Source organism: Nocardia cerradoensis NBRC 101014, assembly GCF_000308535.1.
Taxonomy (GTDB): Bacteria; Actinomycetota; Actinomycetes; order Mycobacteriales; family Mycobacteriaceae; genus Nocardia; species Nocardia cerradoensis.
In genome coordinates this window covers 1-46,567 of the sequence record NZ_BAFW01000143.1, presented here as the reverse complement: position 1 = coordinate 46,567, position 46,567 = coordinate 1, and the positions used below count along the sequence as shown (strand labels likewise).

Below are 46,567 nucleotides of genomic sequence, written 5' to 3'. Positions count from 1 at the left end.
GCCCTTGGCGTCGGGCTCGAACGAGGGCAGCCCCTCGGTCCAGCCCTTCGGCAGCCGGCGCTCGCGCAGCCGGTCGAACAGCGCCTTGTTCTCCGGGTTGTTCTGCGCCCATGCGTCGAACTGCTCCTGCCAGACCGCGCGGGCGGCCTTGGCGCGGTCGGCGGCGTTGCCGCGGGTGTGGGCGATGACCTCGTCGTCGACGACGAAGCTCTGGCCCGGATCGAAGCCGAGGATCTCCTTGGTGGCGGCGACCTCGTCGGCGCCCAGCGCGGCACCGTGCGCGGCGCCGGTGTTCATCTTGTTCGGCGCGGGATAGCCGATGATCGTGCGCAGCAGGATGAACGACGGCTTGTCGGTGACGGCCTTGGCGGCCTCGATCGCCTCCAGGATGCCGGTGACGTTCTCACCGCCCTCGACGACCTGCACGTGCCAGCCGTAGGCGCGGTAGCGCTCGGCGGTGTCCTCGGTCAGCGCGATGGAGGTGTCGTCCTCGATCGAGATCCGGTTGTCGTCGTAGAAGACGATCAGATTGCCCAACTGCTGGGTGCCGGCCAGCGAGGAGGCCTCCGAGGTGACGCCCTCTTCGATATCGCCGTCGGAGGCGATGACGTAGACGAAGTGGTCGAACGGGCTGGCGCCGGTCGCGGCGGACGGGTCGTAGAGACCGCGCTCGCGGCGGGCCGCCATCGCCATGCCGACCGCCGAGGCCAGGCCCTGGCCGAGCGGGCCGGTGGTGATCTCCACGCCCCTGGTGTGGCGGAACTCCGGGTGACCCGGGGTCAGCGAACCCCACTTGCGCAGATGCTTCAGGTCGTCGAGTTCCAGGCCCAGTCCCGACAGATACAGCTGGATGTACTGGGTCAGGCTGGAATGTCCGCACGAGAGGATGAACCGGTCGCGGCCCGTCCAGTCCGGATCGCTCGGGTCGTAGCGCAGGACCCGCTGGTAGAGGGTGTAGGCCAGCGGCGCCAGGCTCATCGCGGTGCCGGGGTGACCGTTGCCGGCGGCCTGCACCGCGTCGGCGGCCAGGACACGGACGGTGTCGACGGCTCTGGTGTCCAGTTCGGTCCAGTCGGCCGGATGTGCGGGCTGGGTGAGGGCGCGGATGTCGTCTGTGACTGACACGACCGAGGTTCTCCTGACCTTCTCGTGTGTGTACAACGGCGGCTTGCGGGCTGTACCCACCACCCTAGAGGTCGCCTGATCGCCGTGAGTGGGGAACCCTTCGCCCGCACCCCGTGCAGGTGCGCGGGGTTACGGTGAATGATGACAGCCGCCGCCGTGCCGGACCGACGCGATTCCGCACAGCGGCCGACGGCGGATATGTGACGTGGCCCTCGCGTCCGGACCGGCCGGGGCCGATCGCCTGCGGCACGGGCGGTTTCGCGGCGGGTGGGTGCCGGAGCACAACACGCGGGGGTCTACCATCGTCTGTAGTAGAGGCTGCGCCGCCCGCGCCGCGCTCTGCGGTGACAGCGGAAAAGGCTGCGCGCGGGAGGCCCGCCACGCCGCCGAAACCGTTGCTTCCCTACCGGATCGATGCACCACCTGCGAGGAGAGACAGTGCGGATTGGGCAACAGCCGGGTGATGCGCATGGCTCCTCCGCGACGGCGCTCGCCGACCGTGTCCAGGGCAGCGGCCCGCTGTCGAAGCTGACCCGCCGGGTGCTCGCCTACATCGCGCTGACCAAGCCGCGGGTCATCGAGCTGCTGCTGGTGGCCACCATCCCGACGATGCTGCTGGCCGACCGCGGCCATGTCGACATCCGGTTGATCGTGGCCACCCTGTTCGGTGGCTGGATGGGCGCGGCCAGTGCCAACACCCTGAACTGCGTGGCCGACGCCGATATCGACAAGGTCATGAAGCGCACGTCGAAGCGTCCGCTGGCGCGCGAGGCGGTGCCGACCCGCAACGCGTTCGTCTTCGGTGTCGCTCTCGGCGCGGGCTCGTTCGCCTGGCTGTGGTGGCAGGCGAATCTGCTCTCCGGCCTGCTCGTGGTCGCGACGATTCTGTTCTACGTCTTCGTCTACACCCTCGGCCTCAAGCGTCGGACCTCGCAGAACGTGGTGTGGGGTGGCGCCGCGGGCTGTATGCCCGCACTGGTCGGCTGGTCGGCGGTCACCGGCACCATCGGCTGGCCCGCGATCGCGCTGTTCGCCGTCATCTTCTTCTGGACGCCGCCGCACACCTGGGCGCTGGCCATGCGCTACAAGGACGACTACCGCGCGGCCGGCGTGCCGATGCTGCCGGTAGTGGCGACCGAGCGCGTGGTCACCAAGCAGATCGTCATCTATACCTGGCTGACCGTGCTCGCGACGCTGGCGCTGATTCCGGCGACGGGTGTCGTGTACGCGGCGGTCGCGATCGTCGCGGGTGCCTGGTTCCTGCTGATGGCGCATCAGCTGTACTCCGGTGTGCGACGCGGCGCTTCGGTCAAGCCGCTGCGGCTGTTCCTGCAGTCCAACAACTACCTCGCCGTGGTGTTCTGCGGTCTGGCCGTGGACTCGGTGCTCGGCTGGCACACCATCGGCTCGACGCTGTTCGGCTGAGATCACCCCGGGCGCCGGTCCGCGCCCGTGAACAGCCACTTCGGCGCGTCTCTCCGACGTTCGGGCTATACGCGATCACGGCCCCGGCGAGTGCCGCCGGGGCCGAGCTGTCATCTCGTCGCCTGTCATCTCGTCGCCGTTGCGGCAGGCAATCGTCCGTGCTCGGCTCAGGGGCAGCCGGGCTGGAACGGATAGCACGCGTGCCCGGGCGTCGAGGGCGGCACCGTGCGTTCCGGTGCGGGGGTGTAGGGCGAGGTGGTCGTGGTGGTGGTGCGACCGGAGGCGGGGGCGTGGCTGGGACGCGAGCCGGAACCGCCGCCCGCGGTGCACATGGCGGCCAACGCCAGCACCACGACCAGAACGCCCAGCAGGACCAGCGGCACCAACCCGCGATTGCGTGTGCTTCGCGGCGGGGCCGCGGGCGGGCGCGGATCGAAGGGCACCGAATACGGTTGCTGATTCTGGCCGTAGGCCGGCGCGGGGCCCGTCTGCGCGGGAGCGCCGGGTCCGAAACCGGAGGCGGCGACCGGCTGAGGGACGGTGCCGGGCGCGGGTTGTGCCGCCGGATTCGGGCGAGCCATGGAAACCGGGGCACCGCCCGGCGACGTCGGCGCTGCGGCGGCAACCGGGACACCGGCTGGACCGGACCCGGGAAGCGGTGCTCCCGCCGGCGGTTCGGGGCCGCGGGACGGCACGGGATTCGGCGGCGGGGGAGTGCGCTCCAGCCGGGCGGGAAAGCCCTCCGCGGTGAGATCGGAATGGCTTGCCGCCGCGGCGAATCCGAGCGCGGCCAGTGCCTGGCCGACCTGCGCCGCGTTCCAGGTGTCGGGTGCGTCCGCGGTGATCCGGGTGAAGTAGTTGCGCAAGGCCGCCGGGCCGTCGCCGAGCACCACGTCGATCCCGTCGGGCAGGTCACCCTTCTCCAGGGAGACCCGGCTGCTCAACTGCGGCATGACCAGCACCATGCCGGTCACCCCGACCCGCTCCCGGCCGGGCGCGCCGCGCAACAGTTCGGCGATCTCGCCGGTGCGGGCGCGGATCTCGGTCATCGGTTCGGTTCCGGCCTCGGTTCCCGACAGCGGCGCGATGCGGTCGCCGATGGTCCAGGGCCGGTACCCGGAAACGGTGAGGGTGCCGCTGGCCCGTTCGGTGAAGTCCTTGATCACGACGACCACGCAGGTCTTGGGCGTCCACACGATCGCGTCGGCGGCACCGGCCGCGACCACGGCGATACCGGGTAACGCGTGTGGGCCGGTCCAGGTTTTCAGCCAGTTCGCCACCGTCCGTTCGGAATTGGACAGCCGCGACGGGTCGTCGTTGCGAACCTTCACCAACATCTGGATCAACCCCTGACCGATGCCTGTTCTGCCGGCCGCCCCGAGCGACCGCCCGACCACCGTACGACGGTACGGCGAAGCGGGCGAATCGGCTTGGGCGGCAGCACAGATCATCCACCATCGGTGCGCCCGGGTCGTCGGCGGGTCACCCCTGCCGATGCCAGGCGAGGTATCCGTCCGGGCGCACGAGCACCTGCGTGCCCGCGGTGGCCGCGTAATCGGTGAAGGCGTGACCGTCGACCGCGATCAATTGCCCGGGTTCGAGCCGATGACCGGGCGCGACGATCGAATACGCCCGCACCCCGGCGACTTCCGTGGCCTCGGCCGGTGCTCCGAATGTCAGGCGTGTTGCGTGCGGGCCCCGGAACAGGTCGAACAGGCGCAGCGCACTACCGTCATCGCGCCGCAGCGGGGCGTCGGGCGCCCGGTCGCCCGCGGTGAGCCCGGCGGTGTCGGCCGCATCGCGATAGCTGATGTCGAGTTGATGGGTCTCTGCGCCGCGATTCATCGCGTCCTCGTGTCCCTCCAGGTGTTTGTCGAGCAGTGCCGTACTCAGGCCGAGCACTCGCCGAGCGACCGCCCGGCGTTCGGACTCGTAGGTCTCGAGCGGGCCGGGATCGCCGCTCAACGCCGCGGCCAGTTTCCAGCCCAGGTTGTAGGCGTCCTGAATGCCGGTGTTCATCCCCTGCCCACCGGTGGGCGGATGCACGTGGGCCGCGTCGCCCGCCAGGAACACGCGCCCGGACCGGAACCGTTGCGCCAGCCGGATATTGGGCCGCCACACCGTGGACCACACCGGCTCCCCGACGATGAGATCGGTGCGCCCGCTCACCCGATCCAGCCGTTCCTGCAGTACCGCGCGGGTCGGCCGCGGATCGTCTCCGAGCGGGGCCGCGAACTGGAACAGCCGGCCGCCGGGCAGCGGTGTCAGCGCGACACCCGCGGTGGGTGTCGCGGCGGTGGCGAACCAGTATCCGAAGTCGTGATCGAGCGCGTCGACCGGGACATCGCCGAGCAGCATGCGAATCGACTCGTCGGTGGTCCCCTCGAACGGGATTCCCAGCGTGCGCCGCACGGTTCCGGCGCCGCCATCCGCGCCGATCAGATATCGCGCCGCGACGTTTTCGGTGCCGCCCGGCACGGACAGCGTGGCCCGCACCTCGTCGGCGTCCTGGGTGAAACCGGCCAGGGCGGTGCCGAATTCGACGTGCACACCGAATTCGGCGAGGCGGTCGCGCAGCAGTCGCTCGGTATCGGATTGGCCCAGCACCCACGGATTCGGATACGGCACGGCCGGGCCGGCCGCGCGGGATTCACTCATCCGGCGTTCGGCTACCAGCGTGCCGTCGAGGTAGGCGCGCATGAGCGGAGCGGGGCTTCCCGCGCCGAGGACGGCGTCGAGCACGCCGAGATCGTCGAACACCTCCAGCGTGCGGGGCTGGATGCCGTCGCCCCGGGACCCGCTGAACGGAGTCGTGGCCTTGTCCTCGATGCGTACATCGATTCCGCGGCGGGCCAGGTCGATGGCGAGCGTGAGGCCGGTCGGGCCTGCTCCGGCGATGAGAACTGGACGGGTCATGACAACCTCTAACTGAATCTGATTTCAGTGAATTTTGATTCAGTATCGGGTTGATAATGTCCGGAGTCAAGGAGGTGGTGATGGCGACCGGACAAGAGCAGGCCGGCAGTCGCAAGCAGCGGTCCGCGGAAACCGAGCAGGCGCTCAAGGACGCCGCTCGGCGGCTGTTCGCCGAGCGCGGTTACCTGAACACCAAGATCACCGACATCACCGCGGCGGCCGGCCGGTCGGCGGGCTCGTTCTACAACCACTTCGCCGGCAAGGAACAGCTGCTCCAGGCGCTACTGGAGGACTTCGCGGCCGAAGGGGACACCTCCGCCGGGGCGGGCGCGCACGATCCCGATTTCACCAAGCCGCAGGCCGTCGAATTCCATATCGAGCAGTACTGGCACTACGCGCGCCGGCATTGGCCGGTGCTGCGGGCGGTGACGCAGGCGGCGCTCGTCGACGAGGACTTCGCGCGGCTGACCAGTCGATTCACCGCCGGTCAACTCGACGAGGTGGTCGACCACGTCGACGGTTTCGAGGCCGCCGGACTCCGCCTGCCCAGCACGGCCGAGGCCAGCGTGGCGATGATGTTCCTGCTGGTGCGGGCGCTGCTGGAGGCGGTGGAGGAGGGCGTGCTCGCCCTCGACGACGAGCAGGCGGTGGTCGGGCTGACCCGGTTCGTCTACCGGGGGCTCACCGGTCGCGACTACTGACCGCTCAGGGCACCAGCACGATCGACCCGGTGGTCTTGCGGGCCTGCAGATCGCGATGCGCCTGCGCGGCCTCGGTGAGCGGATATTCGGCGCCGACTCGCACCCGCAGTGTCCCGTCGGCGACGGCGTTCAGAACATCGCCTGCGCGCCAGGTCAATTCGTCGCGATCCCGGGTGTAGTGCGCGAGCGTCGGGCGGGTGACGAACAGCGAACCGGCCGGATTGAGCCGCTGCAGATCGAACGGCGGCACCTGACCGCTGGCGGCGCCGAACAGCGCCAACATGCCGCGGATGCGCAAGGCCGCCAGGCTCGCCTCGAACGTCGCCGCGCCCACCCCGTCGTAGACCGCCGCCACGCCGATCCCATCGGTGAGGTCGCGCACCCGCTGGGCGAGGTCGTCGCCGTAGCGCAGCACATGCGCGGCGCCGGCCTCGCGGGACAATTCTTCCTTCGCGTCGGTGGACACCGTGGTGATCACGCGGATATCGCGGGCCGCGGCCAGCTGGGTCAGCAGGAGTCCGACGCCACCGGCGCCGGCGTGAACCAGAATCGTCTCCCCGGGCTGCGGCTTGTACACCGACTCGATCAGGTAGTGCGCGGTCATTCCCTGCAGCAGTGCCGAGGCCGCCACCGCCGCCGTAACCCCGTCGGGGACGGCCACCGCCACCGCGGCGTCCACGGCGACCTTCTCCGCGTAGCTACCCGGCGCGGCCGCCCACGCGACCCGATCGCCGACGGTGAATTCGGTCACCTCGGAACCGACCTCGGCGACCACGCCCGTGCCCTCGGAACCCGGAATGTAGGGAACCGCCTGCGGATAGGTGCCGGTGCGGATGTAGGTGTCGATGAAATTGACACCGGCCGCCTCGGTATCGACGAGCAGCTGATTCGGCCCGATGACCGGGTCGTCGACCTCGGTCGCGACGAGCACTTCGGGACCACCGTGTTCGCTGACCTGAATGGCGCGCATGGCTTTCAGTTCTACACCTCCTGTGCCGCGAACACCGATAGGGCGGTCGGGCGGGCCCTACCGGACGGTAAACTCCACGCCATGAGCGAAACCGCCACCGCGGCCCCGGTCGCGCCGTCGTCCACCGTCGTCGAGTCGGTCAAGAAGTTCGTCGCCGCCCACGGTGGTTCGGGTACGGCCGTGCTGCAGCCGATCGGTCGCATCGGGGTCCGCATCACCCTCGTCGGCGCCGACGGTGTCCTCGGCGATCGGGTCGTCGCGGATCTGGCCACCGCCAAGGCGGTGGTCGAGGCCGTCGACGGCCTCGCCGAAACCGAGCACTGGGATCGCGATCTGAGCTCGATCGCCACGCCCGCGAAGGGGCACTGGGCCCGGATGGCCGGCTGGGTCGCCGGTCAGACCCGGTTCCCGAAGGCGCGCAACGAGAACTGAGATGGCTCTGCGGCATCGGATGATCGCCGCCGCGACGGCCGGTGCGGCCGCGGTCCTGACGATGGTCGTTCCGGCGCGAGCCGAGGACCCCGCGGCGGTGCGGGTGTGCACCACCGGCGACTATCCGCCCTATTCGGTGACCGACGGCCACGGCGGCTACCGCGGCATCGACATCGACCTGGTCCGCGACATGGCACAGCTGCTGGGGCGCCAGGTGCGGTTCGTGCCGACGACATGGGCGTCGATGGGTGGCGATTTCGCCGCGCGCGCTTGTGATCTCGCGGTCGGCGGAATTTCCGACGCCGCGGCCCGGCGCGCCTACGCCGACTTCTCGCTGAGCTACGGCACCGACGGCAAGACCCCGATCGTGCGTGCCGACGACGCCGGGAAGTACGCGACGATCGAGCAGATCGATCAGCCGCAGGTGCGGGTGATCGTCAATCGCGGCGGCACCAACGAACAATTCGCCCGCACGCATTTCCCGCATGCGCAGCTGACGGTATGGCCGGACAACGTCACCATTTTCGATCAGATCACCGCCGGTCACGCTGATGTCTTCGTCACCGATTCGGTGGAGGGCCGCTATCGCGTGCGGCAGCATCCCGAGCTGCGGGTCCTGCATCCGGAGACACCGTTCGACTCCTTCGGCAAGGTATTCCTGCTGCCGAAGAACGATGTGCCGACCGCGCTGACGGTGAACTCCTGGCTGGCGAGTCAGCTGGCCACCGGGGGAGTCGACCGGCGTGTCGCCGAATGGATCGGGCCGCACGCCACCGCCTGAGCGACGTCCGACCATAATCGACGAGGTGACGGATAAAGCGGCGAGCCGGACCGCGGTGCTGGTCTGTCAGGGCCGGGCGGTGGCCGACGGGCGACTGGCGGTCGGGCACTTCTCGGATCCCATTGCGGCACAACTGCTTCACGACGACGAACGCGCGGCGGTGCGGCGCGCGCGAGCACCGCGGCCATCCGGCGGCTGGCGGGAGCGGCTCGAATTCGAGATGCTCACGGCCACGGCCGCTGTGCTGGCCACCCGCACCGTCGTCATCGACGAGGCGATCCGTGAGGCGTCGGCCGCGCAGCTGGTCCTACTCGGCGCCGGACTCGACGGACGGGCCTGGCGGACCAGCGAACCCGCCGCTGATGTCTTCGAGGTGGATCATCCTGCCTCGCAACGGGATAAGCGCGCACGGGTCGGGGCGCTGGTTCCGGCCGCGAAGTCGCTGACCTATGTGCCGGTGGAATTCGGCCGCGACGACCTGGGGGCGCGCCTGGCCGAGGCGGGCCATCGGGCGGACGCGACGACCACCTGGGTGTGGGAGGGCGTCCTGCCGTATCTCACCCAGCCCCAGGTCGAATCGACGCTGGCCGTCGTCGCCGCGCGCAGCGCGAACGGCAGCCGATTGATCGCGACCTATCCCACTCCGAACCGCTTCGCCGCACTCGGTCGTGCCGGTATGCGTCTGTACAGCAAGCTGGCCGGCGCCCGGGACCCGCTCGCCGACGAACCGCACGTGTCGGCGTGGTGGCCCGCGGAAATGGCCGCGCTGGCAACGCGTTACGGGCTCACAGTCACCGCGGACGTCGAGCTGATCGAGGCGGCGCGCCGGCTCGGCGTGCCGGCCCGGCAGTCCCGGGCCTACGGATTGGGACGCGCGCTGATCGCCGACCGCGTCTGATCGCGATCAGCCGCAGCAGCCGCCACCGCAGCAACCGCCGCCGGACGGGCGGGGGTGCGGACGGTGCGCCCGACCCGGCGGCCTTGCCGGTCAGGGCGACCGTGGTGAGCAGTTTGACGGTGTCGCGGTGGCCACCCGGGCAGACCGCCGGGTCGCCGGATTCGCTCATCGGCCGGGTCAGTTCGAACGATTCCGTGCATTCCCGGCAGCGGTAGGCGTAGGTCGGCATGAGGAAATTATGTCGCGTGCGAGGCGGACCGGATCGCCAGGGTCCGGCCGGGTTCGCTCGATATCCGGCCGCGATCGTCGGTGAGCGCGCGGCCTGGGTGGGCGGTGACCGCATCATCCGCCTCCCGCATTCCGATATCCGAGCCGCCCGGCCGTGTTACTGTCCCGGACACATATCCGGCATTGTGTCCGGGTGAAGGGAGTCCGCGGATGACGGCAATGGCGGAGGTCCTGGTGGACGCCGAGCGGATCACCCCACAGTGGTTGAGCCGGGCGCTGTCGACGCCGGTGCGCGCGGTCACCGCGACGCCCGTGGGCACCGGGCAGATGGGTTCGGTGTTCCGGCTCGAGATCGACGGCGAATCGGCACCCGCGCGGTTGATGGCGAAACTGCCCGCCGCCGACCCGGCCGCGCGTGCCATGGTCGCGGGCGCCTATCGGCAGGAGATCCGCTTCTACCGCGAGATCGCACCCACCGTCTCGGTGCGGGTGCCCACCTGCCATTTCGCCGAATTCGCCGGTGACGGAGCGGAATTCACCCTGCTGCTCGACGATCTCGCGCCGGCGCGCCAGGGCGATCAGATCGCGGGATGCACGGTGGCGCAGGCGAATGCGGCGGTCCGGAATCTGGCGGCACTGCACGGTCCCCGCTGGTGCGATCCCGGCTTGTCGGCGATCGACGGGCTGAACTTCAACGGTGCGGCCGAGGCGCAGGCCTTGTCGGAGTTGTACGGTCCGGCGACGGAGGTCTTCCTCGAGCGCCTGGGACAGCGGCTGTCCCCGGCCGACCGCGACACCTTGCGCGCCTGTGTTCCCGGCATCGCCGACTGGCTGCTGGCGGCGCCCGATCGTTTCGCGCCCGTCCACGGCGATTACCGCTTGGACAATCTGATGTTCTCCGATGACAGTGGCGAGGTCGAGGTGTGGGCGCTGGACTGGCAGACGCTCGGTCTCGGATTGCCGGCGCGTGATCTGTCGTATTTCGTCGCCACCGGTCTCGAACCGGACCTCCGGCGTGCGCACGAGGACTCCATCATCGAAACCTATTGGCGCGCATTGTGTTCCCACGGCGTCGGCGATTACACACTGGATCAGTGCCGGCGCGACTACGGTTTCGCCCTGGTGCAGGGGCCGCTGGTGGCGGTGTTCGGCGCTGCCTACGGCACGGTCACGCCGCGCGGGGACGAGATGTTCGCCGCGATGGCGCGTCGCAGTTGCGCCGCGATCCGCGATTGGGACGCACTCGGTCGGACACCGGCGTAGTGCACTCGCTCAGCGAAGGCAGGAGTCCGCGCGGCCGGGCATGACGACGGCAGCGTGCGCGCCCGGTTCACGCAGCGCGGGCGGCTGCTTCGGGGGCGGGTGCGGTGACCTGTTCGCGGGTGCGCATCGAGGCCCACAACGCGGCCGTCGCGACGATGCACGCGGTGGCGCCGCCGACGTGGAAGACCACCAGCGCCGCGGGAACGTGCGTGAAGTATTGGACGATGCCGATGAGCGCCTGGGCGCAGACCGTGGCGATCACCACGATCAGACGCACCCGGATCGCGCGGGTCATACCCACCGCGGCCAGTCCGAAGCCGAGGCCGACCAGCAACGCCAGATACGCCACGAGCAATTCGGCGTGGGCGTGCACCAGGGTGACGATCTCGATCTGCAGGCGTGCCACCGGCCGTTCGGTGCTCTTGTCCCCGGCGTGCGGTCCCGCGCCAGTCACCAGGGTGCCGGCGATGAGGGTGCCGGTCATCGCGACCGCGCTCAGTGCGGTCAGCCAGCGCAGCGGTGCCGGGACCTGGACGACGTCGACCCCGTCGTCGGGTTCACCGACCTTGGCGAACAGCAGCGTCGCCAGCCACACCATCAGCATCGAGGCCAGCAGGTGGACCGACACCGTCCACCACAGCAATCCGCTGCGCACGGTGATTCCGCCGATCACGGCCTGCAACACGGTGCCGCCGGGCATCAGCCAGGCATAGACCACGACCTCGCGCCGCCGCCGCGCCCGGACCACGGCGAGCACGATCAGCGCCGCGCACAGCGTCACCGCGAAGGTGAGCATGCGATTGGAGAATTCGACCGCCTGGTGGAGCGCCGGAACTTCGGCGTGGGCGGTGGGTGTGAAACTGCCGGGGAAGCATTGCGGCCAGGTCGGGCAGCCGAGGCCGGAGGAGGTGACGCGCACGATCGCGCCGGTCACCGAGATGCCCGCCTGGGACAGGATCACCGCCAACGCGATGATGCGCTGCACCCGCAGGGAGGGCAGCGGCAGAAAGTCGACGAGTCGCACAAACGCGCGGGACAGCACGAAACGATGGTAGACGCAGCCGGATCCGCGCCCGCACGGGGGCTACTACGTTGTGTCGTTGCCGTCACATCGGAGTCGGCATCGCGGTCGTTCAGTCGAAGCGGAACCAGCGTGTCGCCAGCCAGCCCGTCACCACGCCCCACACCACGAGCACCGCGATGCCGTACCAGTCCACGCTGGTGTGCAGCGCCTGGTCCAGCGCCTCGGCCAGCGCTCCCGAGGGGATCAGTCGCGCGATCAGCGTCACCGCGTGCGGGAGGTTGTCCGAGGCGAAGACCAGGCTCGCCACCCCCAGCATCACAAACCACAGGATATTCGCCAGCGCGAGCACGATCTCGGCCTTCAGGGTGCCGCCCAGCAGCAGTCCCATCGCGACGAAGGTCGCCGTGCCGAGCGCGATGACGAGCGCGCCCAGCGCCAGCCCGCCGATCCCGGGCCGCCAGCCCAGCGCGACGCCGATCAGGCCGAGCAGAACCGATTGCAGGACCACCACGATCAGCACCGCCGCGCATTTGCCGCCGACGATGCCCCAACGGGGTAATGCCGTGGCGCCCAAGCGTTTCAGCGCACCGTAACGGCGGTCGAATCCGACGGCGATGGCCTGGCCGGTGAACGCGGTGGACATGATCGCCACCATCATCACCGCCGGCACGATCCGGTCGACCTTGTGGTGTTCGCCGAGGCTCGAGCCCAGCGGCAGCAGAGTCAGCCCGATCAGCAGCGTGATCGGAATGAACATGGTCAGCAGGAGCTGTTCGCCGTTGCGCAGCAACAGGATCAGCTCCATGCGGGTCTGCGCGGCCAGCATGGCCAGGCGCGGAGCCGGTCGCGGCGCGGGGCTGAAGGTGCCGGGGGTGAAACGAGGGGCGGTCCGGGTCATCCGCGCAGCTCCCGTCCGGTCAGTTCGAGGAACACATCCTCCAGGCGGCGCTGGTCGATGCGAATATCGGTGGGCAGCACGTCGATTCGTGCGCACCAGGCGGTCACGGTGGCCAGCACCTGCGGGGTGATGTCGCCGCACAGCAGATAGGAGCCGGGCGCGGTCTCGCTGGGTGCGAACCCTTCCGGCAGTGCGCTTTCCAGCAGCGACAGATCGAGTTTCGGTGGCGCACTGAAACGAAGCTGCCCCTCGGCGCCGGCGGAGGTCACCTCGGCCGGGGTGCCGGCGGCGACGATGCGGCCGTGATCGATGATCACCAGCCGGTCGGCGAGCTGTTCGGCCTCGTCCATCATGTGCGTGGTGAGCAGAATGCCGACGCCGTCGCGGCGCAGCGCGTCGATGAGCTCCCACACCAGATGCCGGGCCTGGGCGTCCATTCCGGCCGTGGGCTCGTCGAGGAAAACCAGTTCGGGCCGTCCCACCAGCGCGCACGCCAGCGCGAGGCGCTGCTGCTGACCGCCGGACAGCCGCCGATACGGGGTGCGGCGGGCGTCGTGCAGGCCCAAGGTGTCGAGCAGCCACTGCGGATCGAGCGGATCGGCGGTGTAGGAGGCGACCAGATCGAGCATCTCGCCGGCGCGCGAGCCGGGATAGGCCCCGCCGCCCTGCAGCATCACGCCGATGCGCGGGCGCAGGCGATCGGAATCGGCGACCGGATCGAGCCCGAGCACCCGCACCGAACCGGCGTCGGGGGACAGGAACCCCTCACACATTTCGACGGTGGTGGTCTTGCCGGCGCCGTTGGGGCCCAGGAGCGCCAGCACCTCCGCCCGTCCGACCTCGAAAGCGACCCCGTCCACGGCGGTGGTGTCGCCGTAGCGTTTGACGACACCGTCGATACAGACAGCGGGTTCCGAGGCTGCGCTCACGATGAGACACCGTATGCCGGGCCCGGCTGTGACGGAGCAGACACCCCTGTCCGATTGCGCCACGGCAGCAGGTTCCGGGTCACGGCGATGAATCCGAGCGCGACGATGACCACGGCGACCGCCGCCTCGATGATCTGGAAGACTCCGAAATCCGCGCCGCGCGGCATCAGGATCACGCTCACGACCGCGGAGAACACGACGGCGGGGACCCGGAACGCGGGAGTGGTCGCCCACGCCGCGAGCGGCATGATCGCCCACAGCAGATACCACGGCTGCACCACCGGGAACAGCAGCACTATCGCCGCGAGCGACACACCCATCGCGCCGACCGGCTGCAACCGCCCGGTCCAGGTGGCGATGAGCATGCGCATGGTGATCAGCCCCGCCACGACAGCCGCGATCGGGCGGGTGATGCTCAGCAGCGCAGTGGTGTGGTCGCCCAGGCCCAGCAGCACGCCGCCGAATCCGGTGATGATGCCGATCGCCGTGGGCAGCGACATCCAGCTGCGCACGGTGCTGGCGGCATTGAGAGTGTGTGTCCAGCCGAAACCGAGCCCGGAGGTGTAACTGACGAACAACGTGGTGACCACGGTGATAGCGCCGAGGACCGCCGCGGCGGCCAGCAGCGGTCGCCAGCCGCGCCCCCAGCGCCGGGCCAGGGCCATGCCCACGAATCCGAGCGCGATGATCGAGGGGATCTTCACCGCCGACGATAGCGTGATCACCACGGTGCCGAAGGTCAGCAGGAGCCAGCCGCGCTGGTCGAACCCGCCGAGCCCGGGGGTGTGCTCGGTGGCCAGCGCGCGCAGGCAGAACTCCACCCCCGCCAGCATCAGGCCCAGCATCAAGGCTTCGTTGTGCACGCCGCCGACCAGATGGAAAAGCACCAGCGGATTGGCCGCGCCCAGCCACAGGGCGCTGACCGGCGCCACTCCGCAGCGTCGCGACAGGCGCGGCAGCGCCCAGACGATCAGAGCCACCCCGGCCAATGCCAGCAACCGATGCGCCCACACCCCGACGATGATGTTGTCGCCGGTCACATGCGCGATCCCACGGCCCATCCAGACGAACAACGGTCCGTACGGGGCGGGAGTGTCGCGCCAGATGTTGGGCACGTTGTAGGTCAGCACGTTGTGCAAGCCCAGGCCGCTGGCCGGGCCGACCGCGTACGGATCGAGGCCACGGGCCGCGATCTCGCCCTGTGCGAGATAGGAATAGACGTCGTTGGAGAACAGCGGCGGCGCCACCGACAGCGGGATGATCCACAGCAGCAGCGTGCGATCGAGCTGGGAACGGCTGAGCCGATGGACCGGCGAGCCGCCGAATCCGCCGACGGCGAAGCGGCCCAGCAGAAGCCACGCCATCACCACGAAGACCGTGCCGATCATGCACAGCGCCAGCGACGAGGTCTGCCAGCGCGCGAAGACGCCGATCACCCGGACTCCGGAGACCGGATTCTGCAGCACCGGCTGGGCGGCGACGCCCAGCGCGCTGATCGCCATGAGTACCGAGCCGGTGGCGCCGAGCAGCCGAATGCGCTTGAACTGCGCGGTTTCCCGGCTGTCGAGCCCCGGGGCGTCGGCTTCGACGGTGTGTAGCACCGCGATGGTGTGATCGGCGGGCGGGACGTCCAGGCCCAGGGCCCGGCGTCCGATCTCGATGCTCCTACGCCATGCGCCTTCCACAACCGCCACGGAGGTCAAGCCTAGCCGGGGTGGACGCCGGGCCGACCGCAACGTCGCGACGCGGACCGTGACATATTGCACCGGGGGTCGATGCCCAGGTCGGAGCCGTATCCGGGAGAGATTCAGGGCACCCTTACTAGAATGCGGGAAATAATTCCGTCACACTGATGTTGTGAAAACCGTGGGTTTGCGGGAGAACGAGGTGAATACCGAGCGTCAGCAGGGCGCCCGGCCTTCCGTCGCGCCCGCGGCCGCCGCCGGTGAGGGTCATACTCGCGCGGCCGTCGTCCAGCTGCTGCTGGAGGAGGGGCCGATCACCGCGACGGCTATCGGGCAGCGGCTGGGACTGAGCCCGGCCGGTGTGCGTCGTCATCTCGACGCGCTGATCGAATCCGGCGAAGCCCGGGCCATGCGCTCGGCGCCGTGGCAGCAGCAGGGCCGCGGTCGTCCCGCCAAGCAGTTCCAGCTGACCGCCGCGGGTCGTGGCCGGCTCGGCCACGCCTACGACGATCTGGCGGGAGCCGCGATGCGGCAGCTGCGCGAGATCGGCGGCGAGAACGCGATCATGGAATTCGCTCGCCGCCGCGTCGGTGTGATCGTCGCCGGTATCGATCGCCTGGCTCAGCACACCCCGGCCGCCACCTCGGAGAAGGCGGAGGAGATCGCCGAGGCGTTCAGCGACGCCGGATTCGCCGCCACCACCCGCAAGGTCGGCTCCGGCGTCCAGATATGCCAGCATCACTGCCCGGTCTCGCATGTGGCCGAGGAGTTCCCGGAGCTGTGCGCCGCCGAACTCGAGGCATTTCGCGAGCTGCTCGGAACCCACGTGCAGCGGCTCGCGACCATCGCCAACGGTGACTGCGCCTGCACCACCCACGTACCCCTGTCCGTTCCCCCGACGAGCAATCCCCCGACGAGCAATGCTCAGCCCGCCACCCGCGCCGTTGCACAGCCCGCAGCGGCAGCTCGAAACGACTCCGGAAGGAGTGCCGAATGACGTCGACCACCGCGGCGAGCCGTGAATCCGATGCGCCCCAGAACCAGCCCCTGACCCAAGAGGAGACCATCGCCTCGCTGGGTACCTACGGCTACGGCTGGGCGGATTCGGATATCGCCGGCGCCAGCGCCAAGCGCGGCCTGTCCGAGGACGTCGTGCGCGACATCTCGGCGAAGAAGAACGAGCCCGAGTGGATGCTGGACGCCCGCCTCAAGGCACTGCGCATCTTCGACCGCAAGCCGATGCCGAGCTGGGGCTCCAACCTCGAGGGCATCGACTTCGACAACATCAAGTACTTCGTGCGCTCGACCGAGAAGCAGGCCGAGAGCTGGGAAGATCTGCCCGAGGACATCAAGAACACCTACGACAAGCTGGGCATCCCGGAGGCGGAGAAGCAGCGCCTGGTGGCGGGTGTGGCCGCGCAGTACGAGTCGGAGGTCGTCTACCACCAGATCCGCGAGGACCTCGAGGCCCAGGGCGTGATCTTCCTCGACACCGACACCGGCCTGCGCGAGCACCCGGAGATCTTCCAGCGGTACTTCGGCTCGGTGATTCCGGCCGGTGACAACAAGTTCTCCGCGCTGAACACCGCCGTGTGGTCGGGTGGCTCCTTCATCTACGTGCCGCCGGGCGTGCACGTCGACATCCCGCTGCAGGCCTACTTCCGGATCAACACCGAGAACATGGGCCAGTTCGAGCGCACCCTGATCATCGTCGACGAGGGCGCCTACGTGCACTACGTCGAGGGTTGTACCGCGCCGATCTACAAGTCCGACTCGCTGCACTCGGCGGTCGTGGAGATCATCGTGAAGAAGGGCGGCCGCTGCCGCTACACCACCATCCAGAACTGGTCGAACAACGTCTACAACCTGGTCACCAAGCGGGCCAAGGCCGAGGCGGGCGCGACCATGGAATGGATCGACGGCAATATCGGCTCCAAGGTCACCATGAAGTACCCCGCGGTCTGGATGACCGGCGAGTACGCCAAGGGTGAGGTGCTGTCGGTGGCCTTCGCGGGCGAGGGCCAGCACCAGGACACCGGCTCGAAGATGCTGCATCTGGCGCCGCACACCTCCTCGACCATCGTGTCGAAGTCGGTGGCGCGCGGCGGCGGCCGGGCGTCCTACCGCGGCCTGGTCCAGGTCAACAAGGGCGCGCACGGCTCCAAGTCGACCGTGAAATGCGATGCGCTGCTGGTGGATACGATCAGCCGCTCCGACACCTACCCCTACGTCGACATCCGCGAGGACGACGTGACGATGGGCCACGAGGCCACCGTGTCCAAGGTGTCGGAAGATCAGCTGTTCTACCTGATGAGCCGCGGCATGACCGAGGACGAGGCGATGGCGATGGTGGTGCGCGGCTTCGTCGAGCCCATCGCCAAGGAACTGCCGATGGAATACGCGCTGGAACTGAACCGGCTCATCGAGCTGCAGATGGAAGGAGCGGTCGGCTGATGCCGGTCGAGAATGTGGCTGTCGCGGGCGAGGCCCGTATCCCGGCCGTCAACAAGGGTGAGCTGTTCGCCTCGTTCGACGTGGCCGCCTTCGAGGTGCCCTCGGCACACGACGAGGCCTGGCGGTTCACTCCGCTGCGCCGGCTGCGTGGTCTGCACGACGGCACCGCGGTGCGCGACGGCCGGGCCGGTATCGAGGTCGCCGCTGTCGACGGCGCCGCCATCGACGGTGTGACGGTGGAGACCGTCGGCCGGGACGACGAGCGCCTCGGCGAGGGCGGCGTGCCCACCGATCGTGTTGCCGCTCAAGCCTATTCGGGTTTCGAGCAGGCGACCGTGGTGTCGGTCGGCGCCGAGACGGAGGTCGGCCGTCCGGTCGTCGTCCGGGTCACCGGCCCCGGCGCGGACAAGACGGCGTTCGGTCATCTGCAGATCCGGCTCGGCAATTTCGCGGTCGCGACGGTGGTCATCGACCAGCGCGGCAGCGGAACCTACGCGGAGAACGTCGAGTTCGTGCTCGGTGACAGCGCCAAGCTGACCGTGGTCGCGGTCCAGGACTGGGCCGACGACGCCGTGCACGTCACCGCCCATCACGCCAAGCTGGGGCGCGATGCCGTCCTGCGGCACACCGACGTGACCCTCGGCGGAGAGCTGGTGCGGCTGACGGCGACCGTGCGTTACGACGGTCCCGGCGGCGACGCCGAACTGCTGGGCCTGTACTTCGCCGACGACGGGCAGCATTTCGAACAGCGCCTGCTGGTCGACCACGCGCAGCCGCACTGCAAGTCCAACGTGCTGTACAAGGGTGCGCTGCAGGGCGATCCGAGTTCGGCCAAGCCCGATGCGCGCACCGTCTGGGTCGGCGACGTGCTGATCCGCGCCGAGGCCGAAGGTACCGACACCTACGAGGCCAATCGCAATCTGGTGCTCACCGACGGCGCGCGCGCCGATTCGGTGCCCAACCTCGAGATCGAGACCGGCGAGATCATCGGCGCCGGACACGCGTCGGCCACGGGGCGTTTCGATGACGAGCAACTGTTCTATCTGCGTGCTCGCGGAATTCCGGAGGATGCCGCCCGCCGCCTTGTGGTGCGTGGTTTCTTCCACGAGATCATCCAGAAGATCGCGGTCGTCGAGATCCGGGAGCGGCTGGAGTCGGCCATCGAGGCCGAACTCGCCGCCATCGGTGCCTAGCATCGGCGCGTCCCGGCAGCCCGAAACCTCCACCAGCCCAGAAGGAATGCAATGACCACCCTCGAAATCAAGGACCTGCACGCCGAAGTCGCCAATCCGGACGAGAACGGCGAGCCCATCAAGATCCTCAAGGGCGTGAACCTCACCGTGAAGTCGGGCGAGACCCACGCCATCATGGGCCCCAACGGCTCCGGCAAGTCCACCCTGTCCTACGCCATCGCCGGTCACCCCAAGTACACCGTGACCCAGGGCTCGATCACACTCGACGGCGAGGACGTGCTGGCCATGTCCGTCGACGAGCGCGCCCGCGCCGGCCTGTTCCTGGCCATGCAGTACCCGGTCGAGGTGCCGGGTGTGTCCATGTCGAACTTCCTGCGCACCGCCGCGACCGCCGTACGCGGCGAGGCTCCCAAGCTTCGCCACTGGGTCAAGGAAGTCAAGGAGTCGATGGGCGAGCTGGAGATCGACGCCGCCTTCGCCGACCGCAGCGTCAACGAGGGCTTCTCCGGCGGTGAGAAGAAGCGCCACGAGATCCTGCAGCTGGGCCTGCTCAAGCCGAAGATCGCCATACTCGACGAGACCGACTCCGGTCTGGACGTCGACGCGCTGCGCATCGTCTCCGAGGGCGTCAACCGCTACAAGGAACGGGAGAACGGCGGCGTCCTGCTGATCACCCACTACACCCGGATCCTGCGCTACATCCAGCCGCAGTTCGTGCACGTGTTCGTGGGCGGCCGCATCGTGGCCGAGGGCGGCTCCGAGCTGGCCGACGAACTCGACGCCAACGGCTACGTCCGCTTCACACAGACCGCGACCGCGGGAGCCTGATATGACCGCTGTGACACGCACACTCGACGTCGCCAGGATCCGGGCCGATTTCCCGATCCTGAACCGGACGGTGCGTGACGGAAAACCGTTGGTGTACCTGGATTCCGGGGCCACCTCGCAGCGACCGCTGGCCGTCCTGGACGCCGAACGCGAATTCCTCACCCACACCAATGCCGCCGTGCACCGCGGCGCGCATCAGCTCGCCGAGGAAGCGACCGACGCCTACGAGGGCGCACGGGCCGATATCGCGCGCTTCGTCGGCGTGGAGGCGAACGAGATCGTGTTCACCAAGAACGCGACCGAATCGCTGAACCTGGTGACGTATTCGTTCTCCGACGACCGCTTCCCGTACCACGTGGGACCGGGCGACGAGATCGTGATCACCGAACTGGAGCATCACGCGAATCTCGTTCCGTGGCAGGAACTCGCGCGTCGCACCGGTGCCACGCTGAAGTGGTACGGCATCACCGACGACGGGCGTATCGACCTGGATTCGCTGGAGCTGACGCCCGCGACCAAGGTCGTCGCGTTCACCCACCAGTCGAATGTGACCGGTGCGGTCGCCGACGTGCACGAGATGGTGCGCCGCGCCAAGGCGGTCGGCGCGCTGGTGGTGCTCGACGCCTGCCAGTCGGTCCCGCACATGCCGGTGAACTTCCGTGAACTCGGCGTCGACTTCGCCGCGTTCTCCGGGCACAAGATGCTGGGTCCGTCCGGTGTCGGCGTGCTCTACGGCCGCTACGCCCTGCTCGAGGAGACCCCGCCGTTCATCACCGGTGGGTCGATGATCGAGACGGTGACCATGGAGGCGACCACCTACGCGGCGCCGCCGCAGCGGTTCGAGGCCGGTGTGCCGATGACCTCGCAGGTGGTCGGATTGGGTGCGGCCGTGCGGTATCTCGACGAGATCGGGATGGAAGCCGTTGCCGCACACGAACATACGCTGGTCGGCGCCGCCCTGGAGGGGCTCGGCGCGATCGACGGCGTGCACATCGTGGGGCCGACCGAGAACGTGGACCGCGGTGGCGCGGTGTCGTTCGTGGTCGACGGAATCCACCCGCACGACGTGGGCCAGATCCTGGACGACGAGGGTGTCGCCATCCGCGTCGGGCACCATTGCGCCTGGCCGCTGATGCGCCGCCTCGGTGTACCCGCCACCGCCCGGGCCTCCTTCGCGGTCTACAACACGCTGGACGAGGTGGAGGCGCTGGTGGCTGCGGTCCGTAAGGCACAGAAATTCTTCGGGGTGGCCGACCGTTGAATCCGGCGAGCGCGAGCGACCAGTGAACGGGGCGTGAGATTTCGCAATGCGAATGGAACAGATGTACCAGGAAGTGATCCTGGACCACTACAAGCATCCGCACCACCGCGGACTGCGGGAGCCGTTCGGTGCGGAGGTGCATCACGTCAACCCGACCTGCGGTGACGAGGTGACCCTGCGGGTACACATCGACGACAACGGCGATGTCGCCGACGTGTCCTACGACGGGCAGGGCTGCTCGATCAGCCAGGCCGCCACCTCGATCCTCACCGATCAGGTCATCGGCCAGCCCGTGCAGCAGGCGCTGAAGGTGGTCGACTCCTACAGCGAGATGATCTCCAGCCGCGGCACGGTCGAGGGTGACGAGGACGTGATCGGCGACGGCATCGCGCTGGCCGGTGTGTCGAAGTACCCGGCCCGGGTGAAATGTGCCCTGCTGGGCTGGATGGCGTTCAAGGATGCCGTGGTGCGGATCACCTCGGCCGAAGAGACCAAGCGGACCATGGGCAACGGGTCCGCCGGAAATGGGGAAGCTCATGACTGAGACGCCGGCAACCGAACAGCCGAACACCGACGCCGAACTCTCCCAGGAGCAGGTCGCGTTGCTCGAGGACATGGAGGAGGCGATGCGTGACGTCGTCGACCCCGAACTCGGCATCAATGTCGTGGACCTGGGGCTGGTCTACGGGATGCGGCTCGAGGAGGAGGTGGCCGTCCTCGACATGACCCTCACCTCCGCGGCCTGCCCGCTCACCGACGTGATCGAGGACCAGTCGCGAAACGCGCTGGTGCGCAGCGGGTTGGTGGAGGATCTGAAGATCAACTGGGTCTGGATGCCGCCGTGGGGTCCGGACAAGATCACCGACGACGGCCGCGAGCAGCTGCGCGCCCTGGGCTTCACGGTCTGATTCTCGCCACCGGGTAGGGGGCGAAGTGGACATCCGAGGCCGCTGTGGAGCAGGATCGCCTGCGTCCAGTACGCAGACTTGAACGGGGTGGATTCACGGATGTCCCAGATGTTTTCCCGGCGTGTCCGCTCGGCGGCCGTCGCGGCGGTGGCCGGTGCGGGTTTCGCGGTGGCCGGTGCCGCCGGTTCGGCTCAGGCCGACGGTGATCTGCACGGTGCGATCGCCTACTCCGACAGCAGCGGCGTGGTGGCCGCGGCCACCAACTTCGCCGACGCGCCCAGCGCGGATGCCGCGGCCCGAGCGCATTGCGGTCGCGGTGACTGCCGCGTCATCTTGGATTTCAGCAACGGCTGCGGTGCTGTCGCCCAGGGAGCGGACGGCCGGATCGCGGTGGGCTGGGGTCCGACCCAGATCGAGGCCGAGAAGCAGGCGAGGGATTTCCTCGGGCCGAGCGCACCGCCGTTCCCCGACTTGGGGAGTGCGAGCCCGCGCCCGGCGACCATAGCCCTGACCAGTTGCACCGCGAACGCGCACTGATCGTTCGCACCGACGGCGGCCGACCTGCATGTCAGGTCGGCCGCCGTCGTTTTTCCCGCTGTTTCGCGCTCGGTCACCGATGTCCGGGTCCGTCCCGCTCCGAGAAGGCATGCTGCGCGATATCGTGAGGGCCGAATCGCCGGACCGGCCGAAACGGTAGGAGCAGCAGTGGATTTCGACATTCCCCGGGAGCTCAGCGACTATCTGGCCGAACTGGATGCCTTCATCGACCGCGAGATCGTGCCGCTCGAACGCGAGAACGACAACATCCGCTTCTTCGACCACCGCCGTGAAGACGCCCGCACCGACTGGGACCGCGGCGGGCTGCCGAGCACCGACTGGGAGGATCTGCTCGCCGAGACCCGCCGCCGCGCCGACGCCGCCGGGCACTACCGCTACGCGTTCCCGCCCGCATTCGGCGGCCGCGGCGGCACCAATCTCGATATGGCCGTCATTCGCGAACACCTCGCCCGCCGCGGTCTGGGCCTGCACTGCGATCTGCAGAACGAACACGCCGTGGTCGCCAACAATGTGGGCCTGCTGCTGATGCTGGAATACGGTTCCCCCCAACAGCAAGCGGAATGGGTGGAGGGCCTGGCGGCGGGCACGAAATTCTTCGCCTTCGGCATCACCGAGCCCGAACACGGTTCCGACGCCACCCATATGGACACTCGCGCGGTGCGCGACGGCGACGGCTGGGTGATCAACGGCGAGAAGACCTGGAATACCGGCATTCACACCGCCGACGCCGATCTGATCTTCGCGCGCACCGCCGGCGACGCGGGGGACGGCAGGGGCATCACCGCATTCCTGGTGCCGCCCGAGACCCGTGGATTCACGGTCGAGGAATATCTGTGGACCTTCAACATGCCCACCGACCACGGGCGCGTCACCCTGCGCGACGTGCGCGTCGGCGCCGACGCCGTCTTCGGTCCCGAGGGCCGCGGGCTGGCGGTGGTCCAGCATTTCTTCAACGAGAACCGGATTCGCCAGGCGGCGTCGAGTCTCGGAGCCGCGCAATACTGCATCGACCGGGCCGTGGCATATGCCAAGGAGCGCAAGCCCTTCGGTAAACCGCTCGCCGACAATCAGGCGATCCAATTCCCGCTGGTCGAATTGCACACCCAATGCGAGATGCTGCGCACGCTGATCCACAAAACCGCGTGGACCATGGATCGCCACGGCACCTTCGCCGCCTCCGAGCAGGTGTCGATGTGCAACTACTGGGCCAACCGATTGTGTTGCGAGGCGGCCGATCGCGCCATGCAGGTGTACGGCGGCCTCGGCTATTCGCGCCACCAGCCGTTCGAACACATCTACCGCCACCACCGCCGCTACCGAATCACCGAGGGAGCGGAGGAGATTCAGATGCGGCGAGTAGCGGGCTATCTGTTCGGCTTCATGTCCGCTCACGCGCCCAAGGGCGTGTGAGGCCGTCCGGCATCGGCGCTCGCCACACGAAACGGCCCCGCGTCCTGGAGGGAACCGCGGGGCCGTGACAGTGCTGGTCAGCGACGCTACTTCTGAGCCTGCACCACGATGGTGCCGACGATCTTGTCGGCGAAGGTCTGGTTCTTCTCGTCCCACAGCGGCCACAGATAGCCGAGGCCGCACAGAGCGTTGTCGAGAATGTGGCAGAGCTTGCGCACGAAGGCCATACCGAAGCCCAGCACCTGACCGTCGGCTTCCTTGATCACGCGGATGCCGACGACCTTCTTACCGGGCGTCTGACCGGTGGTGCCTTCCTGGTAGATGAGCCACAGTCCGAGACCCAGCCCCACCACTATGGCCAGGAGCACCAGGATGATGCCGACGGCGGTCAGGCCACCGCTCGTGCACGTACTGGTGGAGTAGGAGTATGAGGAGCCGTAGGTGTCGTCGTCGAACGAGCAGTCCACGTCCTTGCTACCGAGCCCGAACGCGAGTCCGTACAGGATGGCCAGCGGCACACCGACGATCAGCGCATCGATGAGATACCCGCCGACGCGCGCGAACCAGTGCGCGTAGGGTGCGGGCGGCCCGAATCCCGGTTGCTGATAGCCGTACCCCGGCCCGGCCGGTGGGTAGCCCGCTCCCGGAGCACCGTAATTCGGTTGTGCCGCACCGTATCCCGGAGCCGGTGTACCGTAACCCGGTGGGGGAGCGGCATATCCGGGCGGCGGCGCGCCGTAACCCGGCGGGGGTGCGCCGTAGCCCGGCTGCGGGCCGGCGGGCTGATACCCGTAGCCCGGTTGCCCCGGCCGGCCGTACGGGCCGTTCGGGTCCGACGGGTTGGTCATATGTGGTTCCTCCGGAAGCTGGTGGTACGGGGACGATCCGGGCCCCGACCGGGTCGAACTGTGATTGCACCGTACGGTAACCGCCAGGCCCCGCCAAAGTATGGCCGACCCGCGCGTAATGGGCGCGCCGAACAGTCGGATATCTCACGATTGCCTGATTCCGCGACGCCGCCGGAATCGGTGCCTAGGCTCCCTTGCGGGTCTGTTTGGCGGCCTTGGGTGCCGCCTTCTTCGCAGTCGACTTGCTCGCCGATTTGGTACCGGTGGATTTCGACGCGGCCCGCTTGGTGGTCGCCTTCGCGGTCGACTTGGCGGCGGATTTCGAGGCGCGGCCCCGGCCGGACTTGCCCGATTCCCCACCGCGGCCGGTGGCTTCGAGGCTGCGCTGCAACGCCGCCACCAGATCGACCACCTCGGCATCCATCTGCGCCGGTTCGGCCTCCTCGTGGCGGGTGACGCGGTCGGATCCGGATTCGATGGCCTCGTCGAGCAGCTTCTTCAGCTCGATCTGATATTCGTCGGTGTATTGATCGGGATCGAAATCCTCCGACATGCTGTCGACCAGAGTCTGCGCCATCGCGACCTCCTGCGATCGCGGTGCGGCGGCATCATCGAGCGATTCGAATTCGGCCGCGCGCACCTCGTCCGGCCACAACAGCGTCTGCAACACCAGCACCCCGTCCCGCACCCGCAGCGCCGCCAGCCGCGTCTTCTGCCGCAGCGTGAAATGCACCAGCGCCACCCGATCGACCTGATCCAGCGTCTTCGCCAGCAGCACGTAGGCCTTGGGCGTCGTGGAATCGGGCTCGAGGTAGTAGCTGCGGTCGAACAGGATGGGGTCGATCTGCTCCGAGGGCACGAACTGCAACACCGGAATCTCGTGCTTCTCGGCCACCGGCAGCTTCGCGAAGTCCTCGTCGGTGAGAATCACCTTGTCGCCCTCGGGTGACTCGTACGCCTTGTCGATATCCGCGAACGCCACCGACTGCCCGCACACCGTGCAGACCCGGTCGTACTTGATACGTCCACCATCCTTGGCGTGGACCTGATGGAACCTGATGTCATGGTCCTCGGTGGCGGTATAAACCTTCACCGGGACATTCACCAGCCCGAACGCGATGGAACCTTTCCAGATCGACCGCATAGGCCGATGCTACTTATGACCGGTCGGTTTTGTCCGGCGAAGCGGCGCGACCTGCGGGTTCGTTGTTGTTGACGAGTGTTGCCGGTTGCTGTTTGTGGACCTGCGACGTCCTGGTGCAGACGCCGTTTGCCCACGTCCATTGCTATTTTCGAGACGTTTCGCGCCGACAGCTGAACCGTCCGTCGCGGTCGATTCGCCGCTTTGCCCATCTTGGCTGGTATCAATCTTGCGCTACAGAAATATGCGCATCTAAGCATTTGTTGTCGACTGTGTTGCCCACGTCGTCAATCCGCGGCCGCGGGTTCGGGTGGGTCGGCGCCGTGGGCGTCCGACGACCGTCGACCAGTGGGCCTGCCGGAACAGGTCTCGTGCCGGTGGGAACCTCTCACCGCGCATGGTCGACTCCAGGATGGGTGCGGCTGCCTTCTCGATCGGCTCTATCCAGCGCGAGTTGCAGTTGGCGCACAGGATCTTCACGCTCATCTCGCGACCATTTTTGAGGAGAAGCAGGTCCCCTCCGCGCCTCCCGACCCGATACTCGTGGGACTGTCGAATGCGGTGCAGCAGACGGTCACTGCTGGACTCGCCGAGTTGATCGGCGACATCGTCGAGAGTTCCGCTGACAGCGTCCGCGCCGTCGCGGAATTGCGTGGCACGCTCGAACGCCGCCAGATCGGCACGCCCACCGGCTGATCGCCGGTACCCCGATGAGCCGACATGGCGCCGATTCATAGGCGCCGTGGGCCACGAACTTCTCCCGGCGAACTCGCTTCTGCCGCAGCACTGTTGGTGCGATCGGCCGTAGCCCCTGGGGATGGGATGGGGAAAACGGTGCCCGCGCTGTGAGTACTCCGTGCCGTCGAGTCCTCGGCAGGACGGGTTGGGGTCGCCGTGCGATCGTGCGGGGCGTCGGTGTTTCGGAAAGTCAAGTGCTGCACATGGTTGTGGTTTATGGTTGCCCGAAGCTAGCGCTCTCCCTCTTGATCGGTTCATCCATTCCCTTGTCGCAGGAGATGTTTGATGATCTTGTCGGTGGTAGTTCCTGCTCTCAACGAAGCTCGCGTCATCGAGCGAACCCTGTCTCGGCTGGTCGCCCAGGATGCGGTCGACGAGGTGATCGTGGTCGACAACGGCAGTGTCGACGACACCGCAGCCGTTGTCTACGAATTCGCCGGCTCGCATCCGAAGGTGCAGCTGGTTCATGAGCTGGTGCGCGGCATCCCCGCGGCGCGCAATGCCGGATTCGACAAGGCGCGTGGCGAATTCATCGCCCGCACCGATGCCGACACCCTCGTCGACGACGACTGGGCCGCCACCATCCGCGACTACCTCAGCACCCACCCCGACACCGCCGCGGTGACCGGGTTGTGCACGTATCACGATTCGCCGGTCGGGTTTTTCCTGCGGTTCGGCCAGCAGTTGCTGCTGCGGGCGGGGAAGCTCGGTGGGCCGGTGGGGAACATGTACGGACCGAACATGGCGCTGCGCCGGGATGCGTGGGAGCAGGTGCGCGCGGTGGTGCAGACGCGCGCGGATGTGGCCGAGGACCTGGATCTGGCGTTGTGTCTGACGTTGCGGGGTCTGCGAATCGACCAGGTCACTGCGATGCGAGCGCGGACCTCGGCCAGGCGCCGGCGCACCAGCCCCCGCCGGCAGTGGCAGTTCCATCACCTCGGCTTGCGCACCATCGAACACCACGGCTTCCAGGTGCGCCCGCAGCATCGGCTGATCATTCTGGCCGCCTGCGTTTCCCACACCGTGCAGTGGCCGATCTACCGGTTCTGGGACTTCCAGCACCGCCGGTTCCGGCTGCGGCCGTGCGCGGAACGGATCTCGGCGACCGGCCCATAGCTGCGGCGGCGGGTCCGGCTGTGCGCGACGATCCGGCGAGATCGGCTTCTCACTGCTGTGGGTCGGTGACCTCTGTTCGGTGCTCACGGTCCCTGAGCAGCAGTGTTCCGCCGACTACGACTGCCACGACTTCCAGTACAAACCACGGCAGGATGCCCGCTCGAGGGGGCCCGTCGATCGCGAATCCGACGAGGCGGCCGAACACCAATCCACCGCAGACAGCGACGGTGAGCACGAGTGCGGGTTTTGCCACAGCGGCCCGCACGGCCCCGCCGGCCAGCAGGCCTGCAAGCGCCAACTGCAATCCGCCGTAGTTGGCGCGCATTTCGTTGAGGCCGGCGCTCGTCAGGATCTCGAAGCCGATTCCGGCCGCCGCGCGGACGGGCGCGAACAGCCCGTTGAGCCCGATGAGAAGGAAAGCGCATGCGGCGATGGCCAGATAGGCGCGAACAAGCCGATCCTGATAGGGGCGATGGGGGGCTGTATTCATTCGCCGATTATAAGCAACTGGTGTAACCAGTACAGGTGTGATCTGTTAACCACGGCTAGGCTAGCTCGGTGACTACTCCTGTACACCTTGCTATCGGCGCGGGCCCCGGCCTGAGCCTCGGGGTTGCGCGCCGATTCGCGCGCGAAGGCTATCGCGCTGTCCTGACCACCGAGCAGGAACAGCAGGCGGCGAATCTGGCTGCGACGCTCGTCGACGAGGGCTATCAGGCTCTGGGCTCGGCGATCGATCTACTGGATCCGGCGGATGTGGCCCGGATCGTGACAACGATGGGCGAGCGGCACGGTCGAATCGATGTGCTGCACTTCAATCCGAGCGTGTGGCGCGAACGGGACCCGCTGGAGCTGACGGTCGCCGAACTGCTCGAAGATCTCACCCTGGGCGTCGCGTCGCTGCTGCCTGCCGTGCAGGCAGCGCGGCCGTTCCTGCACCCGGGGTCGCGAGTCTTGGTTACCGGCAGCGCCGCGGCGGACCGGCCTTGGCACGGCGCGGCCTCCCTGGGGGTTCAGAAGGCCGGCCTGCGCAATCTGGTGACCAGCCTCGATGCGAGGCTTGCACCCGCTGGTGTCCGCGCGGTCGCCGTGCAGATCAACGGCGTACTCACCCCGACCGGGCCCTTCTCGCCCCCGCCGATCGCGGAGGCGATGTGGCGGGCGGTGACGCGCACGGATCAGGACTGGACACCACACGTGTCCTACGACGGCTGAACCCGGAAACGACGATCGGTGCTCGCCGCAACGGCGAGCACCGATCGAAAGATGGTGCGATGATGCGCTATTGCTCGGGGCTCCACCCTGGCCCGCGGAACAGGTAGCCGAATGCGGCTCCCCAGCTGCGTGCGCCACGGAGATCGCGAGCAATCGCGCCGTATTCGTGTGTGGCCACACGTAACGGGTTGAAGGTGTCGATGTTTTTCGTCAGGCCGTACACGACGCGCTCACGTTCGGGTTCGAACGTGCCGAACATTCGATCCCAGACGATGAGGATGCCGCCGTAGTTCTTGTCCAGGTATTGCGCGTTGGAACCGTGGTGCACCCGGTGGTGCGACGGGGTGTTCATGATGAACTCCACCGGACGCCACAGGGTGCCGACTCGCTCGGTATGGACGAAGAACTGATACAGCAGGCTGATCGCTTGCTGCAGCAAAATCATCCAGGGCGGAAATCCCATGAGCGCCAGCGGCGCCCAGTAGGGCAGGGCCGAGAACGGCGTCCACGTTTGCCGCAACGCCGTCGACAGGTTGTAGCGCCTGCTGGAGTGATGTACGACGTGACTGGCCCACAGCATTCGGATGGTGTGATGCGTGCGGTGGTACCAGTAGTAGGCCAGTTCATCGGCGAAGAACAGACCAATCCAGGTCAGCGGATTGTGCGCGGAAAGGTGTAGCGGCGCAAGCAGATACAGGCCCGCATAGACCGCGACCACCACCAGTTTCCAGGCGATATTGATGACCGCGTTGCCGATTCCCATGGTCAGACTGGTTCGCGTGTCACGCGCTTCGTATCCGAGTTCGTCGTCGTCGGCAAGGAATCGGAACGATAGCGCTTCCAGCACGACGCAGAGCACGAAGACGGGGACTGCGTGCAGGATGAGGTCGAACATGATCGATCAGCTCTCCGGCGCTGTCTGGTCCACCCTGGCGACGAAGTGGGTGAGCAACTGCTCGGCGTGACGATAGGCCTCTGCGCCGTCTCTCGCCGCGATCAGGTCCGCGAGGGCGATTCGGCCGGCACGGTCGGTGTACTCACCGCCGATCCACTCCGCGACGATCGGCAATCCCAGGTCGTTGAAGGTGGCGACCAATGTATTGAGCGCCAGTCGGTAGGCGAGGTTGCCTGAGCCGTCGATCACCGCGGTCCAGAAAGCGAGGTCCGCGTCACCGTACTCCTCGACCGCGGCGTCCTGGTCGGGGAACGCATGCGCTATGGCGTTGATCCGTTCGAGCTGTTCATCGGATGCGTTCGCCGCGCACAACCGCGCTGCGTCGGCACCGATCGAGCGGCGCATCACGGCGACGTCACGCACGATCTCGAGCGGCGGCACCACACCGGCAGCCACGATGTCGCTCAAGATCTCCAGGCGGGCGTTCTCACGCCAATTCAGCACACGGGTCTTGCCGCCGTGCGAAATCCGAATCAGACCGGCCTGTTGGACCCGTTTGAGCGCTTCGCGGATCGCGTGCCGGTTCACCTGGAACGCCAAGGCCAGTTCCCGTTCGGAGGGCAGCGCCTCGCCGGCGGGGACCCGGCCGCTCAATATCTCCTCGACGATCCGAACGTATGCGGCATCCGGGACTGCCATGCGGCTGATAGGTGCGATATCCACAGCATCGAATCTAGACATCAACTGACTACAGGTCAACTGGTTTGATCAGTTGAGCACTCTGCGGTAGCTTGCCACTCCAGTAGCCATTTGTGTCGTGTGAGTCACACTCCCGCCGCGTGGTTAGCCACTCACGCGACGACGTGCCCGGGGGCACGGCGATGCCCGATCCGAAAGCGTCCCGATCATGCCCGCTCGAATACACCGAACGATCGACTCTTGCGCTCGTTTCTTGCGCGGTCCCCGACCGAAACCGGCGCGAAGCGCATCGGTTTCCCGGTGGCACCGCACCCGTGCCGCGAGGCTGTTTTTGGCGGTGGTGGTCACCGTGCCGGTGGTATCGCTCGCGCTCTACATGTGGGCGGGGTGGGATCCCACCCGTTCGCTGGACCGGTTACCGGTGGCGCTGGTCAATCTCGATCAGCCCGCACAGCAGGGCTCGACGACCCTCACCGTGGGCAACGACGTGACCACCAGCCTGCTGTCCTCGCGTGCCCTCGACTTCCACACCGTCGACCACGACGCCGCCATGACGGGACTTGCCTCCGGCCGCTACTACTTCGTCATAGAAATCCCCGCGGACTTCAGCCGCACCCTCGCCACCCTCGGCACCACATCCATGGCACCCGCGCTGATCTCGGTCGTCTACAACGACTGCACCACACTCATGGCATCCAACATCGGAGCGCGAGCCATGTCGGTCATCGATGCCGCTGTGCTCGAGGGAGTCTCGTCGAAAACCGTCGGAACCCTGCTGAGCGGGCTCGACGGGCTCGGCGGCGGTATCCGTTCGGCCGCACAAGGCTCCGATCAGCTGCACAACGGCCTCACTGAATTAGCCACCGGCACAGACACACTCGTGTCGGGTATCCGGGAACAACTTGCTCCTGGCGTATCGGCCGCCGCCGCCGGGGGCGCCCAGCTGTCGGCAGGGACCACAGCACTCGCCACCGGTCTGACCGGGTTGCAAACCGGCACAGGTCAACTCGGTGACGGTGCGCAGAAAGTCGCGTCCGGGATCGATCAACTCCTCGGCGCGGTGGACGCCGCCCAACTCGGCAAAACGCTCGGCGACCTCGCCGGCCAGCTGCCTCCCGGCACCCTCGACCACATCGTTCAACTCCTCGACGGACTGCGACAACTGCAGGCGGGCAGCCATCAAGTCGCTGATCAACTCACCGATCCGCACGCGGCGTATCGCAGCGGCGTGGACCAACTCGTCATCGGGGGCGGCCAGGTAGACGCGGGCGCTGCGAAACTGGCCGCTGGTCTGCGAGACCTCGACACCGGAACCGGACAGCTCGCCGACGGCGCTTCGCGGCTGCAGCAGGGCGTCCACGCCGCCGACAGCGGTTCCGGACAGCTCGCCGACGGTCTGGCCGTCGGCGCCCAGCAGGTACCGGACCTGAGCGACGCGAACCACCGAGACAATCTCGCCCACCTACTGTCGACCCCGGTGAACAGTCGGGCACACAATCTCGCGCCCGCGCAATTCGGGGGCCCCGGCGCAGCACCGATGCTGCTGATACTGATCACGGCCCTGGTCCCGATCGTGGTGCTCATGTGCCTGCGTGCCCACCGTTTCGTCGCCGCGGACGAGCCGCTGCCGCCGTTGGGAGTCGCCGTACGCCGCACCGTGGCCGCAGGGGCCTGCAGCCTTGCCGTGGTCGGGCTGCTCGGCGTCGTCGTATGGCATGTGCTGTCACCGAGCCCGACCGTGTCGTCGATGGCGCATCTGATCATCGCGATCTCGGTCGCGACCATCATGAACACCGCGCTCACCTCGCTGCTGTTCACCACCCTCGGCTACGCCGCGGGCGCCTTGGGATCCCTAGCCGCGCTGATGCTTCAGGTCTTCTCCTACGGCGGGATCTGGATGGTACAGACGCTGCCTGCGCCACTACGGTGGCTGCATTCGATCGCCCCGATGACCTACACCCAGCGCGCACTGGTGGCCTCCTTCGACAGCACGCCCGGCTTCTTCGTATCTGTGCTGGTCATCATCGCGGTAACCGCGATCGCCGGCACGGCCAACGTGCTGCTCTATCGCTCCGGTCGCGCCCGATGGCCCCATGCCGTGTCAAAGCCCGTGGCCCTCGCCCCAGCGGCGTAGCGACGTTGTCGCACAAGCCGCCCCCGGGACAGCGGGCCCGACCACTTGTTTCGATGACGAGAGAAGAGAATGCCGAAGCGTCCACAACCCCGCGCCGAACGTGCCGCACGATCAGCCGTGCGTTGGATCACCCTGCTGCCACCCAGCCTGAAACGCCTCATCGCAGGCAAGCCGGTCTGCATCGACGGCCAACAGCTCGACCTCGACATCCAACTCGGCGCGCGGCTGCTGAGCTCCGGCGGCAACTTCGACAGCACCCCGATTCGCCGGCTTCGGTCACAATTGGCCACCGCGGCACGAATCCACGGCGACCCCCTTCCGCTGGAGAACATCCGCGACATCACCATCCCCGGCCCTGCCGGCGAAATTCCGGCCCGGCTGTATCGGCCCACCGAAATCGAGGGCCCCACTGCGGCATTGGTGTATTACCACGGCGGCGGCTGGACACTCGGCGATCTCGATGCCGCCGACGCGGTGGCCCGCTTCCTTGCCCACCATGCGGCATTGACAGTGATCTCCATCGATTATCGACTGGCCCCCGAGCATCCCTTCCCGGCAGGCCTGCAGGACGCGATCGCCGCATTCAACCACGTAGCAGCCCACCCCAACCGGTACGGCATCGAACCGGAGGCGATCGGTGTGGGCGGCGAAAGCGCGGGCGGCAACCTCGCCGCCGTCGTCACACAGCAGTCCGCATTCGCCGCCCGCACGAATCCGGTCCCGATCCCCGCGTTCCAACTGCTGCTCATGCCGGTCACAGACCTCTCCACCGAGCGCCCATCCCACCAGCTCTTCAGCTCGGGACCGTTCCTCACCAACGCGCACCTGAAATGGTTCCGTGAGCAATACCTCACCGACCCGGCACAACAACACGATCCACGGGTGTCACCACTACTTTCCGATGATCTCCGCGGCCTGCCGCCCGCCTACATCGCAACCGCGGGCTTCGACATCCTTCGCGACGAGGGCGAAGCCTACGCACACAAACTCGCCACCGTGGGAGTCCCGGTCGTACTGCGCCGCCACAGCAGCATGGCCCACGGAATGATCGGTGCCACCAGCACGCTCCAGCCCGCCCGAGACGCACTCCACGAAGCCGCCGCCGCCATCCGGGTCATCCTCGCTTTCCGCACACTCACAACAACGGCCACCGCAAAACCCGCGTCCAGGTCATAGCCCCGCGAGGCCGAAGTCGCTAGCGCGTCCGGCGTTCCGGTCGGGGCGGGAGAGCAGTGGCGCGGGGCCGATCGCCTGTCCAGGACGCTAGACCGACACCGGCCGCAGCGCCTCTGGTGTCAGATCCTTCAGCGTCGGATACCCGTCGACCGCCATGATCAGGTCCGTCTCGGCCAGCAGGGTGCGAAGCACGTGCACGATGCCATCCGCGCCGCCCAGCGCCAGCCCGTAGGCATAGGGACGGCCGATCCCGACTGCGGACGCGCCCAGCGCCAGCGCCTTGATGATGTCCGCGCCGGAGCGCACGCCGGAGTCGAACAGCACCGGCAGCCCGTCGCCTGCGGACACCACCTCGGCCAGCATTTCCAACGCGGGAAGCCCGCCATTGGCTTGGCGGCCACCGTGATCGGAGCAGTAGATGCCGTCGATGCCCAGGTCCTTGACCCGGCGGGCATCGTCGGGGTGGCAGATGCCCTTCACGATCAGCGGCAGCGTTGTCAGCGACCGCAGCCACGGCAGATCCGCCCAGGTCAGCGGATTGCCGAAGACCTGGATCCAGCGCAGGATGGCCGACTGCGGATCCTGCTCCGGCGACTGCGCCAGGCTCGCCCGGAACACCGGGTCGGTGAAGTAGTTGGCCAGGCAGTGCCCGCGTAGCTGCGGGAAGTTGCCGGTCGACAGGTCACGCGGCCGCCAGCCGGTGACCCAGGTGTCGAGGGTGACCACGATGCCCTGGTAGCCGGCCCGCTCGGCGCGCTCCACGAGGCTGGCCGCAAGGTCACGGTCGGTGGGGGTGTAGAGCTGGAAGAAGCCCGGGGTGTCGCCGAGTTCGGCCGCGACATCCTCCATCGGATCGACCATCAGGGTCGACGCCACCATCGGGACGCCGGTGCGTGCCGCGGCCTTCGCGGTCGCCAGATCACCGTGGCCGTCTTGCGCGCACAGCCCGATCACACCGATGGGGGCCATGAAAATCGGTGCGGGCCAAGTGCTTCCGAACATTTCGACCGACAGATCGCGCTCCTTGGCGCCCACGAACATGCGTGGAATGACACCCCACCGGTCGAAGGCGGCCACGTTGGCCCGCTGGGTGCGCTCGTCACCCGCTCCGCCCGCCACATATGACCACACCGACGGTGGCAGCGCCGCCTGCGCCCGCTCGGCGAGCTCCGCGAAGCTCACGGGGTAGGCCGGCACCACCCCGCGCAACCCGTTGAAGTAGATCTCGTTTTGAAAGTCACCGAATGCCATGCGCACTCTCCAGTTCCATCTCTGCTCGGTCCGACCCTGCGATTGTGTGAGACTGGGCATCGAGCACAGATGAATCGCAGGATACGAGCAGAGAGTGCCGGACCGTGCAGGATGACGTCAGGCTGCTGACCGAGGAGGAGCTGGCGCTCATCCATGCTCTGCAACTGCGCCCCCGCGCGTCGTGGACCGACCTGGGGCGGGTACTCGGCGTAGACCCAGTGACCGTGGCCCGCCGCTGGCAACGGCTCAGTGACCGCGGCGAGGCCTGGATCAGCGTCTCACCCGGCCCGGCGGTGTTCGATCTGCTGTGTGCCGCCTTCATCGACATCGATTGCACCGCAGGACAAACCGATGCTGTAGTGACCGCACTTGCCGCGCATCCGCACATGCTCACCCTGGAACGCGCGGGCGGCAGCAACCGCATTCTCGCCACCATCGCCACCGAGGATTTCGGGCAGATGTCGCGCTACACCCTCGACGTGCTGCCGGGCGTCCCTCACATCACGGCCGTGCGCACTCGCATCGTGACCCACTGGTTTGCCGAGGGCGGCAGCTGGCGCATCGACGCCCTCACCCCCGACCAGCGTGACAAACTACGAACTCCGCCCATCACGGCCGGAGCCGACCGCAGCCGCTCTGTCACGCCGCTGGACTGGGCTCTCATAGGAGAACTGGCCCGCGACGGCCGCGCCCCGCACAGCGCCCTGGCCGCGGCCGTAGGCATCAGCGCCTCCACCGCCAAACGCCGCATCGGCGAGCTCACCCGTCTCGGGCTGCTCAGCTTCCGCTGCGATTTCGCACGCCCGCTCGGCGGCTGGCCGGTCGCGGTGACCTTCTGGGCGACCGCGCCGACCGCGGCACTGCCCGAGATCGGCTACGGACTCATTCGACTTCCACAGACACGCAACTGCGCCGCCGTCAGCGGCACGCACAATCTGGTGTTGCAGGCAGGACTGCACTCGGTCGCCGAGATCGCTCGCTTCGAAAACCAGATCGCCACACTGCATCCCGAACTCACAGTCACCCAACGCACAGTCACCCTGCGGCACGAGAAACTGCTGGGTCATATTCTCGACCGCCACGGCCGCGCTCGGGCGGTGGTCCCTCCCGACATCTGGCGGGATCCGGCAGCAGCAAGCCTGATTCGCACTGAGCGCAGCTCGGAATCTCGCGTCGAGCCGCGTGGGTCGTCTACAGCGTAGGGCAATCGCCGTGTGGGGATTCCTGCGCCGAGTCTCCTGCGTGACTTGGCCGGTTCAGCGACTCCGTCAGGAACCACGAACCTTACATGCCAATCGCAGTTCGCTCTCAGAGTATGAAGTGCGGCCGATCTCTACTCGAAACGGCCAAGAACTCAGTGCAGGAGAGAAGCGACACTTGATGGTCGATCGGCCTGGAGGAGGATTTATGAGAATCGCGACCAGATTTCCCGGTGAGCGCACGCCGGCCACGGGTGGCGCGGACCGGATCGCTCACATCCGTGGGGTGGTCGTCAAGATCGGTAGTGCCTGGCGTGCGCGGCATCCGTAACTGAACTCGCATCAGGGTCAGGTCGGCCTGATGTTCTGCCTGGTCGCCGTCGCCGGCGGCACGAGCTCCGACCCCGCCGAGGGTGACCCCGACGGCGTCGGCGCCCCTGGCACCGCCTTCGAAGACATTCCCGAGGACTGGCTCTGCCCGGTCCGCGGCGCCCGTAGATCCGACTTCATCCCCTACGAGGACTGAACTGTGACCAGCAAACCCGAGGACGGACAGCACGTCGACGGGCTGCTGATCGGTGGCGGTGTCGCCACTGCGGGGACCGCGGAAGAACTGCGGCGCCGGGGCTTTCGAGGCAGCAGCGCACTCGCTGGCCGAGAGGGCGACCCGCCCTACCACCGGTTCCCGCTGACCGAGGACTATCTGCGCGGCTTCATAGTCGCCCACGACCGGGCCGTCCGCTTGCCAGAATGGTCGTTCGAGAACGACATTCAGTCTGGCTGCGCGCCCAGGTTTTCGGCTTGAATATCGATGCCCGTATCGCCCGACGCGCGGTGAGCTGGGGACAGGCATCGCGGGCTACCGGTATGGCCGAGACCGTCGGCGATGCCTCGATCAACGATGCACGGTCGCTGCCGGCAGCCCGGCCCGATGATCTGACCGGCATCACCTCCGCAGGGGCGGAAATAGCCGCGGCGGCACCGGAATTCCCGCAATCAACCCGGTCGCCGGTCATATCTCCGCGTACCCGGATCGGAGGCTGAGCGGTGCCACGCCAGTGGATGACTCTCAGCGGAAGACAGCTCGCGCGTCTGCCGGGATTCGGAGGAGTTCCGGTTCTACGACGGATTTTCCGCCGGGCGGGAGTTACGGGTCCGGTCGGACGACGGCACCCCGATCCATACCGAGGTCTTCGGTCCCGAGGACGGCTACCCGGTTGTGCTGGCGCACGGCTACCTGTGCCGGATCGACTTCTGGGCCAACCAGATCGACGCACTCGCCAACGACTGCCGGGTGATCGCGTTCGACCACCGCGGGCACGGCCGCAGCGGGCTGCCGGCCCGCGGCGGGTTCACCGCGGAAAGGTTGAGCGAGGACCTCGCCGCAGTGCTGCGCGCGGCCATCCGCCCAGGCGAGCGTGCACTCATCGCAGGTCATTCCATGGGGGGAATCGCGATTCAGGCGTGGGCTCACCGCAATCCCGGCGATGTCGGACGCTTCGCGGATGCGATCGCGTTGATCAACAGCAGCCCCGGCGACTTCCGGACCGGGGCGGCCGCCATCTTGGCGGGTCGTGTCCTACCTGAACGACTGTCTGCACCGCTCGACCGTGTCGTTGAGTGGGCCGCCCGTGTGTTCGGCGGGATTCCCGTACACCCCCGGTTGCCCGGGCGGGCGGCGCTGATGTCACCTTTCGCTATCGGTTCGGGGGCTCGCCCAGCCGCCCGAGCGCTGATCCAGGAGCAGTTGCTGACAACGCCGCCTGCGAGCCGCGGACAGTTCATGTACATGCAGCTGGCCTTGTCGGACGAGCATTTCGACCGGTCCGGTCTGACGGTGCCCACGCTGGTGATCGGCAGTACCGACGACCAGCTGGTGGGCTTCTTCGCCTCGCAGCGTCTGGCGCGGTATCTGTCGAATAACGCTGGCCTGGTGGAGATTCCGGGCGGCCACAGTGGGCCGCTCGAGCAGCCCGACCTTGTCACCGCCGAGCTGCGCACCCTGATCGGCCTTGGCCGATCCGCCAACCGACCGACCGCTTCAACCTCGTAAGGCGTGCCCTCGACCAGCCCTACAGCGATCGATCGGCGACGACGATGTCGGGCTGTCATGGCACGGGCTTGCTCGCGGAGGTTCAGTCCTCTGATACCGGTGTGAGCAGTCGCCGGAGTTGTGCAGTTACCTGTTCCATCGGTTCGGTTGACCGCGCGGCACGAGCTCGTAGCAGTGCGCCCTCGATCGCACTGAGCAGAAACCCCGCCAGCGAGTGTGCTTCTTCTGCCGTGCGACCCTCGCGAACGAGCAGGATCTCCATCCCTTCGGCCCAGTCGGCGAAGGCAGCACTGGCCGCCGCGCGGATTTCTGGAGTCTCGGCGGAGGCCGCCGCAGCGGCAGCGATCGGGCAGCCGCTCCGGTAGTCGGACTCGATCAGGTTGGCCGTCATCTGACGGATCGTCTCACGCACCAGCGCGGACGAGTCCATGGTCGCGCCGACTTCGCGGATCCACGCTTTCATCCACTTTCCGGCCACGCGGGTGGAGGCATCGATCAGCTCGTTCTTCCCCCCGGGAAAGTGCTGGTAGATCGAACGCCGGGCACTGTTGCTGCGCTCGAGGAGGTCGGACAGGGCGGTGCCTTCCACGCCGTGTTCCCTGACGAGTCCGATCGCGGCGACGATGAGCCGCTCCCTCGGTCCCTGTGGCATATCTCTCACGTACTCCCAGCCTCCATGGGTAGACCGAGCGATCTACTTGAGATTACATATGTAGACCGCACAGTCTACTGGAGGTTTCTTTATGCCTACTCCCGCCCTGCCGCTGAGCGGGCTCGAGACGCTGCTCACTGCCACCCGAAGGGGATCGGGCGGTTGCTCGGCATGCAATTCGACACCGTGGAGGAAGGCACGGTCACGTTCTCGCTGACGACGCGCCCCGAATTCGTCAACGTCTCCGGTCAGGTCCACGGCGGCATCTACGCGACCCTGCTGGACTCGGTGATGGGATGCGCGGTGCACTCCACGCTGGAACCCGGTATCGGCTACACCACGCTCGAGATGAAGATCAACCTCACGCGGGCGGTGTCGGCCGAGAGGGCCAAGCTTGTCGCCACCGGCCGTACGCTGCATGTCGGTGGGCGGACTGCTACCGCCGAGGGCGAGATCCGCGACGAGATGGGCCGATTGGTGGCCCATGGCACGACCACGTGCCTGATCTTGCGTTGAGTGCCCGAACGGCTGTGTCGGAGCGGCCTTTCGAGCTGCCCAACGGCTTCATCCTGCCCCACCGGTAACCGAATCAAGAACCTCTACCGTCGCTGGTCGCACAGTGGTGCCATCACCGGCAACGTCATGGTCGACCGTGTGCAGATGTGGCGGATGGCCGCAGGCAAGGAACCCGCAGCCGACCGGCACGCCGCGATCAACGTCATCCGATACCTGCTCAACAATGGCGCGCAGAGCCTTCGCTCACCGCGTGCCTAACAAACCCGAAAGGCCCCTCAATCATGCGGACCCTCACCGTGACCCAGATCATCCCCGCCCCCATCGACGACGTGTTCGAGGCATTCACCGACCACGAGAAGCTCTCCGAAGTCTTCGGAGTCCGCTCCTGCACGCTGATCAAGCAGGGAAGCGCGGAGAAGAACGGCCTGGGCGCGATCCGCGAACTCGACTGCGGCCTACTGCGATTGCGGGAGGAGGTCACCGGTTTCGACCGGCCTCACCGCATGGAGTACAAGATCATCAACGCCCGCCCGAGGGCCGATCACGAGTACGGCCAGGTCGACTTCATCGAGGTCCCCGACGGCACCAAGGTCACCTGGAGCACCCGGTTCGGAAACCGCTCGCCCCTCGGTGGTCTCCTCGACCGTGGCTTCGCGATCGCTTTCGGCATCGCGTTCCGGCTCACGCTGCGCAGTGCCGAGCAGCGTGCGGTCGCGGCGAGCAGGGCTCGCTGAGAGCGTCTGGCCATACCGCGTCCGACCCTATGGGCGGGCTGACCGCTTACGGCGACGTCTTCGTCGCCGACCGGGCCGCCATCGAATGCACTGCCGCCGAGCTCGGCGGTTTGGACCCCGACCAGGTCGAAGAACTTGACGACACGAAACTCAGCCGCGCCGGACGCCAGCAGATCCGCGGCCAGGACCGCGATACGTGGCGCACCCTGGCTCCGGAGAGCCTTACGCGCCCCGCGTTCCCATCACTGCGGGGTATGGTCGCCCTGTGGTTACCTGCTCGTCGCCGTCATCCTCGTCGGTGTGAAGATCGTCCAGCAGATCGCCCGGTAGCGAAAGCGTTGGGCTGGTGGGTGTTTCGATGCCCATCAGCCCGAATCGCTGTGGGTGTCTTCCCCGGCCGACCATACTGGTGCGGCCCTGTGGTCACAGGTCGATGCGCGCGGGGTCTCTCGTGCCGCGTCGTCCCTCGACCCCGCTGGATCGCCCAGCCGATGAGGGAGAGTATCGCCACCACGATTCCCAGCAGCACACCTGTCCCGATCCATACCTGCATCGTGCTGTAGACCGGTACGTGTGCGGTCACCGACGTCAGCGACCCCGCCAACCGGTTGCCGTACTCGCCCTGCAGATATTCAGCCATCGACACCACCGGGCCTTCCGTGTCCGCGCTCCGACAGCTCTCTCCACGATTGGTGCCGACCGCATCCGGCCGGCTCATTCACCATCCAAGCAACCAACCGAGCCAGTAGCGGTAAGGTCGCGCAAAGGTTCGTGTCCAGCCCGGCAGGTTTCCGTCAAGAGCGAGCCCTAATCGTGCGCTGGTCGGCTCGGTTCGCAAGGGCGAGGCTGGAACCGCTCGCACCCTGTGGGAACGGGTTTCACAATTCGATGCCGAGCTGTCGATCTGGTGGTGTGTCGTTCGTCGGAACTATGGATCCGGTCGAAGATGGCGGCCGGACCACCAGCACCCGAGGAGACCGACCGATGAGCGCACCGACGCCGCCCAAGCCTGCGGCCCGATTCCTGGTCATGTACGAAACTCCCTCCGACATCGAGGCATTCGAACACCACTACTGGGATGTACACATCCCGCTCGCCAACAAGCTGCCGGGCCTGCGTCGCTACACCGTCAGCCGCGACGCGAAGCCCGTAGTCGGCGAGCCGTACTACCTCGTGGGAATGCTGGATTGGGATGACATGGCCACCGCCGTCGCGGCGTTCGAGTCCGAGCTCGGGCGGCAGTGCGCCGCCGATGTGCGGGAACATCTCAGCCGCTACGCGACTATCCGCAGCATGGTCCTCCAGCTCGACGAGGCATAGCCACGAGGCTCTTCGAGACTGAAGCTAGGCGCAGGTTCGCGCCGAGGATGCCTCGGCCAGGAGGCTTCCGCCTTCAGCATCGGCCGGTCATCGACCTGCGGGCGGCCTCGTTTCGTGCAGCGAATCGGTAGCGGGGGAACGGACCTGAAATCGCCTGGCTCGAGCGAGGTGTGCTTTTGTCTGCCGCTGATTCGTATTTGCTTTCATTTGGCGCGATGGGCCAGGAACAACGGCTACAACATCTCCCAACGGGGCGGCATCCAGCCGAACCCGCTCGCGCGGCCTCAGGCGGTGAGGTTTGCCGTGCGTGCCTGCGTCCGGTCGCCACCGCTTTCACAGTTTGAAAAAAGTGACCACCAGTAACGCCAGGCTCACAACGGCAACCGCCACGCTCACCCAGAAGTAGTTCCCGGCCAGGTGCGCCTGCCAAGACGCTGACCAGTACTGGCCGGCCAACTCTCCGTACTGGTGAACCCGGCCTCCTGGAATCTGTACACACCGATCGCCGGCGATCATCGTGTCCGAGCCGCACAACGGACCTCCAGCGTTGCTCAGGCGCCGTTTCGACAGATACTCGAGGCCACTGAACAGTGCCGCCACCCCCGATGCCAGCACTCCGAAAGCTCCCGTCGCGACACCACCGACGATGAGTTCTCCGTATACGTTGCCGTCGGGCCGGATCGCGGCGCCGTCCCGTGCCGATCGCCATGCCCAGCCCGTACTCGCGACGAACAGCAGAGGAAAAAGCCCCAGCGGGGCAAGCCATCGCACCCATGACCATGACGGAGGCAGGAGATCCCCCAAAGCCCAGATCATCCACACCAGGCCCGCGACGATAAGCAGCAACGCCGCTGTCACGAATGCCCACAGCTTGACGAACGTCTTCACCTGTACCCCCCGGAACGCGAATCAAATCTGCTGTGCCCTGGGAGAGTATCCTCCCGCCCACGGCTCGTGCGGACCGGATCGTTGCCTGGGCTGTGCAGTGCCGGGCTGCCACGTGGTTCTTCTCCCGATGAACTGAGCCATTCGACGACCAGGGGCCAGGGCGAACCCGGCACGGTGGGTGATCGCGGGCTTCGGGCTGTCATGTCGTCGCACTCGGTCGGATTGACGAATACCGACGAACAAGATAGCCGAGAGGAGGGGAACCCAGCCTTCGGTGCCAGTTGGTCGCTGGCCGGGAACGCGCGTGTTATTGCGGTGCCAGGGGAGGGACCTGTGGTGGTGCATGGTCCATGCGTCTGTTGACGTTTCGGCGAGGTGGTCTGGCGGTGTGGAATCGTGTGTCGAGGCCGTGGCTCGTTCTGGGCATTTGCGATCGATGGCGGGTCCATCGCAGCGCTGCGTCGGCTGAGCGCCGTCGATTCGGCGTCGCAACCTTCGTCTCAGCGCGGGCCGGTGTTCCCGGAGTCGGACGCGCCCGTGAAGCGCGATCGCGCCGATCAGGACAGCATGGCCTGCCGTCGCGAATCGACCGAGCCTGGCCGAGTTTCAGGCATCGGAGGGAATGAGGCGAATCGGAAGCCGGGTCGGTCCCCGCAGTGAACTGTTCGTCGACCACGTCGTCGGTTCGGTCGCGACGATCCGGTCGACGCGGTTGACCAGTTGCTGGAGCACCGCCTGTGCCTCCATGCGAGCCAGTGGCGCGCCGAGGCACATATGGGAGCCGTGACCGAACGCCATATGCATTCGAGGGTTGCGCTCGGCGCGATAGTGGTCCGGGTCGATGAATACGGCCGGGTCCCGATTGGCCGCGCCGAAGGACAACAGCACACGTGATCCGCTCGGAATGGTCACCGCGCCGAGCTCGAAGTCGGCTCGGGTGTAGCGGTAGAGATTCTGGATTGGGCTCGAGATGCGCAACTGTTCTTCGATCGCCATGGGGATCATCGTGGGATCGGATCGGATGAGGTCGTACTGGTCGGGGTGGCGTGCGAGTGTGTCGAACATGCCGCCGAGCAGATTCGTGGTCGTCTCGTTGCCGGCGATGAGCAGCAGCATGGCGATGTAGAAGAGGTTCTCGTCGGTGAGGCTCGTTTCGGGATCGGATTCGAGCAGGCGGCCGAGGATCGTGTCGGAACCTTTGAGATTGCCGGAACTCAACTGGGCACGAAAGTAGCGCCGAAGTGCGAGAACCGCGCGGACGGACCGTCCCACACCGGCCAATCCGGCCGGTGTGGGAGAGAAGTCTATGATCTTGACCGCGTTCTCGGACCAGTTCCGGAAATTCTCGATATCGGTGTCCGGTACTCCGAGAATTCCCGCTATCAAGCGCAGCGGCATGGGGACGGCAAGGCGTTGTACGACATCGCATTCCGGTTCACGGAGCATCGCGGTGACGAGTTCTTCGGCAATCGAATCACTGATCTGCCGCCAGCTTTCCAGCGCCTTCTTCGTGAATCCGGGCTGAACCTGTCGACGCAACTGGGTATGCCGCTCGCCATCGGTCAGGACGACGACGTCGCCGGCCATTCTGATTCTCGTCACACCGTGGGTGCTGGTCATCTGGTCGGTGCTGCGGAGTGCCGTGCGAATATCGTCGAGCTTGCTGAGAATCCACGTGGCACGCTTCGGGTTGTAATGGACTCTGCCGGTGTCGTGCAGAGTCCGGTAGGCCTCGAACGGGTCGGCCGCGGTCGCCGGATCCAGGGGGTCGTAGTCGGTGTTGGTCGCGCCCGTCCACGCTCGGTAGCCGCGTCGGCGGTTGAGCAACGCACCGGCGACGTTCATATGGAGCGCGGAGGTGACGGGTTTGAGTGCAGAGGTGACGCCTCGGACGCTGTGCACGACAGTCATTCAGGGTTCCTTCGAGAATGGGCCGGCTGTGGTCGGCAGACCGTAACCGGGTTGCTGGTCGGGTTTGCGAGACAGGTCATCGAGTTGTCAGCGCGGTGCGCGGCGTCGCGTCGGCGGAGAACAGACGTTGCTCGTTTCGATTGTCGAATAAGGCTGAAACGCGCCGATCCGGTCCGTCAACGGGGCCGGCGAAAGTTGCGATGGTCCCGCCGCTGTGGGCGGGTGCCGGCTTTCGCACGAATTGGCGATGACCTGCCGCTCGGTGTAGATATATCCGGGACGGAATTCTCACGATGATGAATGTGCTGTGCAGCACCGCGTTCCGCAGGGGGTGTGAAGGAAATCGTCGCTCGCGCCGAGCCTACGGCGCGGAGGATCGTCTTTCCTTGGTTCGTATGTTCGGTTGCCGGTTCGGTGGAATTCTCGTGGTGAGAATCCGCGAAGGATTTTCCGCGCCTTCTGTGCTGGTCAACAGCTCAACCTGAGAGACTGCCGAGCGCGGGCCGAATTCCGTGTACTTTCACTTCCCCGTCTGGGTATTGACCGCGGATGGGGTGCTGGTCACCCTGAGATCTATGTCAGCGAAGGCCATCTCGGGGCACTCGGTCCGTGCCGCCCTTCCGCGGAGGAGGGCGTGATGGCCTCGCGGTACTACCCGGCCGGAATCCGTCCGGTGCTGATGGCCGGTGCGGCGATCTCGACTCCGCTGATGCGGCTCGGGCACATGGCGAGCTTCTTTCTGCGGATGCTGGGCGGAATCCCGGTCGTGCTGCGGCATTATCGAGGCGAATTCCTGAAGTTACTGTCCGATGTCACCTGGGGGAACGGTTCCGTCGTCGTCGGGGGTGGCACCGGGCAGGTGATTACCGTGCTCGGTGCGGCGGCCGGAGCGATCGTCGGTATCGAGGGCTACAGCGCACTGAAATTGCTGGGTATGGCACCGGCGACCGGCATGATCGCCTCGACCGCCGTGACCCGGGAATTGGCGCCGATCATGGCCTCGATCGCCTTTGCCGCACAGGCCGGGTGCCGTTTCACCGCGCAACTGGGATCGATGCGCATCGCCGAGGAGATCGACGCCCTCGATGCGATCGCGATCCGTCCCATCCCGTATCTGGTCACCACCCGGATGCTGGCGTCGATAGTGGCGATGATTCCGCTCTACCTGGCGTGCCTGGCATTCAGTTATCTGGCGGTGGAAATCGTCGTCGGGCTTTCGGGCGGCACCTCGCCGGGCACTTACCAGCACTATTTCCGGATCGTGCTCAGCGGCACCGACATCGTCTACTCCTTGTCGAAGGCGGTCGTCTTCGTCATCCTCACCAGCACGATCCAGTGCTACTTCGGCTTCTACGCTTCCGGCGGCCCGCAGGGGGTCGGTGTTGCTGCCGGACGCGCGATGCGCGCCAGCATCACCGTGATGATCTTTGTGAATCTCTTGATGACGATGACGCTGTGGGGCTTGGATGCCGGCGCGAGAATCAGTGGGTAGCAACAGATGTCGATCGCGTTCGAATCCGATGGCCGAGTCGTTCCGAACTGGCAGCTGCTATTGCGCGGACTCGCGGTCGTCGTCGTCCTCGCGGTGGTGGCGGGTTTGATGATCGCCAGGTCCCGGGGAGCGTTCCGCGAGACGATAGAAGTCACCGCCGAACTGACGAATGTGGGCGACGGTCTGCCGGCCACATCGGATGTGAAGTACCGGGGCCTGCTCGTCGGTCAGGTCGCCGGTGTCGGACCGCCGGCGGACCGAGGGCCCAACCACGTCCGCATCGATGTGTTTCCGGACCGGGTGCGCGGGATCCCGTCGACGGTGACGGCTCGGGTCGTCCCGAGCAATGTGTTCGCGGTGCCGGCTCTCGAACTGGTCGACAACGGCCCGGGCGCACCGCTGGCCGCGGGTGCGCACATCGCCGAAGACCGGAGCCTGGACACCGTGCGGCTGCAGACCTCACTCACCGCGCTGAGCCGGATAGCCGCTGCCGCCGGGCGTTCGGGAGGGGACTCGACGATCGGCATCCTCACCACGGTCGAACGTGCCGTATCCGGCCGGGGCAGCGAAGCGGTGCAAGCGGGTGCGCAACTGGTCCGAATCTCCCAGGCGCTCAACGACGCAATGGCCCCGGACGGCACCGGCTCGACGCTCGATACGCTGTCGCAGGCGTTGGACGGACTGCGGTCCTCGTCGCCGGAT

The 46,567-nt window shown here is 67.2% G+C and carries 50 protein-coding genes; 32 read left to right on the top strand and 18 right to left on the bottom strand.

Annotated elements, in window-relative coordinates:
* A partial coding sequence (locus ON23_RS15040; RefSeq protein WP_039778892.1) for a thiamine pyrophosphate-binding protein occupies positions 1-1,125 on the bottom strand: 1,125 nt, incomplete at its 3' end.
* Positions 1,126-1,563: 438 nt separating this feature from the next.
* Here ON23_RS15040 and ON23_RS15035 point away from each other — a divergent pair.
* Positions 1,564-2,550, top strand: coding sequence for a heme o synthase (locus tag ON23_RS15035; RefSeq protein ID WP_039778891.1), 987 nt, complete (start codon positions 1,564-1,566; stop codon positions 2,548-2,550).
* Between the two features lie 167 nt (positions 2,551-2,717).
* Here ON23_RS15035 and ON23_RS15030 read toward each other — a convergent pair whose 3' ends face one another.
* Together ON23_RS15030 and ON23_RS15025 are read right to left on the bottom strand one after the other, a co-directional pair.
* The gene (locus ON23_RS15030) at positions 2,718-3,887 is read right to left on the bottom strand and encodes a hypothetical protein (RefSeq protein ID WP_039778890.1); all 1,170 of its coding nucleotides are present in this window, start codon (positions 3,885-3,887) and stop codon (positions 2,718-2,720) included.
* Positions 3,888-4,032: 145 nt separating this feature from the next.
* Positions 4,033-5,466, bottom strand: coding sequence for an FAD-dependent monooxygenase (locus ON23_RS15025; RefSeq protein WP_039778889.1), 1,434 nt, complete (start codon positions 5,464-5,466; stop codon positions 4,033-4,035).
* Between the two features lie 80 nt (positions 5,467-5,546).
* Here ON23_RS15025 and ON23_RS15020 point away from each other — a divergent pair, with 80 nt between their 5' ends.
* Positions 5,547-6,167, top strand: a complete 621-nt coding sequence (locus tag ON23_RS15020; protein ID WP_039778901.1) for a TetR/AcrR family transcriptional regulator — start codon at positions 5,547-5,549, stop codon at positions 6,165-6,167.
* 4 nt (positions 6,168-6,171) lie between these two features.
* Here ON23_RS15020 and ON23_RS15015 read toward each other — a convergent pair whose 3' ends face one another.
* Positions 6,172-7,137, bottom strand: coding sequence for a quinone oxidoreductase family protein (locus tag ON23_RS15015; protein WP_039778888.1), 966 nt, complete (start codon positions 7,135-7,137; stop codon positions 6,172-6,174).
* A gap of 81 nt (positions 7,138-7,218) precedes the next feature.
* On the opposite strand from ON23_RS15015, the gene ON23_RS15010 reads away from it, so the two are divergent.
* The 3 genes from ON23_RS15010 to ON23_RS15000 are packed head-to-tail and all read left to right on the top strand — an operon-like array spanning position 7,219 to position 9,248.
* The gene (locus tag ON23_RS15010; RefSeq protein WP_039778887.1) at positions 7,219-7,569 is read left to right on the top strand and encodes a hypothetical protein; all 351 of its coding nucleotides are present in this window, start codon (positions 7,219-7,221) and stop codon (positions 7,567-7,569) included.
* 1 nt (position 7,570) lies between these two features.
* A complete protein-coding gene (locus ON23_RS15005; protein WP_039778886.1) occupies positions 7,571-8,350 on the top strand; it encodes a transporter substrate-binding domain-containing protein in 780 nt (259 codons plus the stop codon).
* A 25-nt stretch (positions 8,351-8,375) separates the two neighbouring features.
* Positions 8,376-9,248 (top strand): class I SAM-dependent methyltransferase, encoded by an 873-nt coding sequence (locus ON23_RS15000; RefSeq protein ID WP_039778885.1) that lies wholly within the window; start codon positions 8,376-8,378, stop codon positions 9,246-9,248.
* Here ON23_RS15000 and ON23_RS36875 read toward each other — a convergent pair.
* Positions 9,142-9,477, bottom strand: coding sequence for an FmdB family zinc ribbon protein (locus ON23_RS36875; protein WP_245555958.1), 336 nt, complete (start codon positions 9,475-9,477; stop codon positions 9,142-9,144). The two genes, ON23_RS15000 and ON23_RS36875, sit on opposite strands and share 107 nt — an antisense overlap.
* A 209-nt stretch (positions 9,478-9,686) precedes the next feature.
* On the opposite strand from ON23_RS36875, the gene ON23_RS14995 reads away from it, so the two are divergent.
* Positions 9,687-10,739, top strand: coding sequence for a phosphotransferase (locus ON23_RS14995; RefSeq protein WP_244969562.1), 1,053 nt, complete (start codon positions 9,687-9,689; stop codon positions 10,737-10,739).
* 67 nt (positions 10,740-10,806) lie between these two features.
* Here the strand turns inward: ON23_RS14995 and ON23_RS14990 are convergent, their stop codons facing one another.
* The 4 genes from ON23_RS14990 to mptB all read right to left on the bottom strand — a co-directional run bounded on the left by ON23_RS14990 (position 10,807) and on the right by mptB (position 15,284).
* Positions 10,807-11,781 (bottom strand): COX15/CtaA family protein, encoded by a 975-nt coding sequence (locus tag ON23_RS14990; RefSeq protein ID WP_039778883.1) that lies wholly within the window; start codon positions 11,779-11,781, stop codon positions 10,807-10,809.
* Positions 11,782-11,872: 91 nt separating this feature from the next.
* Positions 11,873-12,661 (bottom strand): ABC transporter permease, encoded by a 789-nt coding sequence (locus tag ON23_RS14985; RefSeq protein ID WP_039778882.1) that lies wholly within the window; start codon positions 12,659-12,661, stop codon positions 11,873-11,875.
* Positions 12,658-13,590: an ABC transporter ATP-binding protein gene (locus tag ON23_RS14980; RefSeq protein WP_039778881.1), complete on the bottom strand. Its 933-nt coding sequence runs from the start codon at positions 13,588-13,590 to the stop codon at positions 12,658-12,660. Before ON23_RS14980 ends, ON23_RS14985 begins: the two co-directional genes overlap by 4 nt.
* Positions 13,587-15,284, bottom strand: coding sequence for a polyprenol phosphomannose-dependent alpha 1,6 mannosyltransferase MptB (mptB, locus tag ON23_RS14975; protein ID WP_039778900.1), 1,698 nt, complete (start codon positions 15,282-15,284; stop codon positions 13,587-13,589). The genes ON23_RS14980 and mptB overlap by 4 nt, the downstream gene beginning before the upstream one ends.
* A gap of 193 nt (positions 15,285-15,477) precedes the next feature.
* On the opposite strand from mptB, the gene ON23_RS14970 reads away from it, so the two are divergent.
* The 9 genes from ON23_RS14970 to ON23_RS14930 all read left to right on the top strand — a co-directional run bounded on the left by ON23_RS14970 (position 15,478) and on the right by ON23_RS14930 (position 23,887).
* Positions 15,478-16,272 (top strand): helix-turn-helix transcriptional regulator, encoded by a 795-nt coding sequence (locus ON23_RS14970; protein ID WP_051042709.1) that lies wholly within the window; start codon positions 15,478-15,480, stop codon positions 16,270-16,272.
* A complete protein-coding gene (sufB, locus tag ON23_RS14965; RefSeq protein ID WP_039778879.1) occupies positions 16,269-17,729 on the top strand; it encodes a Fe-S cluster assembly protein SufB in 1,461 nt (486 codons plus the stop codon). Before ON23_RS14970 ends, sufB begins: the two co-directional genes overlap by 4 nt.
* A complete protein-coding gene (gene sufD / locus ON23_RS14960; protein ID WP_039778878.1) occupies positions 17,729-18,922 on the top strand; it encodes a Fe-S cluster assembly protein SufD in 1,194 nt (397 codons plus the stop codon). Before sufB ends, sufD begins: the two co-directional genes overlap by 1 nt.
* A 51-nt stretch (positions 18,923-18,973) precedes the next feature.
* Positions 18,974-19,750, top strand: coding sequence for a Fe-S cluster assembly ATPase SufC (gene sufC / locus ON23_RS14955; protein ID WP_036502483.1), 777 nt, complete (start codon positions 18,974-18,976; stop codon positions 19,748-19,750).
* A 1-nt stretch (position 19,751) separates the two neighbouring features.
* Positions 19,752-21,011, top strand: a complete 1,260-nt coding sequence (locus tag ON23_RS14950) for a cysteine desulfurase (protein WP_036502480.1) — start codon at positions 19,752-19,754, stop codon at positions 21,009-21,011.
* 46 nt (positions 21,012-21,057) lie between these two features.
* Positions 21,058-21,555: a Fe-S cluster assembly sulfur transfer protein SufU gene (sufU, locus tag ON23_RS14945; protein ID WP_036502476.1), complete on the top strand. Its 498-nt coding sequence runs from the start codon at positions 21,058-21,060 to the stop codon at positions 21,553-21,555.
* Entirely contained in the window at positions 21,548-21,919 is a 372-nt protein-coding gene (locus ON23_RS14940; protein WP_039778877.1) for a metal-sulfur cluster assembly factor, read from the top strand. The genes sufU and ON23_RS14940 overlap by 8 nt, the downstream gene beginning before the upstream one ends.
* A gap of 108 nt (positions 21,920-22,027) precedes the next feature.
* The gene (locus tag ON23_RS14935) at positions 22,028-22,456 is read left to right on the top strand and encodes a DUF4189 domain-containing protein (protein ID WP_062997564.1); all 429 of its coding nucleotides are present in this window, start codon (positions 22,028-22,030) and stop codon (positions 22,454-22,456) included.
* A 168-nt stretch (positions 22,457-22,624) separates the two neighbouring features.
* Positions 22,625-23,887 (top strand): acyl-CoA dehydrogenase family protein, encoded by a 1,263-nt coding sequence (locus ON23_RS14930; RefSeq protein ID WP_039778875.1) that lies wholly within the window; start codon positions 22,625-22,627, stop codon positions 23,885-23,887.
* A gap of 86 nt (positions 23,888-23,973) precedes the next feature.
* Here ON23_RS14930 and ON23_RS14925 read toward each other — a convergent pair whose 3' ends face one another.
* Positions 23,974-24,735, bottom strand: coding sequence for an RDD family protein (locus tag ON23_RS14925; RefSeq protein WP_039778874.1), 762 nt, complete (start codon positions 24,733-24,735; stop codon positions 23,974-23,976).
* A 184-nt stretch (positions 24,736-24,919) separates the two neighbouring features.
* Positions 24,920-25,879 (bottom strand): non-homologous end joining protein Ku, encoded by a 960-nt coding sequence (ku, locus tag ON23_RS14920; protein ID WP_039778873.1) that lies wholly within the window; start codon positions 25,877-25,879, stop codon positions 24,920-24,922.
* A gap of 540 nt (positions 25,880-26,419) precedes the next feature.
* On the opposite strand from ku, the gene ON23_RS37925 reads away from it, so the two are divergent.
* On the top strand, positions 26,420-26,572 hold the full coding sequence (locus tag ON23_RS37925; RefSeq protein ID WP_157170226.1) for a hypothetical protein: 153 nt from the start codon (positions 26,420-26,422) through the stop codon (positions 26,570-26,572).
* Between the two features lie 339 nt (positions 26,573-26,911).
* Entirely contained in the window at positions 26,912-27,730 is an 819-nt protein-coding gene (locus ON23_RS14915; RefSeq protein ID WP_245555957.1) for a glycosyltransferase family 2 protein, read from the top strand.
* Between the two features lie 49 nt (positions 27,731-27,779).
* On the opposite strand, the gene ON23_RS35960 is transcribed toward ON23_RS14915, so the two are convergent.
* Positions 27,780-28,220 carry a DUF4345 family protein gene (locus ON23_RS35960; RefSeq protein ID WP_051042706.1) on the bottom strand — a complete coding sequence of 147 codons (441 nt, stop codon included), beginning with the start codon at positions 28,218-28,220 and terminating at the stop codon, positions 27,780-27,782.
* 68 nt (positions 28,221-28,288) lie between these two features.
* Between ON23_RS35960 and ON23_RS14905 the strand changes: the two genes are divergently transcribed.
* A complete protein-coding gene (locus ON23_RS14905; protein WP_039778869.1) occupies positions 28,289-28,945 on the top strand; it encodes an SDR family oxidoreductase in 657 nt (218 codons plus the stop codon).
* A gap of 67 nt (positions 28,946-29,012) precedes the next feature.
* Here the strand turns inward: ON23_RS14905 and ON23_RS14900 are convergent, their stop codons facing one another.
* Together ON23_RS14900 and ON23_RS14895 are read right to left on the bottom strand one after the other, a co-directional pair.
* The gene (locus tag ON23_RS14900; protein WP_039778868.1) at positions 29,013-29,840 is read right to left on the bottom strand and encodes a sterol desaturase family protein; all 828 of its coding nucleotides are present in this window, start codon (positions 29,838-29,840) and stop codon (positions 29,013-29,015) included.
* 6 nt (positions 29,841-29,846) lie between these two features.
* The gene (locus ON23_RS14895; protein WP_245555956.1) at positions 29,847-30,599 is read right to left on the bottom strand and encodes a FadR/GntR family transcriptional regulator; all 753 of its coding nucleotides are present in this window, start codon (positions 30,597-30,599) and stop codon (positions 29,847-29,849) included.
* Positions 30,600-30,747: 148 nt separating this feature from the next.
* Here ON23_RS14895 and ON23_RS14890 point away from each other — a divergent pair, with 148 nt between their 5' ends.
* Complete coding sequence (locus tag ON23_RS14890; RefSeq protein ID WP_083903970.1) at positions 30,748-32,673, top strand: YhgE/Pip family protein; 1,926 nt, start codon at positions 30,748-30,750, stop codon at positions 32,671-32,673.
* Between the two features lie 117 nt (positions 32,674-32,790).
* Positions 32,791-33,849: an alpha/beta hydrolase gene (locus ON23_RS14885; RefSeq protein ID WP_245555954.1), complete on the top strand. Its 1,059-nt coding sequence runs from the start codon at positions 32,791-32,793 to the stop codon at positions 33,847-33,849.
* An 87-nt stretch (positions 33,850-33,936) separates the two neighbouring features.
* On the opposite strand, the gene ON23_RS14880 is transcribed toward ON23_RS14885, so the two are convergent.
* Positions 33,937-35,100, bottom strand: a complete 1,164-nt coding sequence (locus tag ON23_RS14880) for a lactate 2-monooxygenase (protein ID WP_039778866.1) — start codon at positions 35,098-35,100, stop codon at positions 33,937-33,939.
* Positions 35,101-35,204: 104 nt separating this feature from the next.
* Here ON23_RS14880 and ON23_RS14875 point away from each other — a divergent pair, with 104 nt between their 5' ends.
* The 6 genes from ON23_RS14875 (at position 35,205) to ON23_RS14865 (ending at position 38,352) form a co-directional block, all read left to right on the top strand.
* Positions 35,205-36,302 carry an Lrp/AsnC family transcriptional regulator gene (locus tag ON23_RS14875; protein WP_063821271.1) on the top strand — a complete coding sequence of 366 codons (1,098 nt, stop codon included), beginning with the start codon at positions 35,205-35,207 and terminating at the stop codon, positions 36,300-36,302.
* 205 nt (positions 36,303-36,507) lie between these two features.
* Positions 36,508-36,630 (top strand): hypothetical protein, encoded by a 123-nt coding sequence (locus ON23_RS39580; RefSeq protein ID WP_262985064.1) that lies wholly within the window; start codon positions 36,508-36,510, stop codon positions 36,628-36,630.
* Positions 36,631-36,660: 30 nt separating this feature from the next.
* On the top strand, positions 36,661-36,825 hold the full coding sequence (locus tag ON23_RS36505) for a rubredoxin (RefSeq protein ID WP_063821270.1): 165 nt from the start codon (positions 36,661-36,663) through the stop codon (positions 36,823-36,825).
* Between the two features lie 3 nt (positions 36,826-36,828).
* Positions 36,829-37,104: a hypothetical protein gene (locus ON23_RS14870; RefSeq protein WP_039778865.1), complete on the top strand. Its 276-nt coding sequence runs from the start codon at positions 36,829-36,831 to the stop codon at positions 37,102-37,104.
* Between the two features lie 62 nt (positions 37,105-37,166).
* Positions 37,167-37,343 (top strand): hypothetical protein, encoded by a 177-nt coding sequence (locus ON23_RS37920; protein WP_157170225.1) that lies wholly within the window; start codon positions 37,167-37,169, stop codon positions 37,341-37,343.
* A gap of 175 nt (positions 37,344-37,518) precedes the next feature.
* A complete protein-coding gene (locus ON23_RS14865) occupies positions 37,519-38,352 on the top strand; it encodes an alpha/beta fold hydrolase (RefSeq protein ID WP_245555953.1) in 834 nt (277 codons plus the stop codon).
* A gap of 82 nt (positions 38,353-38,434) precedes the next feature.
* On the opposite strand, the gene ON23_RS14860 is transcribed toward ON23_RS14865, so the two are convergent.
* Complete coding sequence (locus ON23_RS14860) at positions 38,435-39,004, bottom strand: TetR/AcrR family transcriptional regulator (RefSeq protein WP_051042702.1); 570 nt, start codon at positions 39,002-39,004, stop codon at positions 38,435-38,437.
* A gap of 153 nt (positions 39,005-39,157) precedes the next feature.
* Between ON23_RS14860 and ON23_RS14855 the strand changes: the two genes are divergently transcribed.
* The 4 genes from ON23_RS14855 to ON23_RS14845 all read left to right on the top strand — a co-directional run bounded on the left by ON23_RS14855 (position 39,158) and on the right by ON23_RS14845 (position 41,574).
* Positions 39,158-39,520 (top strand): PaaI family thioesterase, encoded by a 363-nt coding sequence (locus ON23_RS14855; protein WP_245555959.1) that lies wholly within the window; start codon positions 39,158-39,160, stop codon positions 39,518-39,520.
* Positions 39,521-39,778 carry a hypothetical protein gene (locus ON23_RS37915; protein WP_157170224.1) on the top strand — a complete coding sequence of 86 codons (258 nt, stop codon included), beginning with the start codon at positions 39,521-39,523 and terminating at the stop codon, positions 39,776-39,778.
* A gap of 23 nt (positions 39,779-39,801) precedes the next feature.
* Positions 39,802-40,254 carry an SRPBCC family protein gene (locus ON23_RS14850; RefSeq protein WP_039778862.1) on the top strand — a complete coding sequence of 151 codons (453 nt, stop codon included), beginning with the start codon at positions 39,802-39,804 and terminating at the stop codon, positions 40,252-40,254.
* Positions 40,255-41,238: 984 nt separating this feature from the next.
* Positions 41,239-41,574, top strand: coding sequence for an EthD family reductase (locus tag ON23_RS14845; RefSeq protein WP_039778893.1), 336 nt, complete (start codon positions 41,239-41,241; stop codon positions 41,572-41,574).
* Between the two features lie 333 nt (positions 41,575-41,907).
* Here the strand turns inward: ON23_RS14845 and ON23_RS14840 are convergent, their stop codons facing one another.
* Positions 41,908-42,462 carry a hypothetical protein gene (locus tag ON23_RS14840; protein ID WP_039778861.1) on the bottom strand — a complete coding sequence of 185 codons (555 nt, stop codon included), beginning with the start codon at positions 42,460-42,462 and terminating at the stop codon, positions 41,908-41,910.
* A 606-nt stretch (positions 42,463-43,068) separates the two neighbouring features.
* Complete coding sequence (locus ON23_RS14835; protein WP_039778860.1) at positions 43,069-44,373, bottom strand: cytochrome P450; 1,305 nt, start codon at positions 44,371-44,373, stop codon at positions 43,069-43,071.
* Between the two features lie 637 nt (positions 44,374-45,010).
* Between ON23_RS14835 and ON23_RS14830 the strand changes: the two genes are divergently transcribed.
* Both ON23_RS14830 and ON23_RS14825 read left to right on the top strand, forming a co-directional pair.
* Positions 45,011-45,865 (top strand): ABC transporter permease, encoded by an 855-nt coding sequence (locus ON23_RS14830; protein WP_039778859.1) that lies wholly within the window; start codon positions 45,011-45,013, stop codon positions 45,863-45,865.
* Positions 45,866-45,871: 6 nt separating this feature from the next.
* Positions 45,872-46,567, top strand: a 696-nt coding sequence (locus ON23_RS14825; protein WP_039778857.1) for an MlaD family protein, incomplete at its 3' end; no start/stop codon positions are given.

Excerpts from the sequence above, each read along its gene's own strand:
- ON23_RS15025 (WP_039778889.1), bottom strand. The coding sequence starts at position 5,466 with ATGACCCGTCCAGTTCTCATCGCCGGAGCAGGCCCGACCGGCCTCACG.
- ON23_RS14860 (WP_051042702.1), bottom strand. The coding sequence starts at position 39,004 with ATGCCACAGGGACCGAGGGAGCGGCTCATCGTCGCCGCGATCGGACTC.
- ON23_RS14940 (WP_039778877.1), top strand. The coding sequence starts at position 21,548 with ATGACTGAGACGCCGGCAACCGAACAGCCGAACACCGACGCCGAACTC.
- ON23_RS14890 (WP_083903970.1), top strand. The coding sequence starts at position 30,748 with ATGCCCGCTCGAATACACCGAACGATCGACTCTTGCGCTCGTTTCTTG.
- ON23_RS39580 (WP_262985064.1), top strand. The coding sequence starts at position 36,508 with ATGAGAATCGCGACCAGATTTCCCGGTGAGCGCACGCCGGCCACGGGT.
- ON23_RS14845 (WP_039778893.1), top strand. The coding sequence starts at position 41,239 with ATGAGCGCACCGACGCCGCCCAAGCCTGCGGCCCGATTCCTGGTCATG.
- ON23_RS15005 (WP_039778886.1), top strand. The coding sequence starts at position 7,571 with ATGGCTCTGCGGCATCGGATGATCGCCGCCGCGACGGCCGGTGCGGCC.
- ON23_RS15030 (WP_039778890.1), bottom strand. The coding sequence starts at position 3,887 with ATGTTGGTGAAGGTTCGCAACGACGACCCGTCGCGGCTGTCCAATTCC.
- ON23_RS15015 (WP_039778888.1), bottom strand. The coding sequence starts at position 7,137 with ATGCGCGCCATTCAGGTCAGCGAACACGGTGGTCCCGAAGTGCTCGTC.
- ON23_RS14995 (WP_244969562.1), top strand. The coding sequence starts at position 9,687 with ATGACGGCAATGGCGGAGGTCCTGGTGGACGCCGAGCGGATCACCCCA.
- ku (WP_039778873.1), bottom strand. The coding sequence starts at position 25,879 with ATGCGGTCGATCTGGAAAGGTTCCATCGCGTTCGGGCTGGTGAATGTC.
- ON23_RS14925 (WP_039778874.1), bottom strand. The coding sequence starts at position 24,735 with ATGACCAACCCGTCGGACCCGAACGGCCCGTACGGCCGGCCGGGGCAA.
- ON23_RS14985 (WP_039778882.1), bottom strand. The coding sequence starts at position 12,661 with ATGACCCGGACCGCCCCTCGTTTCACCCCCGGCACCTTCAGCCCCGCG.
- ON23_RS14850 (WP_039778862.1), top strand. The coding sequence starts at position 39,802 with ATGCGGACCCTCACCGTGACCCAGATCATCCCCGCCCCCATCGACGAC.
- sufD (WP_039778878.1), top strand. The coding sequence starts at position 17,729 with ATGCCGGTCGAGAATGTGGCTGTCGCGGGCGAGGCCCGTATCCCGGCC.
- ON23_RS14880 (WP_039778866.1), bottom strand. The coding sequence starts at position 35,100 with ATGGCATTCGGTGACTTTCAAAACGAGATCTACTTCAACGGGTTGCGC.
- sufC (WP_036502483.1), top strand. The coding sequence starts at position 18,974 with ATGACCACCCTCGAAATCAAGGACCTGCACGCCGAAGTCGCCAATCCG.
- ON23_RS14830 (WP_039778859.1), top strand. The coding sequence starts at position 45,011 with ATGGCCTCGCGGTACTACCCGGCCGGAATCCGTCCGGTGCTGATGGCC.
- sufB (WP_039778879.1), top strand. The coding sequence starts at position 16,269 with ATGACGTCGACCACCGCGGCGAGCCGTGAATCCGATGCGCCCCAGAAC.
- ON23_RS35960 (WP_051042706.1), bottom strand. The coding sequence starts at position 28,220 with ATGAATACAGCCCCCCATCGCCCCTATCAGGATCGGCTTGTTCGCGCC.
- ON23_RS14935 (WP_062997564.1), top strand. The coding sequence starts at position 22,028 with ATGTTTTCCCGGCGTGTCCGCTCGGCGGCCGTCGCGGCGGTGGCCGGT.
- ON23_RS36505 (WP_063821270.1), top strand. The coding sequence starts at position 36,661 with ATGTTCTGCCTGGTCGCCGTCGCCGGCGGCACGAGCTCCGACCCCGCC.
- ON23_RS14950 (WP_036502480.1), top strand. The coding sequence starts at position 19,752 with ATGACCGCTGTGACACGCACACTCGACGTCGCCAGGATCCGGGCCGAT.
- ON23_RS36875 (WP_245555958.1), bottom strand. The coding sequence starts at position 9,477 with ATGCCGACCTACGCCTACCGCTGCCGGGAATGCACGGAATCGTTCGAA.
- sufU (WP_036502476.1), top strand. The coding sequence starts at position 21,058 with ATGCGAATGGAACAGATGTACCAGGAAGTGATCCTGGACCACTACAAG.
- ON23_RS14835 (WP_039778860.1), bottom strand. The coding sequence starts at position 44,373 with ATGACTGTCGTGCACAGCGTCCGAGGCGTCACCTCTGCACTCAAACCC.
- ON23_RS15020 (WP_039778901.1), top strand. The coding sequence starts at position 5,547 with ATGGCGACCGGACAAGAGCAGGCCGGCAGTCGCAAGCAGCGGTCCGCG.
- ON23_RS15010 (WP_039778887.1), top strand. The coding sequence starts at position 7,219 with ATGAGCGAAACCGCCACCGCGGCCCCGGTCGCGCCGTCGTCCACCGTC.
- ON23_RS37920 (WP_157170225.1), top strand. The coding sequence starts at position 37,167 with ATGGCCGAGACCGTCGGCGATGCCTCGATCAACGATGCACGGTCGCTG.
- ON23_RS14900 (WP_039778868.1), bottom strand. The coding sequence starts at position 29,840 with ATGTTCGACCTCATCCTGCACGCAGTCCCCGTCTTCGTGCTCTGCGTC.